Origin of the sequence: Moraxella bovis, from assembly GCF_002014975.1 — a bacterium.
Classification (GTDB): Bacteria; Pseudomonadota; Gammaproteobacteria; order Pseudomonadales; family Moraxellaceae; genus Moraxella; species Moraxella bovis.
Genome location: NZ_MUXV01000031.1, coordinates 1 through 54649, shown reverse-complemented (window position 1 = coordinate 54649; position 54649 = coordinate 1). Strand labels below are relative to the sequence as shown.

Sequence of the window (54649 nt, the reverse complement as noted above, 5' to 3'; positions counted from 1 at the left end):
TTGACATTGACAAGGGTTATTACCCCCTAGCTGAGATGGCTGAGCTGGGCAAGGCAGGACTGTTCGCCCCACACCTAAACGCCCACGGCAACCGCTTTGATTTGGCAATCCTTGCCAATGCCAACGTGGGGCGAGTGTGTGGCACGACCGCTTTTTTGACGTGGTGTCATCAAGTGATGGGGCTGTATATTGACCAATCGGACAACAGCCTGTTAAAGGGCGAATTTTTGGACAACCACGCCCTTGCCCACACCTTTGGCGGTACCGCTCTGTCCAACCCAATGAAGGCATGGGCAAACATCGAGAGCATGAAATTTGTCGCCAAAAAGGACGGCAGCGGCTACAAAGTTGGCGGTATCCTGCCGTGGATTAGCCACATCAAAGACGGTCAATACTGCGGTGCCGTGGCACAGATAGATGGCACGGACGATGAAGTGTTTTTCCTTTTGCAGTTTGATAAAGCACGCCAAAGTTCGTGGCAACTGCACCCTTGCCCTGCATTTAGTGGCATGGAAGGGTCTAGCACGCTACGTATTGAGCTGACCGACTATCCCATCAGTACCGACGACATCATCGCCCTACCCTGCAAAGCATTCATCGCCCGTATTCGCTCGGCATTTGTGCTCATGCAACTTGGTATCGGAGCAGGGATTATCATGGGAGCCATTGACGACATCAAAGAAGGCACGGCAGTCTCCAACGCCTTTTTAGAAGACCAAGCAGGCAGTCTAACCTTGGAGCTTGACAATCTGGTCGCCAAAACCCTAAGCCTTGGCAAAGACCCCTTTAACAGCGACAAAGAGTTTTTCTTAGACGTGCTAAACGTGCGTGAACAAGGGGCAATGCTGACCCTAAAAGCCACCCAATCTGCCATGCTTCACCAAGGAGCAAAAGGCTATCTGATGACTGCCCACCCCCAACGTCGTCTGCGTGAAGCTCAGTTTGTGGCGATTGTCACGCCTGCCATCAAGCATTTGCGTCATCTATCTCATCAGCTGATGGATGAACCCAAAGTTAAACCGATTGAGTATTTCATTTAAATTTATAAAAAGGTAATCATGACAACTTCCCCCACCGATGGTCGTGGTGCATGGCGTAAATTTATCTGCCTTGCCTGTGGCTATATCTACGATGAAGAACTGGGCGACCCCGAAGACGGCTTGCCTGCTGGCACTCGTTTTGAAAACATTCCCGATGACTGGCAATGTCCGCTGTGTGGTGTACGCAAAAGCGACTTTGAGCCTTATGAAGAGACAAGCCACATCGCCCCTGCCGTCGTCTTTGACCGCACCGAGCGTGGCGTGGTCATCGTTGGGGCGGGTCTTGCAGGTTGGGCGATGGTAGACGCTTTGCGTGCTTTGGACAAGGACTTGCTCATCACACTCATCAGTGCCGATGATGCTGACCGTTATCACAAGCCCATGCTGTCGGTCGCCCCATCCCAAAACAAAGGACGAGCCGAACTGGTGCGTGCCACGGGCAGTCAGTCTGCCCTTGATAACAACGTACGTCTGCTTGCCAACACCTACGTCACCAACATTGACACTCACACCCAGAGCCTGCACACCACCCGTGGCACGGTATATTATGATAAACTCATTCTGGCCATCGGTGCTAGCCCTGCCTATCCGCCCACCATCGCCAAAGAGATGGCATGGCACGTCAATCATTTGGAACGGTTTGACGAACTCAAATCCCGCCTAACTACTCCCAAGCACGTCGCCATCATCGGGGCAGGCATGATTGGCACCGAGCTTAGCGAAGACTTGATAAAGGCAGGTCATAAGGTCAGTCTCATTGACGTACACCCCCGACCCTTATCCGCCCTACTGCCTGCCATGGCAGGTGAGCGGATTTTAAACGCCATTGTAGCCCTTGGGGTAAATTGGCTCGGTCATAGCATGGTCAAAGGTGTAAATGCCACCGCACACGGCTATGAGATTGACTTATTTGACTGCGACAGCGAGACGGTCAGCCCCTTACTGGTCGATGAAATCATCGTCGCCACAGGGCTTCACGTTCACGAACGCCTGCCCTTGCGTGCCAATCTGACCTTTAACAAACACACAGGCATCGCCGTCAATCCCCAAACCCTACAAACGAGCGTGCCTGACATCTACGCCCTAGGCGACTGTATCAGCATTGATGGCGTGCCTTGTCGATATGTCGCCCCCCACCGCTCACAGGCGAGCGTCATTGCAGGGCAAATCACCCAACAAGACGGACAGGGCACCATCTACAAACACACCCCACCGATGATTCGCCTAAAAAATAAATGCATCAGCGTCACCGCCAACGGTCTGCCCAAAGGCGTGGGCAACTGGCATGTGCTTAGCGATGATGAAAACGGGCTTGTGCTTGAGATGAGAGAACATGGTAATGTCGTGGCAACAGCAACGATAAAATCGCCCTAACAAGTAAAAATACAAAGATAAAAAATATTCGGGGCGATGATTTGCCCTGTTTTTTATGAACGACGAGATTTTATAATCGGTTCATCTCAAATAAACCATCAAAGGGCATGGAAAGCACGCCCCCACAAAGACATTTTTCATATTTGCATTGGTGCAAATTGGGGTTAATTTGCCATAATTGAGCTTACAATACTTTGAACGACAAAAAAACAACCGTAAATCGCTCTACGGTTGTTCATGTCATGGAGTGCCAAAATTAGAATGCTAGGTGAGCACCTACGCCCCACATGTTGGCATCAGAGTTTAGGTAGTTATAACCTGCTTCGATACCGAAGTTAGCGGTTGGTTGGAAACCCAGACCCACGCCACCAGCGATTGACGTTTTGTCTGTTTCGCTAAAATATAGGTTGCTGTTGGTTGTTTTGTTTTCAACTTCTGTTTTAGACAGACCCAATTTACCTTTGGCATAGACTGGTGAGTTGTTGAAGTGGTAACGATAAGTACCATACGCACCATAAGTCTTCGCTTTTAGTTCGTACTCATTGCCATTATGGTTATATTTTTCGCTGTCAGCACCTTGGTATTCTAGCTCAACACCGACGTTTTGGTCGAAGTTATAACCACCATATACGCCATAAGCAGTCAAGTCACCTTTATGACCACGAGCGTTATCAACGTCAAATTGACCTACTTTTACGCCCACATAAGGCTGACCCACGCTATTTGCACCGTAGCTTACGGCAGCACTGGCACTCATTGCCAATAGTGATGACGCACCAAGAGCTAATAGGGTTTTGTTTAGTGTTTTCATGGTTTCTCTCCAATTGTGGTGCAAGCACCGAGTTTGTTTATTATCTCGTCATCTGATGGTTCGTCATCAGTGCCGATGTGTGTATAGTAACAAAATATTTCTTAAAAACTGTGCGTGTTTGTGGTGTTAAATGTAAAGTTTTGCAAAATTTCGCCCTACCCCCTTTTACATCTGCCCAATTTTGCAATATTTTGTTACTTTTATCACAATCTACGCCCAAATATTACGTTATTTTGCCAAAAAAACATTCTTATTTATCATCAAAAACACCCAAAATCAGTTCAATCTTTTTAAAATTTTTGAAAATTTCAGCAAATTTTCCCCAAAAATTTTTAAAATCATCAAAAATTCTGGGCGATTTTTGGTAAAAATGGGTAAGTTTTACATAAATTGTTACAATTTACGCCAAGTTTTCATGATTTTTTGGTCAATGTTACAAACTTTTTGATAAAATCTAAGTTAAATCTTTTGGTAAATTTTAAAAAATAGGCAAATTTATGACAAAATCACTCATCATTTTTGATTTGGATGGCACACTCATTGACAGCGTGCCTGATTTGGCGGATGGCGTGGACAAAATGCTTGCTCATTTTGACAAATCCCCTGCTGGCACGGATAACGTACGGACGTGGGTGGGTAATGGCTCGGTAAAACTCGTGGAGCGGGCATTAGTGTGGGCGGAGCTATCACTTGACAATCTGCACCACGCCCATAAGATATTTTTAAAAGAATACGCCACTTGTCAAGGCAAAACGGTGGAGTACAATGGGGTAACGGACGGATTAAACCGCCTTATAACACAAGGATTTACACTGGCTCTTTGTACCAATAAGCCTGCCCAATTTTTGCCCGAAATTTTAAATAACATGGGCTGGACGGACAAATTCGCCTGTGTCATTGGGGGCGACAGTTTGCCTACTAACAAGCCAGACCCCGCCCCACTTTTGCATATCTGCACCACGCTTGGCATGGATAAATCGCAAGCGGTCATGGTGGGCGACTCCAAAAATGACATCTTAGCAGGACAAAACGCAGGGATAACCACGCTTGCCCTAACCTATGGCTATAACTATGGCGAGCCGATTGCCGACAGTCGCCCTGATGGAGTGTTTGATGAGTTTGGCGATTTGGTTACATCTCTTTTATAACTCACAAAAACACACCCCAAAGACCTTGCTTGAGACCTTGCTTGGGGTGTGTGCTGTGGTTTATTGACCGAACATTTGGACGTTTAGCCTTCCAACACAGGGATTTTACCGATTTTGGCTTGCCAGATTTTTGGGGCGGTGGCGTGTACCGATACGCCATTGCTATCTACCGCCACCGTTACAGGCATGTCCTTGACTTCAAATTCATAAATCGCTTCCATACCAAGCTCAGGAAAGGCGACCACTTTGGCATTTTTAATGGCTTTTGACACCAAATATGCCGAACCGCCCACCGCCATGAGATAGACTGCTTTGTTATCAGCAATGGCTTCACAGGCGATTTTACCACGCTCGGATTTACCAATCATACCCAAAAGACCTGTTTGTTCTAGCATTTGACGGGTAAATTTATCCATACGAGTGGCGGTTGTCGGTCCTGCTGGCCCCACCACTTCATCACGCACAGGGTCAACAGGCCCAACGTAGTAGATGAGCTTGTTGGTAAAATCTACTGGCAAGGTTTCGCCATTATTTAGCATGTCAGTCATGCGTTTGTGAGCGGCATCTCGCCCTGTGTAGATTTTGCCGTTTAATAGTAGCACATCGCCTGTTTGCCATGTCGCCACTTCTTCTTTGGTTAGGGTATCCACATTGACACGCTTGCCACTGTCAGGACTATAAGTAATGTCAGGATACACGTCCATGCTTGGCGGTTCTAGGTTTACCGCCCCTGTGCCGTCAAGCTCAAATTCCACGTGGCGAGTGGCGGCACAGTTGGGAATCATCGCCACAGGCTTACTGGCTGCGTGCGTTGGATAGTCTAGGATTTTGACATCAAGCACGGTGGTCAATCCGCCCAAGCCCTGTGCCCCAATGCCAAGTGCGTTTACCTTTTTAAAGAGTTCAAGGCGTAGACTCTCTGTGGTAGAAAGCTCTGCTCCGCTTTCAGCTTTGGCTTTTAGCTCATGAATATCAATATGGCTCATAAGACTTTCTTTGGCAAGTAGCGTGGCTTTTTCGGGCGTGCCACCGATACCAATACCCAAAATACCCGGGGGACACCACCCTGCACCCATTTCAGGAACGCTCTTTAACACCCAATCCACGATACTGTCAGACGGGTTTAGCATGGCAAGTTTGGATTTGTTCTCACTACCGCCCCCTTTGGCGGCACAGGTAACTTCTACCTTGTCGCCTGCCACGATTTCCATGTGAATGACGGCAGGGGTATTGTCTTTGGTGTTGGTACGTTTGCCTGCAGGGTCGGCAAGTACAGACGCACGCAGGGTGTTATCAGGGTGATTGTAGGCACGGCGAACGCCTTCGTTGACCATGTCCGCCACGCTCATGTCACTGTCCCACGTTACATTCATGCCAACTTTTAAAAATACAGTCGCAATCCCTGTATCTTGGCAAATCGGACGTTTGCCCTCGGCACACATACGGCTGTTTACCAAAATTTGAGTCATGGCATCTTTGGCGGCAGGGTTTTCTTCACGCTCTAAGGCTTCGGTCAGGGCTTCGATATAATCGGTGGGGTGATAGTAGCTGATGTACTGAAATGCGTCTGCGATGGAGGCGATAAAGTCGTCTTTTTTGATGACAGTCATGTGAATTCCTTGTGATTGGCTCGCTAAAAAGCTGGCTGTTTTTATGGTCAAACAAATTTACAATAAGACAAACGAAGTTGTACAAATAGTACTATGAGTGGGTGTGACGCAAGTATTATTGCAAAGTTGGCAGACCATTTACTAAAAGCGGTATTATTGTAGCACAGATTATTACTGCTTTAAAATGCTTTTCCTAATTACCGCACAGGGTAATTGTACCACATCCCACAAAACAACAAGTGTTTAAAATAAGACCCATTTTACAAAGTTCTCACTCTACTATGTTTAATAGAAAGTTTGACATAACCACTTACTCAAACTAAATTTAATACAGTACAAATTAACAAGGCGTACTCATCATTGATGGCATCTTTACAGATATGATAAAAATTTGATGATTTAATCAATTTTTGCATGGGAAATAACAAAAACAGACTCACCCTAATTTTAAAGTTTTTAGCTATAATTTAACACCAATCGTATTTTTATTTGCCAGAAGCACCAACAAACCAAAATTTATGCAACAAAAAAACCAAACCTTAAAAAAGATTTGGTTTTTGTAGAAGTATTGACTATTATGGACGGTCAACCAATTCTACATAAGCCATTGGTGCATTATCACCATCACGATAACCGCATTTGATGATACGCAAATAACCACCTGGACGAGTCTTGTAACGTGGTCCTAGCTCATTGAAAAGCTTACCAACGGTTGCCTTGTTACGAGTACGATTAAAAGCAAGACGACGGTTTGCAACGCTGTCTTCTTTTGCCAGAGTGATGAGTGGCTCTGCTACACGACGTAGCTCTTTTGCTTTTACCAACGTAGTTTTAATTAGCTCATGTTCAATCAATGAATTGGTCATGTTTTGGAACATAGCCTTACGATGGCTGCTGGTGCGACCCAGCTTGACTCCGCTATTACGATGTCGCATGGTCAGTATCCTTTAAAATTAACGGCTACGGTAAGAAAAACGGTCATCAACTCGCAAATCGCTTGGTGGCCAGGTCTCTAAACGCATGCCCAACTCCAAACCTTTTGACGCAAGTACGTCTTTGATTTCAGTCAATGATTTCTTACCTAAATTTGGTGTTTTTAGAAGTTCAGTTTCGGAACGTTGCACCAAATCACCGATGTAGTAAATGTTTTCAGCTTTCAAGCAGTTTGCTGAACGAACCGTTAGTTCAAGGTCGTCCACTGGGCGTAATAGCACAGGGTCAATCTCTTCTTTTTCTTTAACTGGTTCAGGGGCTTCTTCGGCTTCTAAATCAACGAAGATTGCAATTTGTTGTTGCAAAATCGTAGCCGCCTTACGAATCGCCTCTTCAGGGTCAATCGTGCCATTAGTTTCAAGCTCAATGATGAGCTTATCAAGGTCGGTACGTTGCTCAACACGAGCATTTTCAACGTCATAAGCCACACGCAAAATAGGGCTAAAACTTGCATCAAGTTTCAAACGCCCAATCGCTTTAGAATTGGCATCTTCACGACGCTGATTAGCAGGCTCATAGCCACGACCCGTTACCACACGCAAACGCATTTTTAAATGCCCACGTTCACTTAATGTACCAAGTACCAATTCAGGGTTGGCAATCTCAACATTATGTGGCAACTCAAGGTCAGCAGCAGTTACAACACCTGCACCCTTTTTATCCAATGTTAAATAAGCTTCGTTTTGGTCATGTAAAATGATTGCCAAACCTTTTAGGTTCAAAAGCAAATCTAGCACATCCTCTTGTAAACCCTCTAGTGTTGAATACTCATGATCAACGCCTTCAATTTCAGCTTCAATCACGGCAGCACCAGACAACGAAGATAAAAGAATGCGACGAAGAGCATTACCTAATGTATGCCCAAAGCCACGTTCTAACGGCTCGAGCGTGACCTTAGCAGTCGTTTCATTAACCGTATCTACATTAATTGCAGACGGTGTTAGAAACTCAGTTACATTTGTCATAAGTCACCTCGATTAGTTCGGATTATTTAGAATATAGTTCTACAATCAAGCTTTCGTTAATTTCAGCAGGTAGGTCACTGCGATCTGGTGCAGTTTTGAACGTACCTTGTAGTTTGCTGTGATCAACTTCTAGCCATTCTGGAATGCCACGTTGAGTCGCAAGCTCTACTGCGTTTTTAATACGAAGTTGTTCTTTTGACTTCTCATGCACAGCAATCACATCACCGTCTTGAACTTGGATTGAAGGAATGTTCACACGAACAAACTCATCACGACCTGCTTTTTTTAGCAGGATTGCACGGTGGCTTACCAACTGACGTGCTTCTGCACGAGTAGCACCAAAGCCCATACGATAAACAACGTTATCCAAACGGCGTTCTAGCATACCAAGTAGGTTTTCACCAGTAGCGCCACGCATACGAGCAGCTTCTTTATAGTAGTTTGAGAATTGACGCTCAAGCACACCATACATACGTTTTACTTTTTGCTTCTCGCGAAGTTGTAGGGCGTATTCAGAAGCCTTATTTTGGCTATTGCCATGCTGACCAGGTACGCGACCTGATTTTTTTGTCTTAACGTCGTAAGCTTTTACACCTGATTTGAGTTGCAAGTCAGTACCTTCACGGCGAGACAATTTTAGTTTTGGACCAATATAACGGGCCATGAGTATCTCCTTAAACGCGGCGTTTCTTAGGCGGGCGGCAGCCGTTGTGTGGAATTGGGGTTACATCGCTGATGCTGTTAATTTTATAACCCAATGCACCTAATGCACGAACCGCAGACTCACGACCTGGTCCTGGACCTTTAACCAAGACATCAACGTTTTTAACACCATAGGTTTCTTGTGCTGTTTTACCAGCAACTTCAGCAGCAACCTGTGCAGCAAAAGGCGTTGATTTACGTGAACCACGGAAGCCTTGTCCACCTGAGGTGGCCCAAGCCAATGCATTACCCTGACGATCGGTAATGGTTACAATGGTGTTATTAAAAGACGCATGAATATGGGCGATACCTTCAGATACCGAACGACGTGCCACTTTTTTGCGGCTACGAGTGTCTTTTGCCATCTTTTAGCTTCCTAAATTAGTTACTTTTTAATTGCTTTGCGAGGACCTTTACGGGTACGCGCGTTGGTTTTAGTGCGTTGACCACGAACTGGAAGACCACGGCGGTGACGAAGACCACGGTAGCAACCCAAATCGACCAAACGCTTGATGTTCATTGAAATTTCGCGACGAAGGTCACCTTCGGTAGCGTAATTTGCAACTTCTGCACGAACAGCATCCAGTTGTGAATCATCTAACTGACCAATTTTGGTGGTCTCGCTGATACCTACGGTTGCCAAGATTTTCTTAGCAGTAGTGCGACCAATACCAAAAATGTAAGTTAGCGAAATCACAGCGTGTTTGTTGTCCGGAATGTTTACACCGGCAATACGAGCCATTGATTTCTCTCCGTTAGCACAAATGCTAGGCATTTGCTGTTTTACTCTACTGATATCCTAGATAACAGCATGGCAAGTAGCGGATAATACAATATCCGCTACAAAATTGCAAGTATTAATTTGTAAAATTAACCTTGACGTTGCTTATGACGTGGCTCTGAACTGCAAATAACGAGTACTTTACCTTTACGGCGTACGATTTTGCAACTGCCACAGATTTTTTTTACAGACGCTTGAACTTTCATGTCTACTCCTAATGTCATTTAGACTGGATTAAAGTTTGATCATGGTATTGATGGGTCATCAGATGTGCTTGCACCTGTGCGATGAAGTCCATAAGTACAACCACCATAATCAATAAAGATGCACCACCTAACTGAAAAGGCACGCCAAATGACGTTTGAATTACCATTGGCATTAGGCAAATGATCGCCATATACATCGCACCAATAAACGTTAGGCGATTTAGGACAAAATCCAAATATCGTTTCGTTTGCTGTCCTGGACGTATACCAGGAATATAAGCACCACTACGCTTTAAATTCTCTGCCACCTCACCTGGGTTAAACATCAATGCTGTATAAAAATAACAGAAAAAGATGATTAGCACGCCAAACAGTAATAAGTACAAAGGACTGCCTGGCTGTAAGATGAGTGAAATGTTCTGTATGATATTTTGCAGTGTGGTTGGATTCGCCGAAGAACCTGCCCATTGCCCCAAACTTGCAGGCAACATCAGCAATGAGCTAGCAAAAATTGCTGGAATCACCCCTGCCATATTGAGCTTTAATGGCAAATGTGATTGTTGCTGAGCATAAACTTTACGCCCTTCTTGCTGTTTTTGAGCATAATTAACAGGCACACGACGTTGGGCACGTTCAATATAAACAATGCCAGCCGTCACTGCCAAGCCCAACAACGCAAAGATAAGGACAACCATTAAGTTCATGTCTTGACTAAATGCACCTGCAATCATGCCAGGGGCACTTGATACGATGCTGGCAAAAATAAGCATGGATATGCCGTTGCCAATGCCACGCTCAGTAATCTGCTCACCAAGCCACATCAAGAACATCGCTCCTGCGACCAATGAAGTCACCGCAGGAATCATGAAAGTCAAACCAGAGCTTAATGTCAAACCACCAGCAACAAGACCTGCTGACATACCAACCGCTTGCACAAATGCTAAAGCCAGTGTACCTTGCCTCGTGTATTTATTTAAAATACGCCGACCAGATTCACCTTCTTTTTTTAGGGCATCAAGCGAAGGTATCACCGCTGACATCATCTGTACCACAATGGATGCTGAGATATAAGGCATGATACCCAGTGCCATGATGGACATACGCTCCAAAGCACCGCCTGAGAACATGTTAAACATGCCCAAAAAGGTGTTTTGACTGCCATCAAAAAATTGAGCAAGACGGATAGGATTCATACCTGGTACAGGAATGTGCGAACCTAAACGATAGACAATCAACGCCCCAAGCAAAAATAACATGCGATGCCATAGCTCATCATACTTACGAATAAAAGCCAATGGATTTAATGGAATGCCTGATTTAGACGTTGATTTAGACATGGATTACTCCTCGACGCTACCGCCAGCGGCAACGATGGCCTCTTTTGCACCTTTAGTAACTTTTACGCCTTTAAAGGTTAAAGCACGGCTAATTTCGCCTGATAGGATAATACGAGCACGCTTCATGTCACCACGGATGATGTTGGCAGCTTTTAGCGTTTCAAGTGTTACCTGATTGCCTTCAATTTTGTTAAGCTCTGATAAACGCACTTCGGCTGTTGTCAAGGCCAGTTGGCTGGTAAAACCAAATTTTGGCAAACGGCGATAGATAGGCATTTGACCGCCTTCAAAGCCTGCTGGAATGCTTGAGCCTGAACGTGAAGTTTGACCCTTGATACCACGACCACCAGTCTTACCTAGACCTGAACCGATACCACGACCACGACGTTGGGCAGTCTTTTTTGCACCCACTGCTGGGGCAAGTTCATTTAAACGAAGACCCATTACGCTTCCTCCACTTTAACCATGTAATATACACGATTTACCATACCACGAGTAGATGGTGTATCTTCTACTTCTACGGTATGACCAATGCGACGTAGTCCCAAACCTTTTAGGCAGGCTTTGTGGCTTGCCAAACGGTGTGAGCTAGACTTAGTTTGAGTAATTTTCATTATTTTCATAACACCCACCTACTCTTAGCCCAAAATTTCTTCAACGGATTTGCCACGTTTAGCAGCAACTTGCTCTGGTGAAACCATGTCACGCAGACCTTTAAAGGTTGCATAGACCACATTGGCAGCATTAGTAGAGCCGTAGCATTTCGCCAATACGTCTTGAACGCCAGCAACTTCTAGCACAGCACGCATTGCACCACCAGCAATAACGCCAGTACCTTCTGATGCAGGTTGCATGTATACTTTTGAGGCACCGTGACGAGCATTAATAGGGTGTTGTAGTGTTGTGCCAGCAAGCTCAACAGTAATCATATTACGCTTAGCAGCTTCTAGTGCTTTTTGGATGGCAGCAGGCACTTCACGAGCCTTGCCACGACCAAAACCAACACGACCATTACCATCACCAACTACTGTCAGTGCAGTGAAGGAGAATATACGACCACCTTTTACAACTTTTGCCACACGGTCAACGGCAACCAATTTTTCTACCAAACCGTCAGTTTGTTCAACTTTTGCCATGATTAGAACTCCAATCCGTTTTCACGAGCAGCGTCAGCTAATGCTTTAACACGGCCATGATATTTAAAACCACTACGGTCAAATGCAACCTTAGTGATGCCCGCAGCTTTTGCACGCTCTGCAATCAGTGCACCCACAGCTTTTGCCGCCTCAACATTACCAGTCGCACCTGAGCGAAGGGTTGAATCAAGAGTTGATGCTTGAGCCAAAACCACACCGCCTGTTGGGGCGATGATTTGGGCATAGATGTGACGTGGCGTGCGAGTAACGGTCAAACGGTTAGCACCTAATTGACGGATATGGGCACGGGTTTTTTTTGCTCGGCGAAGACGAGCTGATTTTTTATCCAACATGTTTGCTCACCTTACTTATTTTTTCTTAGCTTCTTTACGAAGAACCACTTCATCGCTATAACGAACACCTTTACCTTTATAAGGCTCTGGTGGGCGGAAGCTACGAATCTTAGCTGCTGCTTGACCCAATTTTTGCTTGTCGTTTGATTTTAGAACGATTTCAGTTTGACTTGGGCTTTCAGCAGTCACACCTTCAGGAAGATTATAAGCAATCGGGTGAGAGAAACCTAAGTTAAGGTTTACCACATTGCCAGCAACTTGGGCACGGTAACCAACACCGATAAGTTGCAAACGACGTTCAAAACCCTCACTCACACCCTGAACCATGTTGTTCAACAATGCACGCACAGTACCTGTGTGCATCCACGCTTCTTTGGTGTCTTTGACAGGAGCAAGAGTAACCACGTTATCTTCTTGCTTTAGCTCGACCAAATCATGCAGGCGTAAAGACAAAGAACCGTTTTTGCCCTTAACTTCAACCTGCTGACCGTTCAAAGTAACGCTGGTACCCGCAGGTAGCGTTACTGGGGCTTTAGCCACACGAGACATAGGAATTTCCTTTAATGATAAAAACAACCATCAATAACTGATGGCAACGAATAGCAACCAACTCTCACTATCCAAGATAATTTAAATTGGTTAAAAAGCAGGGTATTATAACACAAAAAATCCTTAGAGTAAACTAAGGATTTTTATTTTTATCACTTTAAATAAAAATAACAAATAAAGTGATTAGGCAACCAAAGCGATAACTTCACCGCCGATGCCAGCTGCACGTGCTGCACGGTCGCTCATGATGCCTTTGCTGGTAGAGATGATGGCAACGCCCAAGCCTTTTTGAACGCTTGGTAGCTCATCTTTCCCACGATATTGGCGTAGACCAGGACGGCTATAACGCTTGAGTTCAGAGATAACGCCTTTGCCTTGGTAGTACTTTAGTTCAATGTTTAGAACTTTTTTGTTGTTTTCGCCGTCAATAACTTCAGCAGAAGTTAGATAGCCTTCAGCAACCAATAAATCAGCAATTGATTTACGTAGCTTAGAAGCAGGCATTTCTACACTGGGTTTATTTCTTGATTGTGCGTTGCGAATGCGGGTTAGCATATCAGCAACTGGATCTTGCATACTCATTGCGATACTCCTTACCAGCTAGCTTTACGAACGCCAGGTACATCACCTTGCATTACACGCTCACGCAGTTTGTTGCGTGATAGACCAAATTTACGGAAATAGCCGTGTGGACGACCAGTCAAGCCACAGCGATTACGCAAACGAACTGGTGATGAGTTACGTGGCAATGCTTGTAGAGCAAGCATTGCGTCTAAACGCTCTTCATCACTGGCATTTACATCACTGATGACTGCTTTTAGCTGTGCACGCTTCTCGGCGTACTTAGCAACTGTTTTTTCGCGTTTTAATTCGCGATTAATCATGCTTTTCTTAGCCATAACGTTTACCTTATCTAAATGGGAAACCGAATGCTTTTAGCAATGCACGACCTTGGTCGTCATTAGCAGCAGTCGTTGTGATGGTGATGTCAAGACCACGAATACGGTCAATTTTATCAAAATCAACTTCAGGGAAAACGATTTGTTCTTTGATACCTAGCGAGTAGTTACCACGACCATCGAATGCTTTTGCAGAAAAACCACGGAAGTCACGAATACGAGGAATCGCAATGGCAATTAAGCGGTCTAAGAATTCGTACATTTGGTCGCCACGAAGGGTAACTTTACAGCCAATCGGCCACTCTTCACGAATTTTAAAGCCTGCCACTGATTTGCGTGCTTTGGTAACAACTGGCTTTTGACCAGCGATGACAGTCATGTCTGCCAAGGCACCTTCAAGTAGTTTTTTATCTTGTGCTGCACCACCAACACCCATGTTCAGAGTGATTTTGGTGATTTTTGGCACTTGCATGACATTTTCTAAGCCAAGCTCATCTTTGATTTGTTGCTTTAGCTTATCATTGTATAAAGATTTTAATCTTGCCATTACTATATACCCTTAGTATCTTATGCAGTCGCCACTACTTCACCAGTAGAACGATAGATACGGACTTTTTTGCCCTCTTCGTTTACTTGGTAAGCAACACGATCTGCTTTTTGGGTTGCTGCGTTATAAATCGCAACGTTTGAAATGTGTAGAAATGCTTCTTGCTTAACAATACCACCTTCTTTACCTAGCATTTGGTTAGGTTTTTGGTGTTTGGTTACAATGTTAATGCCTTCAACTTTTACACGGTCTGCTTTAACCGCCAAAATTGTGCCTTGCTTGCCTTTATCTTTGCCAGCAATCACAACCACGGTATCGCCTTTGCGTAACTTTGCCATAGGATAGCCTCTAAAAGTTTACAGTACTTCTGGTGCTAGTGAAACAATTTTCATGAATTGCTCACCACGTAGTTCACGGGTAACAGGTCCAAAAATACGAGTTGCGATAGGGGCTTTGTTATTGTTTAGAATAACTGCCGCATTATCATCAAAACGTAGTACAGAACCGTCTGGACGACGTACGCCTTTTTTGGTACGTACAACAACCGCATTCATCACGTCGCCTTTTTTAACACGACCGCGAGGAATGGCTTCTTTTACTGTTACCTTAATAATATCGCCAACTGATGCATAACGACGATGCGAGCCACCCAGTACTTTAATGCACTGTACACGTCTTGCACCACTGTTATCTGCAACTTCCAGCATTGTTTCAGTCTGAATCATCGCATTACTCCATAAATAATAATACAATAAAAGCCATTCGCTCCAATTTATGCTATTTTGCACAAATTTGGTAGATGAACGCCAATAAAGACATTCATTATACTAGCAAATGACTTTTAATGCAAATAACTTTAAATTTTTACCGCAGTTTCAACCACGTCTACCAAAGTCCAAGTTTTAGTCTTTGAGATAGGACGTGTTTCTTTGATACGAACGATATCACCTTCTTGACAAACGTTGTTCTCATCGTGAGCTTTAAGCTTAGTAGAACGACGAACTTGCTTGCCATACATTGGGTGACGAATTTGGCGTTCAACAAGGACAGTGATAGACTTGTCCATTTTGTTGCTGATAACTTTACCAGTCACAACACCGACTTCTTGAGTTTGGTTATTCTCGCTCATGCGTCGCCTCTTTGTTTTTCGTTAAGCAAAGTCAAGATTTTTGCAATCGTGCGACGATTTGCTTTAACTTCGTGAGTGTTACCTAGCTGACCTGTTGCTTTTGCCATGCGTAGGCGAAATGCGTCAAGCTGCTTTTCGTCAAGCAATGTAGCCAGCTCTTCTACTGATTTTTCACGTAATTCGCTTGTTTTCATTACATTACCGTCCGTTTAACAATGGTGGTTTTGAAAGGCAGCTTAGCAGAAGCCAATGTCAAGGCTTCACGCGCAAGCTCTTCGCTCACACCTTGGATTTCGTATAACATTTTGCCTGGCTTGATTTCGGCTACCCAGTACTCAACTGGACCTTTACCTTTACCCATACGAACTTCCAATGGCTTTTCGGTAATTGGCTTGTCTGGGAATACACGAATCCAAATTTTACCGCCACGCTTGATGCGACGAGTAATGGTACGACGAGCTGCTTCAATTTGACGAGCAGTCATGCGACCACGACCGATAGATTTTAGACCAATCTCACCAAATGCAACGGTGTTACCACGTTGGGCAAGGCCTGTGTTACGACCTTTGTGCATTTTGCGGAATTTGGTACGTTTTGGTTGTAACATGGCTTACCCCTTGTCTGAATTACGACGGTTGCTGGTACGACCACGGCGTTTTGGTGCACGAGTCTTCTCTTCTGCAACTGGATTGTAAACGCTGTTCATGCCGTCTAGAATTTCACCACGGAAAATCCAAACTTTCACACCGATAGTACCGTAAGTGGTCTCTGCACGAACTTCTGCATAATCAATGTCAGCACGCAATGTGTGTAGTGGCACACGACCTTCACGATACCACTCAGTACGAGCAATCTCAGCACCGCCTAGACGACCTGACAGCTCAACTTTGATACCACCAGCACCAGCACGCATGCTGTTTTGCACAGCACGTTTCATTGCACGACGGAACATCACACGACCTTCAAGCTGTCTGGCAATACCAACAGCAACCAAACGTGCGTCTAGATCAGGTTGAGTAATCTCTTGGATATTTACCTGAGCAGGAACGCCCATAAGCTTGGTTAGGTCTTTTTGAAGTGCTTCAATGTCAGCACCTTGTTTACCAATAATCACACCAGGACGTGCTGAGTGAATGGTAATCTTAGCGGCACCCGTAGGACGCTCGATGCTGATGTTGCTTACCATGGCTTCTTTTAGCTTATTGCGTAGAAAATCACGCACTTTGAAGTCATTTAGCAAGTATTCAGAGTATTGCTTTGGATTTGCGTACCAGTTAGCGTTGTGCTTTTTGATAACGCCCAAACGAATACCAATTGGATGTACTTTTTGACCCATGATTATGCTCCTACTTTAACAGTGATGTGGCAAGTGCGTTTGCTGATACGGTCAGCACGACCCTTGGCACGGGGCATAATACGCTTCAAAGTAATACCTTCATCCACATAAATGGTAGAAACACGCAGTGTGTCAATATCTAGACCATTGTTGTGTTCAGCGTTTGCAATTGCTGATTGTAGGCATTTTTTAACAAGTTTAGCACCTTTTTTGTTGCTAAATGTCAAAATGTCTAAAGCACGCTCGATTGATTTACCACGAACTTCGTCCGCAACCAATCTTACTTTTTGTGCCGAAATGGCGGCACCACGTAATTTTGCAGTTACTTCCATGGTAGCACCTTATCTCTTAGATTTCTTGTCAACGCCATGACCACGATATGAACGGGTTGGGGCGAATTCACCAAGTTTGTGACCAACCATTTGCTCACTCACGATAACAGGTACATGGGTACGACCGTTGTGAACAGAAATGGTCAAACCGACCATTTGTGGTAGAATCATGGAACGACGAGACCAAGTTTTGATTGGCTTACGGCTGTTTGTTTCTAGGGCATTTTCTACCTTAGCAAACAGATGTGCGTCAATAAACGGGCCTTTTTTTAACGAACGAGGCATAAAACTCTTCCTTTATTTCTTGGCACGACGGCGACGGATAATCATACTGTCAGTACGCTTATTAGAACGAGTCTTAAGACCCTTAGCTTTCTGACCCCAAGGACTGGTTGGGTGTTTACCAAAGTTACGTCCTTCACCACCACCGTGTGGGTGATCAATCGGGTTCATTGCCGTACCACGAACGGTAGGACGAACGCCACGCCAGCGTGCCGCACCTGCTTTACCAAGTGATTTTAGGTTATTTTCAGTGTTAGACACTTCACCAATAACCGCACGGCAATTTGCGTGAATACGACGGGTCTCACCCGAACGTAAACGAACAATCACATAAGCACCGTCACGACCAAGCAGTTGAACCGCTGCACCAGCAGAACGTGCAAGTTGTGCACCTTTGCCAATTTTTAGTTCGATGTTGTGAATAACGGTACCCACTGGGATATTTTTAAGTGGCAAGCAGTTACCTGGACGGATAGGAGAACCCTCACCAGATTGAACCTGATCGCCTACTGCCAATTTTTTAGGTGCGATGATATAACGACGCTCACCGTCTGCATATTTTAGTAGAGCAATGTGTGCAGTACGGTTAGGGTCATATTCAATACGCTCAACAGTTGCAATGATGCCGTCTTTGTTGCGTTTGAAGTCAATTAGACGATAATGTTGCTTGTGACCACCACCGATATGACGGGTAGTGATACGACCGTTGTTATTACGACCACCAGTTTTTGCTTTTGATTCAACAAGCGGTGCATAAGGACGACCTTTATAAAGGTGTGGATGCACAACTTTTTCAACAAAGCGGCGACCTGGTGAGGTTGGTTTTGCTTTTACGATAGGCATGGTTATGATCCTTATTCGTTAGTCGCTGTTTCGCCAGTGGCTTCTTCACCAGCACCGATTTGTACGTCTGAACCTGCTTTTAGTGTTACATACGCTTTTTTAACGTCAGAACGCTTGCCAACAACACGACCAAAACGCTTGGTTTTACCTTTGGTATTTAGCGTGTTTACTTTGACAACTTCAACGCCTTCAAACATCAGCTCAACGGCTTGTTTAATTTCACGCTTAGTTGCACTGCTGTCCACTTTGAAAACTTGAACACCTAGGCTATCACCCAAACGTTGAGATTTCTCAGAAAAAACAGGGGCTTTTAGTACTTGATATAGTCTTGCGTTACTCATGCTAGTGTCTCCTCAAATTGCTTGGCGGCTTCAACCGTCATGATAACTTTGTCGAAAGAAACCAAGCTAACTGGGTCAACTTCACGAGTACCTAGCACATTCACGTGTGGAATGTTGCGAGCTGCCAAGTATAGGTTCTCATCAACTTCGTGAGTAACAATCAATGCACGTGGGGCATTTAGCTCGGCAAGTTTAGTAACCAAACCTTTGGTTTTTGGGCTATCAACACTGATAGAGTCCACCAAAACCAAACGCTCTTGGCGTACAAGCTCTGCTAGGATGCACTGCATGGCACCACGATACATTTTGCGGTTTACTTTTTGAGACCAGTCTTGTGGTTTGGCGGCAAATGCACGACCACCACCTACCCAAATTGGTCCACGGATAGAACCCGCACGGGCACGACCAGTACCTTTTTGACGCCATGGTTTTTTACCGCCACCAGATACTTCGCCACGAGTTTTTTGTGCACGAGTACCTTGACGAGCACCAGCTAGGTAAGCAGTTACGACTTGGTGTACTAGGGCTTCATTGAACTCACGACCAAATGTCGTCTCTGATAGTTCAACCGCCGCACCTGTAACAGTTTTTAAATTCACGTTAATCCCCTCAACTAGGCTTTGACTGACGGACGTACGATAACATCGCCACCATTAGCACCAGGCAAGGCGCCTTTGATGACCAGTACACCTTTTTCGGTATCAATAGACACAATTTCAAGGCCTTGAACAGTAACACGTTTGTTACCCATTTGACCTGGCATTTTTTTGCCTTTGAATACTTTACCTGGTGTTTGGTTCTGACCAGTAGAACCAAGTACACGATGCGACACAGAGTTACCGTGTGTGGCGTCCTGAGTGCGGAAATTATGACGTTTTACGCCACCTTGGAAGCCTTTACCCTTAGACTGACCAGTGACATCAACCAACTGACCAACTTCAAATAAATCCACCAAAATATCGCCACCAACTTCACGACCTTCAAGTTCGCTTGCGTCAGCTCTAAATTCCCAAACACCACGACCAGCGGCAACGCCAGCTTTTGCGAAGTGTCCTTTTTGTGCAGCAGTTACACGGCTTTCACGACGCTCACCTGTGGTGACTTGAATTGCGTCATAACCGTCAGTGTCTACTGTCTTGATTTGTGAGATACGGTTTGCGTTAACCTCAACCACTGTTACAGGAATAGATGCACCTGCCTCAGTGAAGATTCGGGTCATACCACGCTTAATACCGACTAAACCAATCGCCATTTTAGACCTCTTACTTATAATCGTTTATATTAAACCAGTTGTTCTTAGCCTAGGGCGATTTGAACATCAACACCGGCCGCCAAATCTAACTTCATCAATGCATCTACTGTTTTGTCAGTAGGTTGAACGATGTCAATCATGCGTTTGTGGGTGCGAATTTCATACTGGTCACGAGCGTCTTTGTTGACGTGTGGTGATGTCAATACGTTGAACCGCTCAATACGAGTCGGCAAGGGAACAGGACCACAAACTTGTGCACCTGTACGCTTTGCGGTATCGACAATCTCTTGTGCCGACTGGTCAATCAGACTATGGTCGAAAGATTTTAGTCGGATACGGATTCTCTGGTTAGCCATGCCAACAAGCTCCTAAATTAAGTGCTTTATAAAACTTCTATCGCTTGGATTTCAGTCATGTTATTTTGATTAAATTTTGTCCTAGAACCGCTTTGGACAAAATAATACAATCCCTGTCCGCCAGACATGAATGTTGGCAACAGAGCTGTTGTTTATAGTGCCAAAATCGATGCTTCGGCTGTGGCGTTGATTCGCTTTGGGGCAAGCCTTACTCACTACTTGTAATGTATCCGAAGATAATTACTCATCTAAGCCAAATGTAGTCAAAAACAGACTTTTGCTTAAATGCAACGCTAAACAAGAAAAGTGTGCGTATTATACACGAAAAATCAGATAAAACAAGAGCCATGCTTTATTTTTGGATAAAAAAGTGGCTAAATTTACCTGTCTTTGCCTTAAAATTCATCAAATTTACAAAATGTTACAATTTTAATAAATTGATTGATTTTAAGGCAGATTTATTGGTAAAAAACCATTTCTACTCCACCAAAATCACATATTGTTCTTGATGATAAGATGTATTTATGGATAGATAAATGGATGTATTTGTTAATTTTTGTAAATTTGACAAATCCTGATGTGATGACAAATAGTCCGCCACCAACTGACTGACCTTTATCGTCACATTAGGTTTTTTAAAAGAAGTGCTGTTTGCCAGCTGACCCATGAGTGACCTTAGAATCTCAAATGCCACTGTCTGCACGCTTTTGATTTTGCCCGTGCCATGACAGACAGGGCAAGGCTCACGCAGCTCATCGGACAGACTGGGACGGGTGCGTTTACGAGTCATCTCAACCAAGCCCAATTCGCTGATTTGGGTGATGTTGGTCGTGGCAGGGTCGGCTTTAAATGCATGGGCGAGCATGTCTAGCACTGTTTGCCGATAGGCAGATTTGTCCATGTCAATAAAATCTAGGATAATAATACCGCCAATGTTACGCACTTTTAACTCACGAGCGATGGCAGTTACTGCTTCTTTGTTGGTCTCATACACCACGTCCACGCTTGCCCTGCCCTGCCCCACATACGAGCCTGTATTGACATCGATGGTCGTCATCGCTTCGGTATGCTCAATGATGAGATAACCGCCCGACGGCAACGGGCAATGCCGCAACAAGGCGTGTGCCAGCTGAGTCTCAATGTCAGGCGTAGACGAGCGACGCTCATCAGGCACAGACTGGGCAAACAGTGGTGTCGGCTTATCATGATGATAAATGGCAGATGTGATGGACGGCATGAGTGTGCAACTGGCATGCCGTACTCGCTCATAAGTCGCCCTATCGTCAATCCACACGCTTTGGATATCGTCAGTGATAATGTCACGCAAGGCACGCTCAGCCAAAGGTAGCTCTTGGTAGAGCAAGGCGTGCTTGGCTTTGTGCAGGCTTGCCTGTGTGCGTACTTGGCTGATGTCCGCCCACAACGCACCTAGATGGTCAAGCTCTGCCTGCATACGCTCGCCCATGTCTGCCCATGTCTCATCATCACCAAATGCCTGCTCGCACGCACTACGAGCGATGAGCCCACCTGCATGCGATGATTGGCTAAGTAGGGTCGTCAAATGAGCTTTTAGCTTGGTGCGATAAGCCTTTATGCCGATGCGAGTGGACACACCGACCGACTGTGGCGATGTGGGCAGATAGACCAAATACCGCCCTGCCAATGCGATGTGCATGGTCACACGCACCCCTTTGGTGCCAAACTCATCTTTGGTGACTTGGACGACAACTCGTTCGCCAACTTTGGGTAGGAGCTTGGGCAGAAGTTTGGGGTCAAGTTTGGGCTTGGCAGGCTTAGGCTTAGGTCTAGACTGTGACTGCGTGGGGCTTTTATCTTTTGCCTGATGAGCCATGGGCAATGTCGTGATGAGTGTGGGCGTGGCAACATCATCTTGGGATGATAGGCGAGTCGGTAGCATGATGTCGCTTTGGTGCAAAAATGCCGAACGCTCACGCCCGATGTTAATAAACACTGACCCCATGGCAGGCAGTACCCGCACCACCGTCCCCAAATAGACATCCCCCACCAAACTGCGTGTCTGTACCCGCTCAATAAACACCTCATCAAGCCTACCGTCATCAACGATAACAAGGCGAGTCTCAAAGGGCGTGGCGTTGATTAGGGCGTGTTTTGACATAAAGATGGTGTGCAGACTAGATGAATTAAGTTAGGGTAAGTTGGTTGAAGATAAGTTGGCTTGGTAGACTGATTGAACGCTGATTGGGCAAGTTAGAAGGAAGTCACTTGGCTATGCTAGTGGGCTGATTTTATCGTCATTTAATACGCCATCACTCTGCCAATATTTGCAGACAGTCATCAATCAGCTCTGCCGTCTCGGCAAGGGGCAAGCCCACCACGTTGGTATAACTACCATTGATGGCTCGTACCCACGCCATTGCTCCGCCTTGAATGGCGTACGCCCCTGCTTTGTCGGCAGGCTCGCCCGTTGCCCAGTATCGCTCTTTTTGGTGGTCGGTGAGTTTGATAAATACCACATCGGTGGCGACTTTGATGATTTTTTGAAAAATGATTTGCCCATCTTTGACGATGCTGGCACACACCGCCGTCCAAATCTCGTGCGTACCACCTGATAATTTATCCCACATGGCAAAAGCATGAGCCTTATCGGCAGGTTTGGTTAAAATCTCATCCTCTGCCACGCCAATGGTATCTGCCGTGATAACGATAGCCGATGACACGTCCGCACACGCCTTTTCCGCCTTGGTCTTAACCATACGCATGATGTAGTTGTGGGGGCTTTCGTGGGGATAAAAACGCTCGTCAATCTCCACCGATTTGACCGTAAAGGGAATCTGCAACTGCGTCAATAACTCATGTCGTCTGGGCGATGTGGACGCCAGGATAAAGGGTATCATCAGTACGCTCGCTCTTTTAGTTGGCGGTTTATCCAGTACAGCGGATACCACATCACAGGAAACAGCACAATGCTGCTCATGAGCGACCCCATGCCTGTCCACACAAACTGAGCATGAGAAAATGCCTGCAATATCCACAGCGACACCTGATAGACGCTCAGAGCAATCGCTTCCAATACCCACGCCTGCGACAGGGCAAGCTCTTTGGCATACAGCAGTAGTACCCGTATGACAAACGCCATAAGCACTGCACTAAATGCCTGATGCCCCAAATGCGTACCCAAGAGCAAATCCGAGACCAGTCCCACCAAAAATACCACCCACACCCCCATCATGGGCGAGCGATACATCACCCAAAAGGCAAGCACCATCGCTAAAAACATGGGGCGAACGCTTGCCATGTCATGCCCCAAAGGGTAGACACTCAGCATGGATGCCACCACGAAGCTGATGATGATACCGATGATTAAAAAGGGTTTTGAGTTCATAAGTGGGTTTTATGAGTCCTATATGGCGTGATTATCTGTTCTTTTTTGGAACAGGGTTGTCTTTGGGCTGTAAAATCAGCACATAACTGCTGTTTAGAAAATCAGCGGCGGGATTGACACGAATGTCGGCAAAATTATCGGTGCGAGTGGTGTCAATGTCCGAGACTTCCCCCACTTTATAGCCTGCAGGGAAACGCTCACCAAGCCCTGACGAGATAAGCTCATCGCCCACTTTAACATCGGCAGTCTTAAAGATATAATCTAGGCTTAGACTATCAGGCTTACCCCCACCCGAGACCATCGCACGCTGTCCTGTGCGTGCCACCAAGACCGCCACCGACTGCTGTTCATCGGTGATGAGTAGTAGGCGAGATGTATTTGGGTAGGCGTTTAGCACCTGTCCGATGATGCCATGCTCATCGATGACCGTCTGCCCGATTTGCACGCCATCATTGGTGCCTTTGTTAAGCACCACCACTTGTTTTAGGGGATTGGAATCCGTGCCGATAATGCGTGCTAGCAGTAGATGATGCTCGCTGGACTGCGTGGTGCTGAGTACGCCTTTTAGACGGGCGTTTTGGGCGAGTAGATAATCTTGGGTTTGGAGCTTGGCACGGGCTTGGAGTAGCTCGGTTTGCAAACGGATATTCTCACGACGCAAGGCTTCTTTAGTGTGGACGGCATGGCTGGCATATTCCATGGCATAAGACGGCCCTAGGGACGCCTGATAAATGGGTTGCATGGATGCATGACTTAGGCGACGAATACCATCAAACCATTGGGGGTTTTTGCTGTCAAGCAACATAAAAATCAAGGCAAGCACCAAAAACGCAACCGTCATGCGTGCAAATACAGGTTTTTGTGAAAATATACTTGGGAGCATTGCCAGACCTTTTTTATGTACTTATGAACAAATAATTTCACAAGCCCAAAACACAAAAAGCAGTGCGTGAACACCGCTCATGATTTCGTGGATTTAGACAAAAATCATCGATAGCGACTTATCATGGATAAAGTCAAGTGCCTTACCACCGCCACGAGACACGCAGGTCAATGGGTCTTCGGCGACAAACACAGGCAGTCCTGTCTCTTTGGAGATGAGCTTATCTAGGTTGCGCAGTAACGCCCCACCCCCTGTCAGTACCACGCCATGCTCGGCGATGTCCGATGATAGCTCTGGCGGGGTCTGCTCCAAGGCAAGTTTGACTGCATCAACAATGCCTGATACAGGCTCGGCAAGTGCTTCTTGGATTTCTTTGGAATTGACAGTAAAAGTCTTTGGCACGCCTTCTGCCATCGAGCGTCCACGCACTTCAACTTCTAGATTTTCTTTTTCATCAAAGACAGCCGTACCCACTTCTTTTTTGATACGCTCAGCGGTCGTCTCACCGATAAAACAGCCATGGGTCTTTTTGACGTGATTGATGATGGCTTCATCAAATTTATCACCGCCGATGGTAATAGAATCTGCATACACACACCCCGACAAGGCAATCACCGCAATCTCGGTCGTACCACCGCCGATGTCCACCACCATCGAACCACTGGCTTCATGTACAGGCAGACCTGCTCCAATCGCTGCCGCCATCGGCTCTTCTAAGATATGCACGCTGTTCGCACCTGCCGAACGCACCGCTTCTTCAATCGCACGTCGCTCTACCAGCGTGGATTTGCATGGCACACACACAACCACATTCGGGTCAGCCAAGAATTTTTTGACTTTTACTTTTTTGATGAAATGCTTTAACATCTGCTGGGTAACTTCAAAGTCAGCAATCACACCATCTTTTAAGGGGCGAATGGCAGTAATGTTATCAGGGGTACGCCCAAGCATCTGCTTGGCATCGATACCTACCGCCGCTACCGTTGGGTTTTGGGTGCGGTTAGAACGCAGTGCCACCACCGTTGGCTCATCAAGCACAATGCCCTTACCAGGGGCATAAATCAAGGTGTTAGCAGTACCTAGGTCAATGGCAATGTTGGTCGATAAAAATCCCAGCAGGTTCATAACGCATGATTCCAAAAAATAAGAGTGGCAAGGCATCACTCATCTTAATCCATGAGTGAAAATATGATTAAAAATTAGCCAAATGCCAAATGGTTAAAAAATTGTGGTAAATTATACCGATTTATGGCAAAAAAATCATGATGATTTATGAAAAATTTTGCCTAATTTGCAAGAAATTTTTACAAAATCGGTTAAATTTGCCGATTTTTAACCAAAGTTACTAAATTTTACCAAAAATTAAGATAAACGTAAGAGTATAATTGAGTAAATTTTAATTTTTTGAAATCATTAACTTTATGGTAAAATTAGCCAGTCTACTCGCTTTTATCAAACATTAACATTTTAACTGTTATTTTAGGAAAATTTATGACAATCACCGCCCAAGATGTGCAAAATTGTGCCAACCTATCTCGTCTTGCCATTGACGACACCACCGCCCAAAGCTACGCAGGCAGCCTTGACAAAATCCTTCTCATGATGAATGTCTTGTCCGATGTCAATACCAATGACATCAAGCCCCTTGCCAACGTTCATGAAGCCTGCACCGAGTTGCGTGCCGATGTCGCCAATGTGAGCATTAACCGAGACGGCTTTCAGACGGTTGCCCCTGCGGTACAAGACGGTTTATACCTTGTGCCACAGGTGATTGAATAATATCAAAATTTGGCATTGTTAAATTAAGATACATTTTAAACAATGCCCAAAAAAAACCGATAGGGCGAATGTGATTCACCCCTACAATACCCAATATTAAAATCTTGAAAATGACACACAAAAAAGGCATTTTATGACAGACCTACACCACCTATCCGTCCATGAATTAGCAGACGGCTTAAAAAACAAACAATTTAGCAGTCAAGAGCTGGTCAAACATTTTGCCAGTCGCATTGATAGCCTAGACGAGCAAATCAACAGCTTTATCACCAAAGATTTTGACAACGCCCTAAAACACGCCGAACTTGCCGACAAATTGCGTGCCGAAGGCGACACTCGCCCCCTGCTTGGCGTGCCAATGGCTCACAAAGACAACCTATGCACCAAAGGCGTGCTGACATCGGCAGGCTCAAAAATCCTATCCAATTTCGTCTCGCCTTATGACGCAACTGTAGTGGAAAACATCGCCAACGCTGGATTTATCAGCCTAGGCAAGCTCAACATGGACGAATTTGCCATGGGTTCGGACAACGAAAGCTCATACTTTGGGGCGGTACACAACCCTTGGGATACCGCTCGTGTGCCAGGGGGGTCGTCTGGTGGGTCAGCGGCGGCGGTGGCAAGCGGTTTTGTGCCTGTGGCGACAGGCTCAGATACGGGCGGTTCTATTCGCCAACCTGCCAGCTTTTGTGGCATCACGGGCATTAAGCCTACCTATGGGCGTGTGTCTCGCTATGGCATGATTGCTTATGCGTCAAGCCTTGACCAAGCAGGTACTTTTGGCAAATCCGCCCTAGACTGTGCCTACCTGCTTTCCCCGATGACAGGACACGACCCCAAAGACGCAACATCTATCAACCGCTCCACCGAAGATTATGTGGCGGACATTTTGGTGACAAAAACAGACGGCAAACCCCTAGCAGGCAAAAAAATCGGCGTGGCAAAGGCGTATTTTGGGGCAGGTCTTGATAGTGAAGTAGAAAAATCCATTCGCACCGCCCTAGCCAAATATGAAGAGCTGGGGGCCCAAATCGTGGAAGTGGACATCACCAACCCTGCCGTAACGCTTGCCACTTATTATCTGCTCGCCCCTGCCGAAGCCAGCTCAAACCTGTCTCGCTATGACGGTGTGCGCTTTGGTTATCGCTGCGAAGATCCAAAAGATCTGATCGATCTATATACGCGCAGCCGCTCTGAAGGCTTTGGTACTGAAGTTCAGCGCCGTATCATCATGGGAACGTATGCCCTATCGGCAGGGTATTTTGACGCTTATTATACCAAAGCCCAAAAGGTTCGCCGTCTTATCGTGGACGACTTTAAAAAGGCGTTTGAAAAATGCGACATCATCGCAAGCCCTACTGCGCCGACCACCGCCTATAAGTTGGGTGAGAACTTAGACCCTGCCAGCATCTATCTTGGTGACGTATATACCATCGGCGTGAACTTGGCAGGTCTGCCCGCCCTATCGCACCCCGTAGGACAAGCGAACGGCCTACCTGTCGGCTTACAGCTGATCGGCAAGCATTGGGCAGAAAGTGAGCTACTACAGACAGCGCACGCCTATCAGTCGCATACTGATTTTCACACAGAATTATCTGGCATCGCAAAGCAAGGATAATCCATGATCCAAGTAACCATCCGAGCGACAGAAAATTACGACTTTCAAGGCTTATACGATCTATACCGCCAAGAACAAGTCGCCTGCCAAATGCTGAATCTGCCCAATCAGCCCCTACACACTTGGGAGAAACGATTGGCGAACATTCCTAGCAATGTGCATTCTTTTGTGGCTCTTATGGATACCGATGACGATTATCAAATTATCGGCAATGCCGCCCTGACTGTCGCCAGTAGCCCACGCAGACAACATACAGGCGAGCTTATCATCGCAGTTAAAGAAGAATTCTGGCGCATGGGCGTCGGCAATCAACTCATGCAGCAGATGATTGATCTTGCTGATAATTGGCTCAATCTTCAGCGCATAGAATTAACTGTCTATACCGATAACGAGCACGCCATGGCACTTTATCGCAAATTTGGCTTTAATATCGAAGGTGAAGCCAAGAAATTTGCGTTTAGAAATGGCGAATTTGTTGATGCTTATTACATGGCAAGAGTTAAGGGATGACAGTAATGGGATGCTGAGCAACCTTGAGCATCTGATGACTTACCCGAATTGATTGGTGCAAGGCATGCACCCTATATTAAAAGAGAACACATTATGACCCAACAAGCCCCCCTAATTGACGGCTATGAAGTCGTGATTGGTATTGAAATCCATTGCCAATTAAACACCGACAGCAAAATCTTTTCAAACGCCCCCACCGCCTTTGGGCAAGAGCCAAACACCCAAGCCACCATTGTGGATTTGGGCTTTCCAGGGGCGTTGCCTGTGCTAAATGAAGGCGTGATTGAGCGTGCCTTAAAATTTGGCATGGGTGTCAATGCCGAGCTTGGCACATACAACACCTTTGACCGCAAAAACTACTTCTACCCCGACCTACCCAAAGGCTATCAAATCACGCAAATGGCAAACCCCATTGTCGGACGTGGCTACATTGACATCCTTGTAAACGCAGGGCAAAAAGACGAATACACCAAACGTATCGGTATCACACGAGCCCACCTAGAAGAAGACGCTGGCAAATCGGTGCATGATGCTGTACCGCAGATGACGGGCGTGGATTTGAACCGTGCTGGTACGCCACTCATCGAAATCGTCTCTGAGCCTGATATGCGTTCGGTGGGCGAAGCGGTTGCTTACGTCAAGACCATTCATGAGCTGGTTACTTGGCTTGGTATCTCGGACGCGATTATGGCAGAAGGCTCTTTTCGTGCGGACATCAACGTGTCTGTACACAAGCCAAACACGCCTTTTGGCACTCGCTGTGAGCTCAAAAACCTAAACTCGTTCCGCTTTATTGAGCGAGCCATTAAATCCGAAATTGAACGGCAAATTGACGTCATCGAAGACGGCGGAAAAGTCGTGCAAGCCACACGCCTATACGACCCCGAAAAAGACGAAACCCGTGCCATGCGCACCAAAGAAGAAGCCAACGATTACCGCTACTTCCCAGACCCCGACCTGTTGCCTGTCGTTATCTCTGATGAGACGCTTGCCAAAGTGCGTGCCGACATGCCAGAGCTACCGAGCGTGCGTAAAGAGCGATTTGTCAATGAATTTGGCTTGACCGCTTATGATGCTAACGTGCTAAATGGTAGCCGTGAGCTGTCGGATTATTTTTTGCAAGTGGTTGAAATCATTGGCAAAAATAACGCCAAAATCGGGGCAAACTGGGTCATGGGCGAGCTGTCAGGTTCACTCAATAAAAACGAGCTGACCATTGATAAATCACCAATCTCTGCCGAACGCCTGGCGGGGCTGATTGCTCGCATATTGGATAATACCATTAGCGGTAAAATCGCCAAAGAAGTGTTTGGCTATCTGTGGGAGTCCGACAAATCTGCCGATGAGATTATCGCCGAGAAAGGCTTAAAACAAGAAACCAACACAGGGGCGATTGAAGCCATTATTAAAGAAGTGCTTACTAATAATCAAGCAATGGTTGATGAATATAAAGGCGGAAAAGAAAAAGCCTTTAATGGACTGGTCGGACAAGTAATGAAAGCCAGCAAGGGCAAAGCCAATCCTGCACAGGTGAATGAATTATTGAAGAAGTTGATTGGGTAGGATAATAAGCCCCAAATATCGGTTGGTGTTTGGGGTTTTATTTATAGAAATAACGATGATTGATATTGCAAAAGTTACTCAGAATTTTAAGAAACCAGAACTCCATCTTTCAGAAAGTTTTTTAAAAATATATTGCTCCAATGAGATAACAAATTATAACGATAGTGGCTACATTGTCTATTGCCAAATGAATTGCTATCGTTTTGATTTAGAAACCAACATTTATCTTATTCTTAAATCTTGTGAAAACTTTTTACAATCATCACCCACTTGGTTTGATTATTATAGATTTAAGGAAGGTTATCCATTAAAATTAAGCAATTATATCAATGAAGCCATTCAAGAAATTCAAAATTCAGAAAATCAAACCAATAACCATCATTTATTACAACAAATTTTAAACGGGAAACTAGAAAAACTAAATGAAGTTGATAAAATTTACACCTTTGAATTAAACCAAGAAAAATTTAGAAGTGCTATTTTAGACCAAATACAAGACCCGATTGACAAATTATCCAAATTGATATTTTGGATAGATAAAGACGAAAATATTCGTTTTTTATGGGTGCGAGAAAGTAGGTAGTAAAACTGGTGCGCAATACACACCTTACCACCAAAAATATAAGGACAAAAAAATGAGTTATGGTGCTTTCGTACATTGTCGCTGTTTTCAAGACGATAAAATTCCAAAACCCTATTTTGCCGATTTTATAAAATATGATGAATGTGGTTTATATATTTATTTACCAAAAGAATTAGAAAACAACCAAGAAAAATCGCAAGACATTTTTATTGATTTCTATGATTGGGTAGAAATAGCGTGTACTCATAGAAATATGCACTTATTCAATCAAGATGTAGCCAATATTCCTACAATGAATAAATTTAAAAACTTTATTAAAACTTATAAAGATGATTATCCAATATTATATCAATATTTACTAACAGTAAATGAAGGCATTATACCGCCAAAATTAGCAGAACCACTATTAAAAAATTATGCAAATTAGAGAATATTCCAGAAAGACAGGGGGATTTTAATTGTATCTTACAGTCATTAACCCAAGTCGCCAAAGCGTCCATTGAAACAGGAAATTCTATTCATTGGTGTTAATAAATGCAATCAAACCACACCCAATTATTAACCCTTACCAATAACCGTTTAACCCATTTATTTAAACAAAATGGTAATGATAAACGGTTTATGGCGGAATTTCCTTATAAACTTGACCAAGTAGAAAAACATTGGCAAATTGATGAATATCATATTAATCCCACCTTAAATTCAGCACCAATGATTTTAACAACTTGTCAAATCACTTACCAAAATTTAGCGGTGGCGGATTGTCGCTTGTATTTTGATAAAAACGAGCGGTTGATTGATGAATTTTTTACCATAAAAGAGAATGAAAAATACCCACCATCAAAACCCTACTCCGCTCCGCTGATAGCCTACTAATTAGTGCAGGGGCAGGCATGGACGTGGATTCTGGCTTACCTGATTTTCGGGGCAATACTGGCATGTGGCAAGCCTATCCCGAGCTTGGCAGACAGCAGATGGACTTTACCACCATCGCCAACCCTGAGGCCTTCGCCCAAAATCCACGCCCCTTGCTTGGGGATTTTATGGACACCGTTTGGCACTGTACAAAGCCACCACGCCCCACGCAGGCTTTGGTGAGTTATTGGCACTTGCTGACCGCCTTGATTTGCCTTATTTTGTCTTTACCAGCAATGTGGATGGGCAATTTATCAAGGCAGGGTTTGACGCTGACAAGGTTTATGAATGTCACGGCTCTATTCATCATCTGCAATGTGTCATACCCTGCTCTGATAAAATTTGGACGGCGGACGACTTAACGCCTGTGATTGACAATGACAAATGCGAGTGGCTTGGGGCGTTGCCGACTTGCCCTGACTGTGGCGGGTTGGCTCGTCCTAATATTTTGATGTTTGGCGATTTTGCTTGGCAATCTCATCGCACGGACAAGCAAGAGACCCGCCTGCACGAGTTTTTGACGACCCACCAAAATCCTGTTGTCATTGAGATTGGAGCAGGAACAGCAATCCCGACGGTTAGACGCTTTGGCGATGGCTTTTCCCCACGCCTGATTCGCATTAACCTGCGAGAACCTGCCACGCCCCAAGGCGGTATTGGGCTTGGTATGGCGGGCATACATGGGATAGATGAGATTTGGCGGGCGTTGTGTGAGTGATTGCTTGGCAATATACCTTAAAACAACAAATTTCAATCACGAGCGAATCTCTCCATGTCCAAACACCACCCATTTTTGGGAAGTCAGCCCATGTAGTCCCACAGGCCCCCGAGCGTGGATTTTGTCTGTTGAGATACCAATCTCCGCCCCCAGTCCATACTCAAAGCCGTCTGCAAAACGGCTAGACGCATTGACCATGACCGAGCTTGAATCCACTTCACGGATAAATCGCCCACTGTTCTCATAGCTGTTTGTGATGATCACGTCCGTATGGTGCGAGCCGTAGTGGTTAATGTGGGCAATGGCATGGTCTAGGTCGTCCACGACTTTTACCGCCAGCATGGGGGCAAGGTATTCGGTGTACCAATCGTCATCGGTGGCAGGCTCTATGTTTACGCCAGTATTTGCCAAAATCTCTTTAGATTTGTCGCACACCCTAAATATCATGGCATCATCCACGCCATGCATGGCTTGGGTAATCTGTGGCAAGGCGGTATTAGCAATGTCCGCATGAACGAGCAAAGTCTCCATGACATTACACGGCGAGTAGCGAGACGTTTTGGCATTGACGCACACCTTGACCACCATGTCCATGTCCGCCAGACTGTCCACATAAGTGTGGCAGTTGCCGTCTAGGTGCTTGATGACTGGCACACGGGCGTTATTGGCGATACGCTCTATCAGTCCCCGCCCGCCCCGTGGGATAATCACGTCCACCACGCCCACCATAGCGATGAGCTTATCCACCGCATTACGGTCGGTCGTGGTTAGCACTTGCACCGAGTCGGTCGGTAGCCCTGCCTGCTCCAAACCTATATGCACCGCATGGGCTAGGGCTTGGTTGGAGTGAAAGGCTTCTGAACCGCCACGCAGGATAATGGCGTTGCCTGATTTGATGGCAAGACTCCCTGCTTCTATGGTAACGTTGGGACGACTTTCATAAATCATACCAATCACGCCAAGCGGTACTCGCATTTTGCCAAGCTGTATGCCACTGGGACGGTAGGTCATCTCGCTCATCTCGCCAATAGGGTCGGCAAGAGCCATCACGTCATCAAGCGAGCTTAATATACCATTAAACACTTTATCACTGATAATAAGGCGGTCAAGTAAGGCACTATCTAGCCCTTTATCCTTGCCGTTTTGTACGTCTATCTCATTGGCGGATAAAATCTCATCTTTTTGGGCGATGAGAGCCGATTTGATACAGGCTAGGGCGTGGTTTTTAGTCTTGGTGTCGGCTCGGGCAAGCGTAGCAGAAGCGGTTTTGGCACGCACGCCCACGTCATTCATGTAGGTGCTAAGGTCGGTCATGATAATCCTTAATGTGAGTGATGGGCTTATATTAAAGGCATTTTTTATAAAAAGCAACTTTTATCAAAACAGCAGTAAAAACAGCTTTGTCTCGCTGATACGCCATGACTTTTAAAAATGGTCTTGTAAAAACCATCTTTTTAAAACCATTTTTTAACATCACACTTTTTAAGCCATGATTTTTAAAAACAAACACACACAAAAATGACAACCCAAAGCCGTCATTTTAAGGTTTTAGAAATGTATTTGTTTGTGGTTTATTTTACCTTAGCACGGTATTTAACGACGCTCGTACCACCAAGACCGATATCTTCTAGCGTCCATCTTAGGGCTTTATAATCCGACAGAGGCAACTCTTGGACTTGTCCGCCGACATTGGCACGGATGGGCGAGCGGACAAAGCGACTGCCATCAATGGTCGCATGGGGGAATCTGGGGTGGATACCGCCAACCAACGCCAAACCATCGGCAATGCTTAGGGTAACGTCCATCGAACGCACTCGCTCCGAGCTGTTGTTGGTGAATAGACCTTGATATTCTAAGATGTCGCCTGATTTAACGGGCGTACCGGCATTAATGGGGGTTAGTGTTTCTTGACCGTTGATGTTTTGCACAATGAACGCATTCACCACGCTTTGAATCCCTGCTGATGAGCCTTGGCGTTGGGGAGCTTGGGTTTGAGCAGGGGCTTGCAAGGGGCTAACCGCCATCGGAATCACGGCAGGGGCAGGGTTTTGACCCAATGGGTTATAAATGGGGGTACTTTGCGGGGCGACCGTGACCACCCTGCCTGCCGTTGGGGTGTTTAGCGTTGGGGCATTCCGATTGGCTTGGGGGTTGGCGGTATAGCTAATCTCGCCTGCACTGGCTTGGTTTGGGACTGACTCTGTGGTCTCGGTCGGGGTGGGTAGCATGGCATGGGCTGACACGGCAACCGACAAGGCGGTCAGGGACAACACGGCAACACCGCCACGCAACATTTGGATAGGCATAATCATTCCTTCATTAACTCTATGGTAAAAATAAATGTTACCCATGATAGCATGAAAAGCTGTTGCGTGCGTTAAGCGTGCGTTTATTTATGGTAACTTTCTGCCAAATTTTGGCTAAATGGCAAGACATAACAAAAGACGGCACGATAAAAAAGGCACAAAAGACAAGTCATGAGACAATAATTTGATGAGTTTTGCTGATTTTATGATAAAATTCATCAAAAACACCATCATAGCACGCCATGACCCACCCAAACCCCATCCACTGGTTTCGCCACTCCTTGCCCTACATCAATACCCACAGGGGCAAGACCTTTGTCGTCATGATGACTGGTGAATCACTCGCCCATGACAGCTTTGCCACGCTGGTGCAGGATTTGGCACTACTGCACAGTTTGGGTATTCGCTTGGTGCTGGTGCATGGGGCAAGGGTGCAGATAAATGATGCCCTAGCACAGGCGAGACTGTCCGATGACACACCCTTTTGCCATGGCGTGCGTGTTACCCCCACATCTGCCATGCCGACCATTTTGGCGGTGGTCGGACAGCTTACCCTAAAAATCCAAGGCGAGTTTTCCAAAGGGCTTGCCAACACTCCCTTATTTGGGGCAAAAATCAGTACAGTAACAGGCAACTTTGTCAATGCCAAGCCCTTTGGCGTACGTCACGGCGTGGACTTTATGCAGACGGGCGAAGTCCGCCGTATCGACACCAAAGCCATCAAACACAGCCTTGACAATCATCACATCGTCATCGCCAACTCCATCGGCTTTTCAGCAACGGGTGATTTGTTTAATCTTGATGCCTTAGATGTCGCCACGCACATCGCCACATCACTGGTGGCGGACAAACTCATCATCTTAGACAAAAGTCTGACCGACTCGCACGGCTCGCTCATCAAAGAACTCACCGCCACAGAAGCTCACGAGCATATCGAAACATCCACGCTCGCCCCCATACTCACGCACGCCATTCACGCCTGCCAGCATGGTGTGGGGCGTGTTCAGCTTATCGACTTTGACAAAGATGATGCCTTACTGGGCGAGCTGTTCACCACAGACGGGCGTGGCACGATGATAAGCCAAAGCAACTATGACCACATCAGGCAAGCCACCGCCCTTGACATCATCGGTATCATGGCAATCATTCGCCCCCTAGAAGAGCAGGGCATTTTGGTTGCTCGCAGTCGTGAACGCCTAGAAGAGATGATAAATGAGTTTAGTGTCATGGAGCGAGACGGCAAAATCATCGGCTGTATCGCCATGCATGAGTTAGACGATGAGAGCGTGGAGATTGCCAGCGTTGCCATGCATGGTGACTATCGTAGTGGCGAGCGTGGGGCGAACCTTTTAAAATTTGCCGAACAAAGTGCCAAACGCAGGGGCAAATCCCGTCTGTTTGCCCTGACCACACGCACCTTGCATTGGTTTATTGAACATGGATTTGGCGAAACCACCCCAAACGAGCTACCTTGTGAGCGGTTTAAACAATGGCAAAACGGGCGAAATTCCAAGGTACTGATTAAACACATTTAGCCTGATGTTACCGCACCCACCGCTTCGCCACACCCTGTATTAACAAACAAATAATCCCCACCCAAATCAGCCCAAAACTTGTCAGCATCTGCCATTCAAACACCCCGCCCAGCACCGTAATGGCAAGGATAAACAATAACGCAGGTTCAAGATAACCAAGCAATCCGAACAAGGACGTGGGCAATAAGCGGTTGGCTTCTAGGTTCGCCTGTTGTGATAACACGCTGATGAGCCCCAAACCGATAACCTTTAATATCATCACAGGCGAGCCGATGACCGCCGACATCGCAGACGCATGAAAGCACAATGCCACAAGGCAAATGGGGGCGATGATACTCAAATCCACAAACAGCCCTGTCAAGGCAGGGATATTTTGTCGCCGTCTCATCACATAAAAAATCGGATAAGTCAAACACACCCAAAACGTCGCCCAGCTGACCTGCCCTGTCCGCATAATCTCCATGCCCACGCCCACGCCTGCACATGCCACCGCCAGCCGCTGCAAACGAGTCAGTCTCTCACCCATGACAAAGCCGACCAGCACCATCACCAGCGGAAACAAGAAATAGCCCATAGACACCGCCACGCCATGACCGTTTAGGGGTGCATAGACAAACAGCCACAATTGACTGGCGAAAATCGGCGTGGGGGCGAGTAACCACACCCAGCCCCGAACCCCTCTGACCCGAGATAATCCGCCCAGTACAGCGTCCCATTTGCCAAGCACGCTGATGAGTACCACCAAACACCCCCACATCATGACCATTCGCCACAAAAACACCGCTGTCCCTGTCAAAGGCGGTAGCCACTTGCTATAAGCATAGACCATGGCAAACATGACATTGGACAAAATGGCAAGAATTACGCCTAAGGCAAGGGTGTTTTTGGGTGGGGCAAATTGGCGTGGTAGGGCAAGGTTCATGACTTGGTTGGTGTGCTGGTAAAAGATGATGTATTATAAAAGGTTTTTTGATAAAATTTTTAAACTTTATCATCATGACGAATTTTTGCAAATATTGACTGGTTTTGATAAAATTTACCAAAAATTTTGCTTGCCAATCATGACTCAAAACACAGATGACGCCGACAAAACCCTGCTAAACCTACTCCAAAACGACTGCACCCTACCGCTTAAAACCCTTGCCGAGCATACAGGCACAACACCTGCCACTGTACAAGGGCGTATCGGTCAGCTCTGTCAAGACAAAATCATCACCAAACAAGTCGTCATCATCGACCCTGTTAAAGTCGGTCAAACCCTAAGCGTCATCGTACTGGTAAAAATGGCACAGTCTAGCGTGTCCATGCAACAGCGTTTTGAGCGCATCAGTCAGCACCACAGCGAGATTGTGGCGTGCTATGAGATTTCGGGCGATTATGATTTTGCTCTCATGGTACATAGCCCGTCCATGCAAGCCTACCACGCCTTTACCCGAGCGGTGCCAACTGCCGAGAATAATGTCGCCCATTTTAACAGCCAATTTATCATGAATTTTGTCAAATCAAGCACCAAAATCACGCTTTAACTGCTAGGGCGTGTTGAATATTGGTATTTGCAATGAAAAATGAGAAAAATCGCCCGTTTTTCAAGGAAAAAATGAAGTTTGATAGTCGTTCTATCAAACGAGCTTTTGACGATGAAAAACAAGATTTAGCCATTTTTCATGCAAAAATTGATTGATATTGTCAAATTTTCATCTTATTTTATAAAAATGTTATCAATGTTCAACATGCCCTAAGGATTATCATGAAATACACCCCCTTTTTAGTCGCCATGCTTGCCCTGTGTGCCTGCGATAAATCCGCCACCGAGCATAACTTTGCCCCTGCCACAAGTCAGTCGCCTGCCGAGCAACCGAGCAAGCCGTCCACCCCCGAGAATCCTCACGACTTACAAACCCTTGCCAGTGAGCTTAGCACATCCGACCCATCTGTCCTGCCTGATGTACAGCCACTAACCACCACTGATGGCAAAATCGCCCTTGACAAGACCCACATTCTCACCGACACGCCTAAGGCAGACACAGCAACGTATGACTACCCCATCGCCCTTGACAGCATGGCGGTAAAAAACTACGCCAAAGCCTATAACATCACGGACAAACAAGCCCAACACAGCATGGTCATCGCCATGGCAAGCCCCGAAGTGCTAAGCAAAATCCTAGACCAATTAAGAGACGGCAAATACATCGCCCATCAGCTCACCGATGGGGCAGACATGACGCTCGTCATCACGACCACCCCTGATGTCGTGGCGGATAAGTTTGATTATGTCTTTGCCGATGAGTTCGGGCGTGGTTTGGTGTTGCCAGTGATAATACAGCCCAAGGAATGATGTTAAAAGAAATGATGTTAAAGATGTTATTTTCAAGGCATGGTTAGGACGGATAATAGCCCGCCCTGCCTATGTATTGTATTTAAATGAGTGCTTGTGTCAATTTATCATCACACATTATGCAGTCCAAACTGCGATTTGACTTCATGTTTAAAGCGTTTGACCACTGCCAACGCATCTTTTAACAAATCACGCTCCAAGGTAGAAAGCAGTTCGGTATCCACCTGATTGGGGCTAATCGGCTCGCCATTTCGCACATAAAACAGCCCTGCTTTTAGGCGTAAATTCATCAAATACGCCAACGCATCTGCTGTGTCTTTGGCAAGTTGTTCGCTGATAATCCCTTGATTTTTAAGGGTAATTAGGCGGTCAAAGGTGGAAGTTTCATCAAGGCAGGCTTTTAGTGCCAACGCACGCACGCCATGCACCACAGGGAATAACCCCATTTTTTTGATGTCCATTTTGTGTGTTTCGCCCTTACCCAAAATCTTGGCAAAAAAGCCCCGATTGTGTTCGTCAAACTGCATAATCGCACGGGCAAAATTCATCTGCATGCCCACATCTTTATCCAAATGGGCATTCAGATGGCGTTTGACTTCATCAAACAAATCCGCCTTGCCTGCCACCGTCCGTGCGTCCAGAAATATCGCCATATCCATAAGACTTGTACCATCAGCACTTTTGCACCAATGGGCGACCGTGCGTTTGAAATCGCTCACCGTCTGGCACCATTTGGGATTGGATGCCATAATTCCACCCATACATGGCGGATAGCCAAATTTGGCAAGCGTGTCCGAAAACTCTACCGCATAGCCGTGCAGTGCTTCCATATCCACATCGTCATCGGCGATTAGGGCGTTGTCTTGGTCGGTTTTTAATACCTGCTCGCCCCGTCCTTCTGAACCCATCACAATCAGGCAAGTTTTGGCAACCATCTCAGGCGGTGCAATCAGCCCCCACGCCTTTTCAAAGAGTTGCCCGTTTAAGACTTGCATGAGTTTGGCAAGCTGAACGGCACTCATACCGCCTGCTTGCAAGGACGATACCGAATCGGTCATTTGCTGGGCGATTTGAGCAAGCTCGGACAAAGTATCGGCGCGGTGTAGGCGTTCGGCAACCAAATGGCTGTGGCTGGACAAATACGCCAAAATGTCCATCTGCTCCAAAAGCCCAATAATGCGTCCATTGTCCTTGACAGCAAGGCGTTGAATGCGGTGGCTCATCATCGTGAGTAAGGCATTGAACAAAAAATCCTCGCCATCAATGCCAATGATATTAAAATTGGCATAGGTGTGAATCGGGTCGTCCGTCCTTGCCCCACCCGCGATGACATCACGAAATATCGATTCGGTAATCAGTCCGATTTTTTTGCCATCATTGACCAGCACCGATTTGCTTTTGTTATCCTTCATCAGGCGGGCAAGCTCGGCAAGGGTCAGTTTTCCATCAACGCTTAGGGTGCTGTGGTGGTAAGCGTCAGCGACTTTGGCGTGAAATAGCCCAGAGATGTCCTGCCCTATATCGTGGGGGGTAAGGCTGTTAAAGCGTTCGACAATGCCCGTATAAAAGTATGCCCCAAAGCGGACATTTGAGCCAATCAGATTTAAAATCAAAGACTTAGGAATGGCATACACCAAAGACTGCTCGGCAGAAATAAAGCTGTGGGCGGAAGTTGCTTCAAACAGAGCACGAGCCTCAAAGCTGTCATTGGTGCGGTACAACGCCACCACGTCGCCATCATCGCCAAGCTCTTTGACCACGCCTTTGATGACGACATACAGAGCGTCCATCGGCTCGCCTGCGGTGATAATCGGGGCGTTGTCGTCAAAAAAGACGATTTGCACTTGTTTTTGCAAAAGTTTTTGTTCGGCAGGGTTTAGGGTGTTGTAGGGGGTAAAATTGAAATTAAATCTGTCCATGATGGCTTATCCATGCTTTTTGGTTGGTAAACATTATAGCATAAAATAACCACAGGACAAGGCATCAGGCATACTAAGCGTCAGGCAGGCGATACATCCAAATGGCAGTCACCAAACAAAGTATGCTTGTCAGCACCGCCACCCACAGCTTATCGGCAGGCAGTCGCCAAAACAAAAACGCACTGGATGCCGTCATCATGCCCCACGCCAAATATTTGGCAAAGCGTGGCATGGCACGTCGCTCTTCCCAATCGATGAGCATTTTACCAAAAATCTTGTGCCTAATGAGCCTGTCATGAAACTGCCGTGAGCTTTTCGCCCAGCAGTAACCTGCCAGCAGGATAAACACCGTGGTCGGCATACCGGGCAGTATCGCCCCCAAAATCCCAAGCCCCACAAAAATAAACCCCATGATAAAAAACGCCCAACGCAGTAAGACATTCTGATGTAGGCCGTGTTTGGGCAGTTGTGATGATGAGGTATGGTCGGGGTCGGTATAATCAGGGTCAGTGTGGTCGGACATGGCAATACAACAATCAAGGCAGGCTTGTACCTGCTATCGACAAGACGGTAGGCAGGCTCATCTTGCCATAAAAGCCCTATTATAGCACTTTGGCGGTCAGGGCGAGATTTAAAATATTGAAAATAAAAATCACCCACCTTTATAGAGCGATACAGCATAGCATAAATAAGGCATGTTTGTAAACATAAATGATTATTATTTTTTGTTTACAAATTGATAAAAATAGGTTATCTTATATCGGTTTTTAATATGTGTTTCACACAGGTGATTTATGAGCGAACTTACCCTAACCGAAGCCCTAAAAGAGCATTCACGCACTACCCACGATGCCGTGGACAACCTTGTCATGAGTATGGAGCCCTTTGCCAGTCATGACAACTACCGCAAATTTTTGCAAGCCCAGTATGAGTTTCACAGCACCGTAAACCCCATTTATCATAATGAAAAGCTAGCCAGTCAAATTGACGGCTTGGCACAGCTTGCCCGTCTTGACCGTGTCAAATCCGACATGAAAGACCTAGAAGCCACCCCTTTTGGCAGGGACGTAGAAACCCCCACCTTTACCGATAGTGAAGCCATTGGCTGGCTATACTGCCTAGAAGGCTCAAACGTGGGGGCGGCGATTTTATACAAAGAAGCAGGCAAAATTGACCTGTCCGATGAATTCGGTGCATCTCATCTGGCAGCTCATGCAAACGGACGTATGCCTCATTGGCGTGCCACCAAAGCCAAAATTGACGCCCTACCCCTGAGCGATGAGCAAAAACAAAGCGCTATGAAAGGGGCGGACGATGCCTTTGCGTATTTTAAACGAGTGATTCGTAAAGTGTACGGTACTCAAGCGTAATTATGCTATACTAAGTCGTTTGCTTCATCAAACGGCTTAGTTTTTGGTATATGATATGATAAATTATCTAAATTCTCATTGGCAGTTTATATTTTATCACGGTCATCAAACCCTTTTTGATAATCTCATCACCCACTACCAACAGCCCCACCGTCATTATCATAATCTCACCCATTTATCTGAATGTTTTATGTGGTTTGATGAAATAAAGGATAATTTATATCGTCCCGATTTGGTTGCCATTGCCCTTTTTTATCATGACGTAATTTATAATCCCAAAAGCCCCACCAATGAATACGACAGTTCGGTCATGATGAAGGATGAATTACAAGGCATGTTGTCCGATACAGATATTGGTATTACTGAGCGTTATATTCTTGCCACCAAAGACCATATCAATCCTTTAACGGGCGACGATAAAGCAGATTTAGATTATTTATTGGATATTGATTTGGCGATATTGGGAAGTGATTTTGATAGATTTGATGAATATAATCATCAAATCAGGCAAGAATATGCGTGGGTGAATGGACTGATTTACCATGTTAAAAGAAAATCGGTGTTAAAAGGATTTTATAACAAGGAGCGAATTTATTTAACCAATTATTTTTATCAAGCGTTAGAAAATAAGGCAAGGGATAATTTAAAAAGGTGTTTATAACACATCATTTTAAGCTTACCGCCTTGTCGAATCATTTTTTAGCAATTCTATAATTTGCTTTAAAGCTTCAATCTCCATGTCTTTTTGTTTCATCATCTCCTGCTGATGAGTGATAATAAGCGATAGCTTTTCCAAATCTTTATCGACCCCACTGCCTTGATAGTAACTAGAAAGAATGGTGCTAGAATTATCAGCCTTATTATCATTTGCCATAATTACAAGACCTTTATCGCTTAGATTGATTAGTTCAATCACATCAATATTTAACACTTGGGCGATTTTTTGTAATCTATCAAACTGCAATTTGGTCACCCCACGCTCAATCTTCGCATAACCACTACATGACATATTAAGCTCACTTGCCATAACTTCTTGGGAAATCCCTTTTGACTCTCTGGCAAGACGAATGCTTTGATGGATAGACATAAGAAAACCTACTTTGGGTTGGTGCTAGGTAAAAACTGGACAAAATACGCCCAATTTGGCAATCGTGTAGTTTTTAATTTTAGTATAATCTATCACAAAATACAAGTATTGTAATTTTATTTTATATTTTGGAGGCAGTTGTGAGTGGCAATAATAAACCAAATAGTAATTTCTTAGACCATATTATCATAGAAAAAGGGGAGTTTATTCTTTTCACCTTACCCGCCATTCTTTCCATTATGCTCATTTCTTTTGACCCCAACATCGGGTTGATTGGCGGTTTATTTTTCATGTTCTTTATTTATGCCGTGATATGTATTATTGATTCTGAATATTTAAAATATTTAGGATATCAAGATGGAAGTATTTCGTCATGGCAAAGATTTGTACCACCATTACATTTGAAAAACAGATCACAATTACTTGGAAATAAAGAAACATCCGCACTACAAAATACATGGGGGTTTGTGGCAGGTATTTTTGTATTTTTACTTGTAGGTGGCTTTATTTCCAAGTAATCTTGAAGGGCGTACGTGTGATACTGTTACAGAAATCATTCAAGACAATTGGGGCTATATGTCCGAGTGTGAATCTGTGGATTTAGAAGAGATTTCCAAGAATAGATATGCAGGCACCGCTTATTTGGATGATGGCGATACCGTGAGTGTTGTTGTTCATAAAAAGAAAAATGGCGGTGCAGAAGTTGTGGTCACACCATTTTAATAGTGCTTTTATAAAAATCAGGAATTGACAATGAAAAAATTTAAGCTTTTATCTATTACTTTATTAGGATTGCTTTTATTAGCTTGTGATAAGCCCGAACCGTCTAGCAATAAACAAGGTCTGGGAAGCCGATATGAAGAAATAAAAGATTTAAGTAACCTGCCACCCATTGAAACTGGCAATGCGACAGCGATTGAAAAATACACTGCCGAAATTGACAATTCTTGCAACTCTAATATCATGTGTAATATAGAAAATGCTTATGCACATTATGACGCCATGAATAAAGACTTACAGCATAACCGTCATTATCAACCTGTTTATAATAAAAACGTTAATGGTTATTTTGCCCTTCAATGTGGCTCAGATTCCATTCAAAACATTGCTCGTTATCGCATTAGCAATGATTTTCGCATTGATGTGATAACAAGAGATGGTCATCATTTTTGGTGTAAAGGTGAATATAATCTCATCAGTTTTCTTCGTGGAAGACGGGTTGAATACATGAAGTTCAACAATACCAAAAGTGACACTCCCACCAAGTCCCGTCCAATCACAGGCATTCCTAGTAACAATCTTGATAATTCTGCGACTTTTAATTCAGATTCTTATCATGGGGATGATTTGGGCAATGTAGATTTTGACAGCCCTGAATTTGATGATGAGTTTGGCGATGAATTTGAAACCGATTGCGGGCAAATTGATTGTGAGCTTATGGACATTAACGGTTATGATGATGGCTTATAAAGAAGCTGCTGATTTAGCGTAATTTAATCTGCCCCATACACTAAAATATCCACATTATTAATCCAAAAAAAAGAATTAACCCAACAAAAACCGCCCCATTTGGAGCGGTTTTACACCAGTCAAGCAATTACTGCTCAATGCCCTTCATCGTCAATTTAATGCGTCCACGATTGTCAATGTCTTGGACTTGAACCTTGACAGTTTGACCCTCGGCTAGGTAGTCGGTTACATTCTCAACACGCTCATCAGAGATTTGGCTGATATGCACCAAGCCGTCCGTACCTGGTAAAATGGTAACAAATGCCCCAAACTCCACAATGCGAGCCACCGTCCCTGTATAGATTGCACCCACTTCCACTTCGGCGGTGATGGCTTCAATCTTGGCGATGGCGGCACGGGTAGACGCCTTTGACTCGCCAAAGATACGGATTGTACCGTTGTCGTCAATGTCCACAGTCGCCCCTGTCTCTTCGGTCAAGGCACGAATGGTTGCCCCACCCTTACCAATCACATCACGGATTTTTTCAGGGTTAATCTCAATGGTGGCATAGTTTGGAGCATGAGCATTAATCTCGGTGCGAGATGTGGCAATGACTTTATTCATGGCATTTAGGATATGAATACGCCCTGCGTGAGCTTGTTTTAGGGCTTGCTCCATGATGTCGGCGGTAATGCCTTCAATCTTGATGTCCATTTGTAGGGCGGTGATACCATTGACCGAACCTGCCACTTTAAAGTCCATATCGCCCAAATGGTCTTCATCACCCAAAATGTCCGATAGCACCGCAAAACGCTCGCCCTCTTTTACCAATCCCATAGCAATACCTGCCACAGGGGCTTTTAGTGGCACGCCTGCATCCATAAGCGACAACGACGCACCGCACACGCTCGCCATAGAGCTTGAACCATTAGACTCAGTAATGTCCGACACCACACGAATGGTATAAGGGAAACGCTCCGCCTTAGGCAATACCGCTTGCACGCCACGGCGAGCCAGACGACCATGCCCGATTTCACGGCGTTTTGGGCCACCTTCACGACCTGTCTCGCCCACCGAATAATGTGGGAAATTATAATGTAGCATAAAGTGGTCTTGCTTGGTGCCTGACAGCGTATCCACCAAGTTCACATCACGGCTAGTGCCTAGCGTTGTGGTTACAAGGGCTTGGGTCTCGCCACGGGTAAACAGGGCAGAACCATGCGTATAAGGCAACACGCCCACTTGGATGTCGAGTGCTCGCACGGTCTCCAAATCGCGTCCATCAATACGGGGCTTGCCTGATAGGATATTATCACGCACGGTGCGGTATTTTAGGGTTTCAAACAGCTCTTTGATTTGAGCGACTTTGTCAGCATAGTCTTCTGCCGTCTCATCGCCCGCCAGTGCCAAGGCTTCTGTGGCAAGCTCATCTAAGCGAGCATAGCGGTCTTGCTTGACGGTAATGGTGTAGGCTTCGCTCACTTTGGCGGTGAATTGCTCTTTTAGTTGGGCGTTTAGCTCTTCGTTAATCGTAGGGGCGACAAATTCGGCTTTGGTATTGCCTACCGCTGCCGCAAAGGCATTGATGTTATCAATGACAATCTGCTGTTGTGCGTGTCCGTACAGCACCGCTCCAAGCATTTGGTCTTCTGATAGCTCGTCCGCTTCGGATTCCACCATCAGCACGGCAGATTTGGTACCTGCCACCACTAGGTCAAGCGAGCTGTCTTTCATCTGGGCAAGGCTTGGGTTTAGAATGTATTCATTGCCAATAAAGCCCACACGAGCTGCTCCGATAGGGCCGCTAAATGGAGCAGGAGAGATTGCCAATGCCGCAGACGCACCAATCATCGCTGCAATGTCGGCATCTTGGGTTTTGCCCGATGAGATAACCGTTGCCGTTACTTGGATTTCGTTAAAATACCCTTCTGGGAATAGCGGACGGATTGGACGGTCAATCAGACGAGAAGTCAAAGTTTCAAATTCTGACGCACGACCTTCACGCTTGCCATAGCCCCCTGGGATTTTACCCGAAGCGTACATTTTTTCTTGGTAGTTTACGGTGAGTGGGAAAAAGTTTTGCCCTGCCACAGCTTCGGGACGCACCACAACCGCCACCAGTACCGACACATCGCCCATATGCACAAGCACGCTGTTGGCTTGGCGAGCGACACGCCCTGTTTCTAGGACAACTTGCTGATTGCCATATTGAAATTCTTGACGAATGATATTAAACATAGGTTTTCCTTAAATGATTGGGTTTGTCATTGATAAGATGATTTAAAGCCCTAAGAGATGTTTTTTTTGGATATTTAAAAATTGTATGGGAAAATTGATTTAACTTTAACCAAAATCAATACTTTATCACAGAGCAAGTTGCAATTTACCCCTACAAATCCACCCAAAAAATCATCAGTTTATAACGTTAAAAAAACATCTCTTAGAGTTCTAAATCTCACCCTTATCAATAATTTATAAACTTAAAACAACAAAAACGGCACGCAAACGCACACCGTTTTTGACAAAATTAGACAGCCTAATTTGAAATTAACGGCGTAGTCCAAGCTCAGCGATAAGGGCAGAGTAACGCTCGGTGTCTTTACCTTTTAGGTAGTCTAGTAGCTTACGGCGTTGGTTTACCATGCGGATAAGACCACGGCGACTGTGGTGGTCGGCTTTGTGGGCTTTGAAGTGGTCTTGTAGGTCGTTGATACGAGCGGTCAATAAAGCCACTTGCACTTCTGGGCTACCAGTGTCGTTTTCGCCACGTTTGAATTTGGCGATAATATCGAAACGTTGTTGGTTGGTTAGCATAACTAATCCTTAAAATACGCAATGCGGATACATTTGGGTAAGCTGTGCATTGCCAAAGCCTACCTAAGCCTAATGGCGTAAAATTTTTATTATAACACAAAAATTTTAAAAAGTCATTTAAAATTACAAATCAAAACCCCCTGCGTGGAGAGACAGAGGGTTTTGAAGGGGTAGATTAGAAGTTATAACGAACGCCGATTTTGCCACCGTATTCTTTAACTTTAAAGTTATCCACCTTGCCTAAGTGGTTGTATTCTACGCCACCGTCAATGGTCCATTGTGGGTTGATGGCGTATGATACACCCGCCACCGCACCTAAGCCCACTTGTGTTTTTTTGGCAGTCGTTGATGAAAAGAAAGACTCTGCACCAACAGAGGCCTTATTGCTGATGTCTAGGTTGAGTTTGTTGACGCCCACCCTTGCACCCACATAGGGCGTAAATCCTGACACAGAAGTGAAGTCATAAAATGCAGACACGCCCACAGATTGTGCTTTAACATTTGTTTTGCGGTAGTCGCCTGCCACATCAAAGCCTGTTTCTTTGTGTTCTAGCTCGCCAAAATGAGTGTAATCTAGGGCGTAACGAGTAGCACCATAATCGCTACCTACCGCCACAGAAAATGCGGTGTCGCTGTCTTTTACTTTCTTTTGGCTTCGGTCATCTTTGACATCAAGTTTAGATGTGCCTACCAAACCTTGTACATAAGGACTGCCAACATTGGCGGTTGCGGTGATGGACACGCTGGCGATGATCAGTGCTGGGAGTAATTTTTTCATGGGTTGTACCTCAAATCTTACAAAAAGTTAGGTGTTTAATGTTATTTATAAAAACTTATTATCAGTAAATCATTATTTATGATAAAAAGCAGGTGTATATTATGCCTAAATCGAATAAATTTCAAGTAAAATTATGTTAAGATGAAAATTAATGCAAAAATATTCTCTGATTTTAAGAGGCTCACGCCACCAGTCTTATCGGTTGCAGTCGCCCAATCATCGCCACTTGCCCAAGCCCGACAAACTCATCATCATGATATAGCCGAATTTGTACAGTCTCATCAGTAAAGCTCGCATCATCAAGGCGGTCTTTGATGTTTAGCCGTTGCCCCATTTTAATGCGTGCCGTTTCGTCTGTGGTGAGTTTGATAATAGGTAAATGATTAAGCAGAACATCAACGGGTAATAGCTTGCCAAATCGCTCATCAAATGACAAATTCGCCAAATCATCAAGGCTTATCGCCCCTGCCACGTCAAATCCGCCCGTACTGGTGCGGTGCAAAGCGGTCAAATGCCCCACCGTGCCAAGACGCTCGGCTACCGTCTCGCCCAGCACTCGCACATAAGTACCTTTGGAGCAGATGACATCAAGGGCGATTTCGTTATCGCTTAATTTATTTAAAGCCAAATGATGAATGACAATGGGGCGTGGAGCTCGCTCTATCTCAATGCCGTCTCGGGCGTATTCGTAGAGTTTTTTGCCGTCTTTTTTTAGGGCGGAGTACATGGGCGGGGTTTGTTGTTGTTCGCCCAATAAATCGCAAGCCAATTCATCAAGCCCCTGCTCGTCAAAGGTTGGCACATTTTTTTGGGCGATGATTTGCCCTTCTTTGTCGCCTGTGTCGGTCTGCTCGCCAAGTTTGATAATGGCGGTGTAGCCCTTATCGGCGTCTAGACCAAAGGAGCTAAATTTGGTCGCATCCCCTAAACAAATCGGCAAAAGCCCTGTCGCCATGGGGTCAAGCGTGCCTGTATGACCTGCTTTTTTGCTGTCAGAATCTGATGACATAAACAGGCGTTTGGCTTGGGCAAGAGCCGAATGCGAACTGATACCGCTTGGCTTATCTAAGAGTAGCACCCCAGAAACGATTTGTTTTGCCATTAGCTGTTATCCACGTCATTGGCACTGCTCTCGCCCGTCTTTTTCATGGCTTCATTCACCAGATTCATCATGTGGTTGCCGTGAGCGGTAACTTCATCATAATGAAAACGTAGGCGTGGCGTGGTGCGGGTTTTCATGGTGGCGGACAGCTCGGTACGCAAAAAGCCCGAGGCGTTTTTTAATACTTGCAGGCTCTCACGGTGAGCATCAATGTTCATGCCACCGTCCGTATCGCCGTTTTTGGACGGCTCCAAAATGGTGACATAAACATCGGCATAACCCAAATCAGGGCTAACTTTAACACTAGAAATGGTAACAAATCCCGTCAGGCGTGGGTCGTTAATCTCATCACGGATAAGCACCGACAAGGTACGCTGAATCTGGTCGGCTAGGCGTTGTAAGCGTTGGCTCATGGTTTTCTCTCTTGTTGTTTGGTTTTTGGTGGTTATTGATGGGGTTAGTATAGCCGATTTTTGGGAATTTGGCGATTTTTAATGTCAATGCACTCATCATCGGTGTTTTTATTGATATGATTAGGGCGTGCCTGCCATTGATAACATTTTTACAAAGTAAGATGAAAATTTAACACTTTAATCTATTTTTACATGAAAAATGGCTAATTTTCTCACTTTTCATTGCAAACACCAAAGGCAGGCACGCCCTAATTATTTTATTTTTATAAAAATCAATAATTTATGTTAGTTTTCATCTATATTAAGATAATTTAATGTAAATATAAAGATAATTTAAAAAAATAATCTACCATTTTTTATGAAAATTGAATGACCATTTGATGAAAAATTACCCAGCCATAACACAAGACAACACAATTTTTCACAGTTTACATGAAGTTACCAAGTCTTACATTTGGCGAACCAAACACACGTGAAAAAGCCCTATTTTTTACCAACTTATCCTATTTTTCATGTCAAAACATCTCTACAATACACTCATCAAGTCAAGCACATGAAGCACTTGTAAGTTGCCATAAGGCATTTATTAATATCACTTAGGAGAAACATATGAGCCGTTTAGTTCGTTTACAAGACATTGAAGCCACCGAGCGTGAAGTATTGGGTGCAGACTACTACAACCCAGCAGGCAAAACCGCTTATGGCCTTGGCGAAGAGAAAATCGGTAAAATAGAAGATGCCCTTGTAGAAGTAGAAACAGGACGTGTGCGTTATCTTATCGTTGATGTAGGCGGTTGGTTCAGCTCAAAAGAAGTGCTTATCCCAGCGGGTCTATCTCGCATTGTTGGCGATGATGTGTACTTTGATAGCCTAACCAAAGACCAAGCAGAAGTTATGGAAGCCTACGACCGTGATTATGTCTATAACTACCAAGAACAATATGCCAAAGACCGTGAGTTTTTCGCTGCCGAGACACTGCCTGCCGAGAGCCGTGTTGAGCTGACCGAAAACCACTACACCGCACCCAACACTCTAGAGTTGCTCGAAGAGCGTCTATCTGTGAATAAAGACCGTATCGTCTCTGGCGTGGCAAGTATTGGTAAACGTGTGGTAAGCGAAGAGCAACGTGTTGAAGTTGAGCTACAAGAAGAGCACGCCCATATCGAGCGTACTGCCGTAAACCGCCCAACTGACCGTCGTATCGGTGATGATGCTGGGGTTGCCACCGTAAGCGTTGAGCTAGAAGCAGAGCGTGCTAATGTGAGCAAAGACACCTTTGTTACCGAAGAAGTAACGCTGGGCAAGACCACTGGCACTCGCACCGAGACCATTTTGGAAACCATTCAGCGTGAAGAGCTAAACGTGGACGACCTAGGTAACATAGTTGATCGTGAAGGCAACGTGGTTAACTATGAAGGTATTACCGCCGATGAAGTTCGCCGTGCTCGTGGTCTGTAATCCGACCACGGCCAAAAAGTCAGGGCAATGCTCTGGCTTTTTTGGGTTTTGGCGTTATTGACTGGTGTTTTGATGGTTAGATTCATGTTTATTCAATGAATTTTTTAAATTTATCTTTGCTAAATTGACATGTATTAGAATAACCACCATGCCCAATTTTCAACTTTTAAACCAAAACTTAAAAATCTACAAATTTGTTAAAATTAAGGACAATGTATGTCAAACCCTAAAGATAAGCGTGATGACGTCACCACTGATAATCCACAAACCCTAGAGTTACTCGCTGAGCGGTTGGTTGTTGATACCCAAAAAATGCAAGTAGGCAAAGTTATCCTTGAAAAAGTTGTCCGCACCAAGACGGTCAATGTCCCTGTGGAGCTGACCGAAGAGTATCTTAGCATTCGGATTGTCAATAATAATTTAATGGCACTGCCAGATACAGTCATGGCAGATGATGACACGCCTGCCACTGTACTCATGAATGGCACGCCCATGAGCGAGCCTATGGAGATTTTAATCAGCAAAGAAGTAGCAAAGCTAAGCAAAGAGACTCATGTCGCCGAAGAGATCAACCTACACAAATACAGCCAAAATATCAGCAAAACGATCAGCGGCACTGTGCAACATGAAGAGCTTGTGGTAACAGGCGATGAGTTTTTGGACAAGTCATCTTAAGGGATGTCACCCATTGATGATTAATTTTTAAGGCTTGCCTACCTTTGGTATATGTAATGAAAATCACAAAATGGCGATATTTTTCAACATGAAAATAAACCACAAAGAGTAAGTAATCCCAGTTACCAAAAAGCACTTTTTTATCATGACAAAATCGATTATGATAGGCTAATGTCGTATTATATTTGTTTTTAATTAGTTTTTTTAAAATATATTTCTTTTCAAACCCCAATTTTTGCGGATTTTTTAAAATTTCAACCCCAGTATTTATAAGTACAAGGGTTTATTTTTAGTTTATCTCATAAAGATGTCTGGGACGTGTTGAACTTCGGTACTTACAATGAAAAATGAAAAAATCGCCCATTTTTCAAGGAAAAGTCCGCAGTTGATATTGAAATATCAACAAGGATTTTGACGATGAAAAATAATTCAACCACTTAATTTAAAGAAATTAAGGTAAAATCTTGAAAATTTACACGATTAAGTGGTCGGATAGCCGTTTTTCATGCAAAAATTGGTTGAAATTGTCAAATTTTCATCTTGATTTTAAAACAATTCTATCAATGTTCAACACGTCCTAACAACTTCCAAACCCAAAATTTATCGGATACCCCTATGACCTATTTTAAACCCCTAGCACTTAGCATTATTGCTTTGACAACCATCAGTACTACCCATGCCAACGACCTGCCCACCCTATCCCAAAGCCATTTTGACCAATGCCTAAACACCCTAAAAAACAGCAGTAACTTTCGTGGTGTCGCCAGCACCTTTGAGCAGTACCGACCGAGTAGCCCTGACCCAACGGTGATTCGCTCACTCAACTATCAGCCTGAATTCAAAAAACACGCATGGGACTATCACGCCTCACTGGTTGATAGCGAGCGTGTGGCAGATGGTCTGCGTGCCAAACACGAGATGGCGGACGTACTAAGACGCATTGAAAACCGCTACGGGGTCAAGCCCGAACATGTGCTTGGCGTGTGGGGTGTTGAGAGTAATTTTGGGCAGACCCTTGGCAAAAAGGATTTGTTTACCAGCCTTGCCACGTTGTCTTGCTTTGACCGTCGCCAATCATATTTTCGTGGCGAATATGCTAGTGCCTTACGCATCGTCCAAAATGGCGACATTCGCCCACAGGACATGACAGGCTCGTGGGCAGGAGCATTTGGTCAGACTCAGTTTATGCCTAGCACCTTTTTGGAATTGGCGGTAGATTTTGATAATGACGGACGTAAAGACCTTGTCAATTCTAAGGCAGACGCATTGGCAAGTACCGCCAACTTTCTTGCCAAAAAAGGCTATCGCACTGGCGAGCCTTGGGGTTATGAAGTCAAACTAAATGGCTATTCAGGGTCAAGTGGTCGCACCAACAAAAAATCCATCAGTCATTGGCAAAACATGGGCATCACCCTACCTGACGGTCGTCCCCTACCGAACAACATGGCATCAGCAGGACTACTGCTACCTGCTGGGCGACAAGGGCCGGCTTTCTTAGTGGGTAAAAACTTTGATATGTTCTATTCTTATAATACTTCTGAAAGCTATGCTCTTGCCATCGCTCATCTTTCTACCTTGATTGAAAATAACGACACCAATGTTAATTTTGCCACCCCTTGGCCGACCGATGACCCTGGCATCAGTCGTCGCGAAGCCAAAGAAATTCAGCAAGCACTCATTAATAACGGCTACAACATTGGCAACGTTGATGGCATTATCGGTGACAACACTCGCATTGCCATCAAGGATTATCAGCGTAAAATGGGCATGCCTGCTGACGGACGTGCAGGACAAAAGTTCTATCGTCTCATCATGGGCAATACTGGCAATGTCAGCCCAACCTATCCGCCCGTGTCCAGCCCCGCACAAAGTGTGAATTACGGCAATCAAACAGGCACAGTACAAATCCGCCAAGACAGCCTAAACCTGCCCCAAAACCCAAACTCATCATTTAGTATCTCTCGGGGGTCGGTTAGTCAAAGTTCTTATGGTAATGTTTCTCATGGCGGTGTCGTTTATCGTCGCATACAAAATTCTGATGGGACGACGAGCTTAGTGCCTATTAATAGCCATTGATATTATAGAACCAAAAAAAGGAGTGATAACATTCACTCCTTTTTATACATTCCATCAATTAACTAACACCCATAACCCATCTGATAATCCTTAAAAACAAGCCAATCATCCACATTACCCCGAATGCGTTTGCCTGTGGGCGTAGTGTGAATAATCTTTGGCGGGAGATACTCATATTTTTGACACAAAAAGTTTATCACTTCAAGACTGGTAACAGGCTTACAATCACTTACCAAATACATAGGCTTGACAGCACTCAGAGTTAATACCTGACAAATCACTTGTATCAAATCATCACGATGAATGCGATTGGTATAATGGGCGGACGGCACGCCATTGATATGGGCAGACTGAGCAAGACGGTTCATTCGCACACTCTCACTGTGGTAAATACCAGACGGTCTGACTATCGCACACCGCTCGCCAAAGGCATCCTGTAACACTTGCTCAGCCTGTAATAACACGCAGGCGGTATCCGTACTGGGGTGTGTTGGCGTGTCAACATCCACCCACTCACCCCCATTCTCGCCATATACAGATGTAGATGAGACAAATAGCACACGGTGGAGGTTTGGCAGATTCAGTCCTGCGATATGCTCACACACTGCCAAATAACTCTCACGATAGGCTTGTACTCTATCGGTCATCTCACGGTTTGGTGTGATGATAATGGCGATATGGCTAAATGGAACAAGTTCATCTTGAGTGAGCATTCTTGCGTCTTTTTGCCAAAATTGTACAGGCTCATCATAACTCTTGGCAGTGCGTGCTAACCCCGCCACATCATATCCTGCGCGGGATAACATTTCGGCAACTTCCTTACCGATGTCGCCCTGTCCGACAATCAGATATTTATTTTTTCGTTCATCAATCATCTTCCATCCCCCGCAAAACCCGCATCACACTAGGATAAGCAATCATACCAATCATACCAATCACAACCACTACCACCATCAACTCAATCAACGTAAACGCCTTTTGCCCACCCATTAATATCACCCTACGCACAAGCAAGTTACTCACATAAATAATTATAAGTAAAGTTAGGTCAGCTATTATACACAAATTCAAGGATT

Annotated in this window: 70 protein-coding genes and 1 pseudogene (1 of these 71 cut by a window edge); 23 read left to right on the top strand and 48 right to left on the bottom strand. The window is 45.2% G+C overall.

The features are described 5' to 3' along the window. A protein-coding gene (locus tag B0182_RS07960; RefSeq protein WP_078274418.1) for an acyl-CoA dehydrogenase family protein crosses the window boundary here: on the top strand, positions 1-1040 show its 3' portion. The gene continues 79 nt to the left of window position 1, outside the view; 1040 of the gene's 1119 nt are visible here — the last part of the coding sequence; its start codon lies off the left edge, out of view; the stop codon is at positions 1038-1040. Positions 1041-1058: 18 nt separating this feature from the next. Continuing rightward, a complete protein-coding gene (locus tag B0182_RS07955; RefSeq protein ID WP_078274417.1) occupies positions 1059-2414 on the top strand; it encodes an FAD-dependent oxidoreductase in 1356 nt (451 codons plus the stop codon). Positions 2415-2670: 256 nt separating this feature from the next. Here B0182_RS07955 and B0182_RS07950 read toward each other — a convergent pair whose 3' ends face one another. Further along, positions 2671-3225, bottom strand: a complete 555-nt coding sequence (locus tag B0182_RS07950) for a porin family protein (protein WP_078274416.1) — start codon at positions 3223-3225, stop codon at positions 2671-2673. Between the two features lie 497 nt (positions 3226-3722). On the opposite strand from B0182_RS07950, the gene B0182_RS07940 reads away from it, so the two are divergent. Next, a complete protein-coding gene (locus tag B0182_RS07940; protein WP_078274414.1) occupies positions 3723-4373 on the top strand; it encodes a phosphoglycolate phosphatase in 651 nt (216 codons plus the stop codon). Positions 4374-4456: 83 nt separating this feature from the next. Here the strand turns inward: B0182_RS07940 and B0182_RS07935 are convergent, their stop codons facing one another. The 34 genes from B0182_RS07935 to B0182_RS07765 form a co-directional block, all read right to left on the bottom strand. After that, a complete protein-coding gene (locus B0182_RS07935) occupies positions 4457-5983 on the bottom strand; it encodes a fumarate hydratase (protein WP_078274413.1) in 1527 nt (508 codons plus the stop codon). A 575-nt stretch (positions 5984-6558) separates the two neighbouring features. Next, positions 6559-6918, bottom strand: a complete 360-nt coding sequence (rplQ, locus tag B0182_RS07930; protein ID WP_029102652.1) for a 50S ribosomal protein L17 — start codon at positions 6916-6918, stop codon at positions 6559-6561. An 18-nt stretch (positions 6919-6936) separates the two neighbouring features. After that, positions 6937-7941, bottom strand: a complete 1005-nt coding sequence (locus B0182_RS07925) for a DNA-directed RNA polymerase subunit alpha (protein ID WP_078274412.1) — start codon at positions 7939-7941, stop codon at positions 6937-6939. A gap of 22 nt (positions 7942-7963) precedes the next feature. Then, positions 7964-8605 (bottom strand): 30S ribosomal protein S4, encoded by a 642-nt coding sequence (gene rpsD / locus B0182_RS07920; protein WP_029102650.1) that lies wholly within the window; start codon positions 8603-8605, stop codon positions 7964-7966. A gap of 10 nt (positions 8606-8615) precedes the next feature. Beyond that, a complete protein-coding gene (rpsK, locus tag B0182_RS07915) occupies positions 8616-9008 on the bottom strand; it encodes a 30S ribosomal protein S11 (protein WP_003656963.1) in 393 nt (130 codons plus the stop codon). A 20-nt stretch (positions 9009-9028) separates the two neighbouring features. Continuing rightward, positions 9029-9385 (bottom strand): 30S ribosomal protein S13, encoded by a 357-nt coding sequence (rpsM, locus tag B0182_RS07910; RefSeq protein WP_029102649.1) that lies wholly within the window; start codon positions 9383-9385, stop codon positions 9029-9031. Between the two features lie 128 nt (positions 9386-9513). Beyond that, complete coding sequence (gene rpmJ / locus B0182_RS07905) at positions 9514-9630, bottom strand: 50S ribosomal protein L36 (protein ID WP_036364264.1); 117 nt, start codon at positions 9628-9630, stop codon at positions 9514-9516. 14 nt (positions 9631-9644) lie between these two features. Then, positions 9645-10967, bottom strand: a complete 1323-nt coding sequence (secY, locus tag B0182_RS07900) for a preprotein translocase subunit SecY (protein ID WP_078274411.1) — start codon at positions 10965-10967, stop codon at positions 9645-9647. Between the two features lie 3 nt (positions 10968-10970). Then, positions 10971-11411 (bottom strand): 50S ribosomal protein L15, encoded by a 441-nt coding sequence (gene rplO, locus B0182_RS07895; RefSeq protein ID WP_078274410.1) that lies wholly within the window; start codon positions 11409-11411, stop codon positions 10971-10973. Further along, complete coding sequence (rpmD, locus tag B0182_RS07890; protein ID WP_078274409.1) at positions 11411-11590, bottom strand: 50S ribosomal protein L30; 180 nt, start codon at positions 11588-11590, stop codon at positions 11411-11413. The genes rplO and rpmD overlap by 1 nt, the downstream gene beginning before the upstream one ends. Before the next feature lie 15 nt (positions 11591-11605). Then, positions 11606-12103, bottom strand: coding sequence for a 30S ribosomal protein S5 (gene rpsE / locus B0182_RS07885; protein ID WP_029102645.1), 498 nt, complete (start codon positions 12101-12103; stop codon positions 11606-11608). A gap of 2 nt (positions 12104-12105) precedes the next feature. After that, the gene (rplR, locus tag B0182_RS07880; RefSeq protein ID WP_036387459.1) at positions 12106-12456 is read right to left on the bottom strand and encodes a 50S ribosomal protein L18; all 351 of its coding nucleotides are present in this window, start codon (positions 12454-12456) and stop codon (positions 12106-12108) included. A gap of 15 nt (positions 12457-12471) precedes the next feature. After that, on the bottom strand, positions 12472-13005 hold the full coding sequence (gene rplF / locus B0182_RS07875; protein WP_065255090.1) for a 50S ribosomal protein L6: 534 nt from the start codon (positions 13003-13005) through the stop codon (positions 12472-12474). A gap of 183 nt (positions 13006-13188) precedes the next feature. Beyond that, positions 13189-13587, bottom strand: a complete 399-nt coding sequence (gene rpsH / locus B0182_RS07870) for a 30S ribosomal protein S8 (RefSeq protein WP_078274408.1) — start codon at positions 13585-13587, stop codon at positions 13189-13191. Positions 13588-13598: 11 nt separating this feature from the next. Further along, positions 13599-13904, bottom strand: a complete 306-nt coding sequence (rpsN, locus tag B0182_RS07865) for a 30S ribosomal protein S14 (protein ID WP_029102641.1) — start codon at positions 13902-13904, stop codon at positions 13599-13601. Between the two features lie 10 nt (positions 13905-13914). Continuing rightward, positions 13915-14451 (bottom strand): 50S ribosomal protein L5, encoded by a 537-nt coding sequence (rplE, locus tag B0182_RS07860; protein ID WP_029102640.1) that lies wholly within the window; start codon positions 14449-14451, stop codon positions 13915-13917. Positions 14452-14471: 20 nt separating this feature from the next. Further along, positions 14472-14789, bottom strand: coding sequence for a 50S ribosomal protein L24 (gene rplX / locus B0182_RS07855; RefSeq protein WP_029102639.1), 318 nt, complete (start codon positions 14787-14789; stop codon positions 14472-14474). A gap of 18 nt (positions 14790-14807) precedes the next feature. Beyond that, positions 14808-15176: a 50S ribosomal protein L14 gene (rplN, locus tag B0182_RS07850; protein ID WP_029102638.1), complete on the bottom strand. Its 369-nt coding sequence runs from the start codon at positions 15174-15176 to the stop codon at positions 14808-14810. Between the two features lie 131 nt (positions 15177-15307). Beyond that, positions 15308-15580, bottom strand: a complete 273-nt coding sequence (rpsQ, locus tag B0182_RS07845) for a 30S ribosomal protein S17 (RefSeq protein ID WP_029102637.1) — start codon at positions 15578-15580, stop codon at positions 15308-15310. After that, entirely contained in the window at positions 15577-15774 is a 198-nt protein-coding gene (gene rpmC, locus B0182_RS07840; RefSeq protein ID WP_029102636.1) for a 50S ribosomal protein L29, read from the bottom strand. The genes rpsQ and rpmC overlap by 4 nt, the downstream gene beginning before the upstream one ends. After that, positions 15774-16187, bottom strand: coding sequence for a 50S ribosomal protein L16 (gene rplP / locus B0182_RS07835; RefSeq protein ID WP_029102635.1), 414 nt, complete (start codon positions 16185-16187; stop codon positions 15774-15776). The genes rpmC and rplP overlap by 1 nt, the downstream gene beginning before the upstream one ends. A 3-nt stretch (positions 16188-16190) precedes the next feature. After that, positions 16191-16916 (bottom strand): 30S ribosomal protein S3, encoded by a 726-nt coding sequence (rpsC, locus tag B0182_RS07830; protein ID WP_029102634.1) that lies wholly within the window; start codon positions 16914-16916, stop codon positions 16191-16193. Positions 16917-16918: 2 nt separating this feature from the next. Beyond that, positions 16919-17248, bottom strand: a complete 330-nt coding sequence (gene rplV / locus B0182_RS07825) for a 50S ribosomal protein L22 (RefSeq protein WP_029102633.1) — start codon at positions 17246-17248, stop codon at positions 16919-16921. 9 nt (positions 17249-17257) lie between these two features. Beyond that, positions 17258-17533 carry a 30S ribosomal protein S19 gene (rpsS, locus tag B0182_RS07820; RefSeq protein WP_062498708.1) on the bottom strand — a complete coding sequence of 92 codons (276 nt, stop codon included), beginning with the start codon at positions 17531-17533 and terminating at the stop codon, positions 17258-17260. Positions 17534-17545: 12 nt separating this feature from the next. Next, positions 17546-18373, bottom strand: coding sequence for a 50S ribosomal protein L2 (gene rplB / locus B0182_RS07815; RefSeq protein WP_029102631.1), 828 nt, complete (start codon positions 18371-18373; stop codon positions 17546-17548). An 11-nt stretch (positions 18374-18384) separates the two neighbouring features. Continuing rightward, positions 18385-18714: a 50S ribosomal protein L23 gene (gene rplW, locus B0182_RS07810; RefSeq protein ID WP_029102630.1), complete on the bottom strand. Its 330-nt coding sequence runs from the start codon at positions 18712-18714 to the stop codon at positions 18385-18387. Next, the gene (gene rplD / locus B0182_RS07805; protein ID WP_078274407.1) at positions 18711-19313 is read right to left on the bottom strand and encodes a 50S ribosomal protein L4; all 603 of its coding nucleotides are present in this window, start codon (positions 19311-19313) and stop codon (positions 18711-18713) included. The genes rplW and rplD overlap by 4 nt, the downstream gene beginning before the upstream one ends. A gap of 14 nt (positions 19314-19327) precedes the next feature. After that, complete coding sequence (gene rplC, locus B0182_RS07800) at positions 19328-19966, bottom strand: 50S ribosomal protein L3 (RefSeq protein WP_029102628.1); 639 nt, start codon at positions 19964-19966, stop codon at positions 19328-19330. A gap of 44 nt (positions 19967-20010) precedes the next feature. Then, positions 20011-20322 (bottom strand): 30S ribosomal protein S10, encoded by a 312-nt coding sequence (gene rpsJ, locus B0182_RS07795; RefSeq protein ID WP_078274406.1) that lies wholly within the window; start codon positions 20320-20322, stop codon positions 20011-20013. Between the two features lie 478 nt (positions 20323-20800). Then, entirely contained in the window at positions 20801-22459 is a 1659-nt protein-coding gene (locus B0182_RS07785; protein ID WP_078274404.1) for an Rne/Rng family ribonuclease, read from the bottom strand. 151 nt (positions 22460-22610) lie between these two features. Further along, the gene (locus tag B0182_RS07780) at positions 22611-23198 is read right to left on the bottom strand and encodes a Maf family protein (protein ID WP_078274402.1); all 588 of its coding nucleotides are present in this window, start codon (positions 23196-23198) and stop codon (positions 22611-22613) included. Then, complete coding sequence (gene mreD / locus B0182_RS07775) at positions 23198-23686, bottom strand: rod shape-determining protein MreD (protein WP_078274400.1); 489 nt, start codon at positions 23684-23686, stop codon at positions 23198-23200. The genes B0182_RS07780 and mreD overlap by 1 nt, the downstream gene beginning before the upstream one ends. A 31-nt stretch (positions 23687-23717) precedes the next feature. Beyond that, on the bottom strand, positions 23718-24569 hold the full coding sequence (mreC, locus tag B0182_RS07770; protein WP_078274398.1) for a rod shape-determining protein MreC: 852 nt from the start codon (positions 24567-24569) through the stop codon (positions 23718-23720). 93 nt (positions 24570-24662) lie between these two features. After that, positions 24663-25694 (bottom strand): rod shape-determining protein, encoded by a 1032-nt coding sequence (locus tag B0182_RS07765; RefSeq protein WP_078274397.1) that lies wholly within the window; start codon positions 25692-25694, stop codon positions 24663-24665. A gap of 366 nt (positions 25695-26060) precedes the next feature. Between B0182_RS07765 and gatC the strand changes: the two genes are divergently transcribed. The 8 genes and pseudogenes from gatC (at position 26061) to B0182_RS07725 (ending at position 32255) form a co-directional block, all read left to right on the top strand. Beyond that, positions 26061-26348, top strand: a complete 288-nt coding sequence (gene gatC, locus B0182_RS07760; RefSeq protein ID WP_078274396.1) for an Asp-tRNA(Asn)/Glu-tRNA(Gln) amidotransferase subunit GatC — start codon at positions 26061-26063, stop codon at positions 26346-26348. A 133-nt stretch (positions 26349-26481) separates the two neighbouring features. After that, complete coding sequence (gene gatA / locus B0182_RS07755) at positions 26482-27966, top strand: Asp-tRNA(Asn)/Glu-tRNA(Gln) amidotransferase subunit GatA (RefSeq protein WP_078274394.1); 1485 nt, start codon at positions 26482-26484, stop codon at positions 27964-27966. A 3-nt stretch (positions 27967-27969) separates the two neighbouring features. Beyond that, positions 27970-28476 (top strand): GNAT family N-acetyltransferase, encoded by a 507-nt coding sequence (locus tag B0182_RS07750; RefSeq protein ID WP_112742710.1) that lies wholly within the window; start codon positions 27970-27972, stop codon positions 28474-28476. A 93-nt stretch (positions 28477-28569) separates the two neighbouring features. Beyond that, positions 28570-30039, top strand: coding sequence for an Asp-tRNA(Asn)/Glu-tRNA(Gln) amidotransferase subunit GatB (gene gatB, locus B0182_RS07745; protein WP_078274392.1), 1470 nt, complete (start codon positions 28570-28572; stop codon positions 30037-30039). Positions 30040-30094: 55 nt separating this feature from the next. Beyond that, a complete protein-coding gene (locus tag B0182_RS07740; RefSeq protein ID WP_078274390.1) occupies positions 30095-30622 on the top strand; it encodes a hypothetical protein in 528 nt (175 codons plus the stop codon). Positions 30623-30674: 52 nt separating this feature from the next. Continuing rightward, positions 30675-31049, top strand: a complete 375-nt coding sequence (locus tag B0182_RS07735) for a hypothetical protein (protein ID WP_078274388.1) — start codon at positions 30675-30677, stop codon at positions 31047-31049. 107 nt (positions 31050-31156) lie between these two features. Beyond that, complete coding sequence (locus B0182_RS07730) at positions 31157-31498, top strand: hypothetical protein (protein ID WP_078274387.1); 342 nt, start codon at positions 31157-31159, stop codon at positions 31496-31498. Beyond that, positions 31453-32255: pseudogene (locus B0182_RS07725) on the top strand (SIR2 family NAD-dependent protein deacylase). The gene B0182_RS07730 and the pseudogene B0182_RS07725 overlap by 46 nt, the downstream one beginning before the upstream one ends. 36 nt (positions 32256-32291) lie before the next feature. Here B0182_RS07725 and B0182_RS07720 read toward each other — a convergent pair. Continuing rightward, entirely contained in the window at positions 32292-33569 is a 1278-nt protein-coding gene (locus B0182_RS07720) for a glutamate-5-semialdehyde dehydrogenase (protein ID WP_078274385.1), read from the bottom strand. Between the two features lie 257 nt (positions 33570-33826). Next, positions 33827-34561, bottom strand: coding sequence for a hypothetical protein (locus B0182_RS14890; protein ID WP_228157722.1), 735 nt, complete (start codon positions 34559-34561; stop codon positions 33827-33829). A gap of 242 nt (positions 34562-34803) precedes the next feature. Here B0182_RS14890 and argA point away from each other — a divergent pair, with 242 nt between their 5' ends. Next, positions 34804-36096: an amino-acid N-acetyltransferase gene (gene argA / locus B0182_RS07705; protein ID WP_078274382.1), complete on the top strand. Its 1293-nt coding sequence runs from the start codon at positions 34804-34806 to the stop codon at positions 36094-36096. A 7-nt stretch (positions 36097-36103) separates the two neighbouring features. Here argA and rarD read toward each other — a convergent pair whose 3' ends face one another. Next, a complete protein-coding gene (gene rarD, locus B0182_RS07700; RefSeq protein WP_078274380.1) occupies positions 36104-37018 on the bottom strand; it encodes an EamA family transporter RarD in 915 nt (304 codons plus the stop codon). A 139-nt stretch (positions 37019-37157) separates the two neighbouring features. Here rarD and B0182_RS07695 point away from each other — a divergent pair, with 139 nt between their 5' ends. From B0182_RS07695 to B0182_RS07690, 3 genes are all read left to right on the top strand, one after another. Then, positions 37158-37622 (top strand): Lrp/AsnC family transcriptional regulator, encoded by a 465-nt coding sequence (locus B0182_RS07695; protein WP_078274433.1) that lies wholly within the window; start codon positions 37158-37160, stop codon positions 37620-37622. A 32-nt stretch (positions 37623-37654) separates the two neighbouring features. Continuing rightward, the gene (locus tag B0182_RS15185; protein ID WP_264676064.1) at positions 37655-37777 is read left to right on the top strand and encodes a hypothetical protein; all 123 of its coding nucleotides are present in this window, start codon (positions 37655-37657) and stop codon (positions 37775-37777) included. A gap of 66 nt (positions 37778-37843) precedes the next feature. Beyond that, positions 37844-38431: a hypothetical protein gene (locus B0182_RS07690; RefSeq protein WP_078274378.1), complete on the top strand. Its 588-nt coding sequence runs from the start codon at positions 37844-37846 to the stop codon at positions 38429-38431. A gap of 110 nt (positions 38432-38541) precedes the next feature. Here B0182_RS07690 and B0182_RS07685 read toward each other — a convergent pair whose 3' ends face one another. Next, positions 38542-40350 carry a DUF294 nucleotidyltransferase-like domain-containing protein gene (locus tag B0182_RS07685; RefSeq protein WP_078274376.1) on the bottom strand — a complete coding sequence of 603 codons (1809 nt, stop codon included), beginning with the start codon at positions 40348-40350 and terminating at the stop codon, positions 38542-38544. Between the two features lie 73 nt (positions 40351-40423). Beyond that, positions 40424-40873, bottom strand: a complete 450-nt coding sequence (locus tag B0182_RS07680; protein ID WP_078274375.1) for a YbaN family protein — start codon at positions 40871-40873, stop codon at positions 40424-40426. A gap of 271 nt (positions 40874-41144) precedes the next feature. Between B0182_RS07680 and B0182_RS07675 the strand changes: the two genes are divergently transcribed. Beyond that, complete coding sequence (locus B0182_RS07675) at positions 41145-41720, top strand: biliverdin-producing heme oxygenase (protein WP_078274373.1); 576 nt, start codon at positions 41145-41147, stop codon at positions 41718-41720. 55 nt (positions 41721-41775) lie between these two features. Next, the gene (locus B0182_RS07670; protein WP_078274371.1) at positions 41776-42381 is read left to right on the top strand and encodes an HD domain-containing protein; all 606 of its coding nucleotides are present in this window, start codon (positions 41776-41778) and stop codon (positions 42379-42381) included. 15 nt (positions 42382-42396) lie between these two features. Here the strand turns inward: B0182_RS07670 and B0182_RS07665 are convergent, their stop codons facing one another. Further along, positions 42397-42807, bottom strand: a complete 411-nt coding sequence (locus B0182_RS07665) for a helix-turn-helix domain-containing protein (protein ID WP_078274369.1) — start codon at positions 42805-42807, stop codon at positions 42397-42399. 140 nt (positions 42808-42947) lie between these two features. Here B0182_RS07665 and B0182_RS07660 point away from each other — a divergent pair, with 140 nt between their 5' ends. Genes B0182_RS07660 through B0182_RS07650 form a run of 3 tightly spaced genes read left to right on the top strand, consistent with a single transcriptional unit; the run spans position 42948 to position 44277 of the window. After that, entirely contained in the window at positions 42948-43325 is a 378-nt protein-coding gene (locus B0182_RS07660) for a hypothetical protein (protein WP_078274367.1), read from the top strand. A 58-nt stretch (positions 43326-43383) separates the two neighbouring features. Further along, on the top strand, positions 43384-43530 hold the full coding sequence (locus B0182_RS14315; RefSeq protein WP_158079660.1) for a hypothetical protein: 147 nt from the start codon (positions 43384-43386) through the stop codon (positions 43528-43530). Between the two features lie 30 nt (positions 43531-43560). Further along, positions 43561-44277: a hypothetical protein gene (locus tag B0182_RS07650; RefSeq protein ID WP_078274363.1), complete on the top strand. Its 717-nt coding sequence runs from the start codon at positions 43561-43563 to the stop codon at positions 44275-44277. A gap of 127 nt (positions 44278-44404) precedes the next feature. Here B0182_RS07650 and pnp read toward each other — a convergent pair whose 3' ends face one another. From pnp to B0182_RS07625, 5 genes are all read right to left on the bottom strand, one after another. Continuing rightward, positions 44405-46495, bottom strand: a complete 2091-nt coding sequence (gene pnp / locus B0182_RS07645) for a polyribonucleotide nucleotidyltransferase (protein WP_078274361.1) — start codon at positions 46493-46495, stop codon at positions 44405-44407. Positions 46496-46804: 309 nt separating this feature from the next. Continuing rightward, the gene (rpsO, locus tag B0182_RS07640; RefSeq protein WP_078274359.1) at positions 46805-47071 is read right to left on the bottom strand and encodes a 30S ribosomal protein S15; all 267 of its coding nucleotides are present in this window, start codon (positions 47069-47071) and stop codon (positions 46805-46807) included. A 175-nt stretch (positions 47072-47246) separates the two neighbouring features. Then, entirely contained in the window at positions 47247-47849 is a 603-nt protein-coding gene (locus tag B0182_RS07635) for an opacity family porin (RefSeq protein WP_078274357.1), read from the bottom strand. Positions 47850-48030: 181 nt separating this feature from the next. Then, positions 48031-48951 (bottom strand): tRNA pseudouridine(55) synthase TruB, encoded by a 921-nt coding sequence (gene truB / locus B0182_RS07630; protein ID WP_078274355.1) that lies wholly within the window; start codon positions 48949-48951, stop codon positions 48031-48033. Further along, entirely contained in the window at positions 48951-49364 is a 414-nt protein-coding gene (locus B0182_RS07625; RefSeq protein ID WP_078274353.1) for a ribosome-binding factor A, read from the bottom strand. Before B0182_RS07625 ends, truB begins: the two co-directional genes overlap by 1 nt. Before the next feature lie 609 nt (positions 49365-49973). On the opposite strand from B0182_RS07625, the gene B0182_RS07620 reads away from it, so the two are divergent. The 3 genes from B0182_RS07620 to B0182_RS07610 all read left to right on the top strand — a co-directional run bounded on the left by B0182_RS07620 (position 49974) and on the right by B0182_RS07610 (position 53573). Then, positions 49974-50822: a DUF2382 domain-containing protein gene (locus tag B0182_RS07620; RefSeq protein WP_078274351.1), complete on the top strand. Its 849-nt coding sequence runs from the start codon at positions 49974-49976 to the stop codon at positions 50820-50822. 216 nt (positions 50823-51038) lie between these two features. Continuing rightward, positions 51039-51497, top strand: coding sequence for a YsnF/AvaK domain-containing protein (locus B0182_RS07615; RefSeq protein ID WP_078274350.1), 459 nt, complete (start codon positions 51039-51041; stop codon positions 51495-51497). 615 nt (positions 51498-52112) lie between these two features. Then, the gene (locus B0182_RS07610) at positions 52113-53573 is read left to right on the top strand and encodes a lytic murein transglycosylase (RefSeq protein ID WP_078274348.1); all 1461 of its coding nucleotides are present in this window, start codon (positions 52113-52115) and stop codon (positions 53571-53573) included. Positions 53574-53635: 62 nt separating this feature from the next. On the opposite strand, the gene B0182_RS07605 is transcribed toward B0182_RS07610, so the two are convergent. Together B0182_RS07605 and B0182_RS14885 are read right to left on the bottom strand one after the other, a co-directional pair. Beyond that, the gene (locus B0182_RS07605; RefSeq protein ID WP_078274347.1) at positions 53636-54448 is read right to left on the bottom strand and encodes an NAD(P)-dependent oxidoreductase; all 813 of its coding nucleotides are present in this window, start codon (positions 54446-54448) and stop codon (positions 53636-53638) included. Further along, positions 54441-54649 (bottom strand): prepilin-type N-terminal cleavage/methylation domain-containing protein (locus B0182_RS14885; protein WP_244893666.1); only part of this gene is annotated, 209 nt, incomplete at its 5' end. The genes B0182_RS07605 and B0182_RS14885, both read right to left, overlap by 8 nt.

What these genes read in the sequence shown, in the direction of transcription:
- rplQ (WP_029102652.1), bottom strand. Translation starts at nt 6,918, where the DNA reads ATGCGACATCGTAATAGCGGAGTCAAGCTGGGTCGCACCAGCAGCCAT.
- rpsN (WP_029102641.1), bottom strand. Translation starts at nt 13,904, where the DNA reads ATGGCTAAGAAAAGCATGATTAATCGCGAATTAAAACGCGAAAAAACA.
- rplN (WP_029102638.1), bottom strand. Translation starts at nt 15,176, where the DNA reads ATGATTCAGACTGAAACAATGCTGGAAGTTGCAGATAACAGTGGTGCA.
- B0182_RS07610 (WP_078274348.1), top strand. Translation starts at nt 52,113, where the DNA reads ATGACCTATTTTAAACCCCTAGCACTTAGCATTATTGCTTTGACAACC.
- rpsS (WP_062498708.1), bottom strand. Translation starts at nt 17,533, where the DNA reads ATGCCTCGTTCGTTAAAAAAAGGCCCGTTTATTGACGCACATCTGTTT.
- rpmJ (WP_036364264.1), bottom strand. Translation starts at nt 9,630, where the DNA reads ATGAAAGTTCAAGCGTCTGTAAAAAAAATCTGTGGCAGTTGCAAAATC.
- rpsK (WP_003656963.1), bottom strand. Translation starts at nt 9,008, where the DNA reads ATGGCAAAAGACACTCGTAGCCGCAAAAAAGTGGCACGTCGTTCGGTA.
- rplR (WP_036387459.1), bottom strand. Translation starts at nt 12,456, where the DNA reads ATGTTGGATAAAAAATCAGCTCGTCTTCGCCGAGCAAAAAAAACCCGT.
- rpsD (WP_029102650.1), bottom strand. Translation starts at nt 8,605, where the DNA reads ATGGCCCGTTATATTGGTCCAAAACTAAAATTGTCTCGCCGTGAAGGT.
- rpsC (WP_029102634.1), bottom strand. Translation starts at nt 16,916, where the DNA reads ATGGGTCAAAAAGTACATCCAATTGGTATTCGTTTGGGCGTTATCAAA.
- argA (WP_078274382.1), top strand. Translation starts at nt 34,804, where the DNA reads ATGACCCACCCAAACCCCATCCACTGGTTTCGCCACTCCTTGCCCTAC.
- B0182_RS15185 (WP_264676064.1), top strand. Translation starts at nt 37,655, where the DNA reads ATGAAAAATGAGAAAAATCGCCCGTTTTTCAAGGAAAAAATGAAGTTT.
- B0182_RS07720 (WP_078274385.1), bottom strand. Translation starts at nt 33,569, where the DNA reads ATGACCGACCTTAGCACCTACATGAATGACGTGGGCGTGCGTGCCAAA.
- rplF (WP_065255090.1), bottom strand. Translation starts at nt 13,005, where the DNA reads ATGTCTCGTGTGGCTAAAGCCCCAGTAACGCTACCTGCGGGTACCAGC.
- B0182_RS07750 (WP_112742710.1), top strand. Translation starts at nt 27,970, where the DNA reads ATGATCCAAGTAACCATCCGAGCGACAGAAAATTACGACTTTCAAGGC.
- rpsQ (WP_029102637.1), bottom strand. Translation starts at nt 15,580, where the DNA reads ATGAGCGAGAATAACCAAACTCAAGAAGTCGGTGTTGTGACTGGTAAA.
- B0182_RS07740 (WP_078274390.1), top strand. Translation starts at nt 30,095, where the DNA reads ATGATTGATATTGCAAAAGTTACTCAGAATTTTAAGAAACCAGAACTC.
- B0182_RS07680 (WP_078274375.1), bottom strand. Translation starts at nt 40,873, where the DNA reads ATGTCCGACCACACTGACCCTGATTATACCGACCCCGACCATACCTCA.
- B0182_RS07625 (WP_078274353.1), bottom strand. Translation starts at nt 49,364, where the DNA reads ATGAGCCAACGCTTACAACGCCTAGCCGACCAGATTCAGCGTACCTTG.
- B0182_RS07615 (WP_078274350.1), top strand. Translation starts at nt 51,039, where the DNA reads ATGTCAAACCCTAAAGATAAGCGTGATGACGTCACCACTGATAATCCA.
- B0182_RS07685 (WP_078274376.1), bottom strand. Translation starts at nt 40,350, where the DNA reads ATGGACAGATTTAATTTCAATTTTACCCCCTACAACACCCTAAACCCT.
- rplC (WP_029102628.1), bottom strand. Translation starts at nt 19,966, where the DNA reads ATGGCGATTGGTTTAGTCGGTATTAAGCGTGGTATGACCCGAATCTTC.
- B0182_RS07955 (WP_078274417.1), top strand. Translation starts at nt 1,059, where the DNA reads ATGACAACTTCCCCCACCGATGGTCGTGGTGCATGGCGTAAATTTATC.
- rpmD (WP_078274409.1), bottom strand. Translation starts at nt 11,590, where the DNA reads ATGAAAATAATGAAAATTACTCAAACTAAGTCTAGCTCACACCGTTTG.
- B0182_RS14890 (WP_228157722.1), bottom strand. Translation starts at nt 34,561, where the DNA reads ATGCCTATCCAAATGTTGCGTGGCGGTGTTGCCGTGTTGTCCCTGACC.
- B0182_RS07950 (WP_078274416.1), bottom strand. Translation starts at nt 3,225, where the DNA reads ATGAAAACACTAAACAAAACCCTATTAGCTCTTGGTGCGTCATCACTA.
- B0182_RS07665 (WP_078274369.1), bottom strand. Translation starts at nt 42,807, where the DNA reads ATGTCTATCCATCAAAGCATTCGTCTTGCCAGAGAGTCAAAAGGGATT.
- B0182_RS07650 (WP_078274363.1), top strand. Translation starts at nt 43,561, where the DNA reads ATGAAAAAATTTAAGCTTTTATCTATTACTTTATTAGGATTGCTTTTA.
- B0182_RS07935 (WP_078274413.1), bottom strand. Translation starts at nt 5,983, where the DNA reads ATGACTGTCATCAAAAAAGACGACTTTATCGCCTCCATCGCAGACGCA.
- rpmC (WP_029102636.1), bottom strand. Translation starts at nt 15,774, where the DNA reads ATGAAAACAAGCGAATTACGTGAAAAATCAGTAGAAGAGCTGGCTACA.
- rplW (WP_029102630.1), bottom strand. Translation starts at nt 18,714, where the DNA reads ATGAGTAACGCAAGACTATATCAAGTACTAAAAGCCCCTGTTTTTTCT.
- gatC (WP_078274396.1), top strand. Translation starts at nt 26,061, where the DNA reads ATGACAATCACCGCCCAAGATGTGCAAAATTGTGCCAACCTATCTCGT.
- gatB (WP_078274392.1), top strand. Translation starts at nt 28,570, where the DNA reads ATGACCCAACAAGCCCCCCTAATTGACGGCTATGAAGTCGTGATTGGT.
- mreC (WP_078274398.1), bottom strand. Translation starts at nt 24,569, where the DNA reads ATGCTCCCAAGTATATTTTCACAAAAACCTGTATTTGCACGCATGACG.
- rplB (WP_029102631.1), bottom strand. Translation starts at nt 18,373, where the DNA reads ATGCCTATCGTAAAAGCAAAACCAACCTCACCAGGTCGCCGCTTTGTT.
- B0182_RS07765 (WP_078274397.1), bottom strand. Translation starts at nt 25,694, where the DNA reads ATGAACCTGCTGGGATTTTTATCGACCAACATTGCCATTGACCTAGGT.
- B0182_RS07635 (WP_078274357.1), bottom strand. Translation starts at nt 47,849, where the DNA reads ATGAAAAAATTACTCCCAGCACTGATCATCGCCAGCGTGTCCATCACC.
- B0182_RS07735 (WP_078274388.1), top strand. Translation starts at nt 30,675, where the DNA reads ATGAGTTATGGTGCTTTCGTACATTGTCGCTGTTTTCAAGACGATAAA.
- gatA (WP_078274394.1), top strand. Translation starts at nt 26,482, where the DNA reads ATGACAGACCTACACCACCTATCCGTCCATGAATTAGCAGACGGCTTA.
- B0182_RS07670 (WP_078274371.1), top strand. Translation starts at nt 41,776, where the DNA reads ATGATAAATTATCTAAATTCTCATTGGCAGTTTATATTTTATCACGGT.
- rplO (WP_078274410.1), bottom strand. Translation starts at nt 11,411, where the DNA reads ATGGGTCTTCGTTTAAATGAACTTGCCCCAGCAGTGGGTGCAAAAAAG.
- B0182_RS07785 (WP_078274404.1), bottom strand. Translation starts at nt 22,459, where the DNA reads ATGTCAAAACACGCCCTAATCAACGCCACGCCCTTTGAGACTCGCCTT.
- B0182_RS07940 (WP_078274414.1), top strand. Translation starts at nt 3,723, where the DNA reads ATGACAAAATCACTCATCATTTTTGATTTGGATGGCACACTCATTGAC.
- B0182_RS07925 (WP_078274412.1), bottom strand. Translation starts at nt 7,941, where the DNA reads ATGACAAATGTAACTGAGTTTCTAACACCGTCTGCAATTAATGTAGAT.
- B0182_RS07730 (WP_078274387.1), top strand. Translation starts at nt 31,157, where the DNA reads ATGCAATCAAACCACACCCAATTATTAACCCTTACCAATAACCGTTTA.
- rpsH (WP_078274408.1), bottom strand. Translation starts at nt 13,587, where the DNA reads ATGAGTATGCAAGATCCAGTTGCTGATATGCTAACCCGCATTCGCAAC.
- rpsM (WP_029102649.1), bottom strand. Translation starts at nt 9,385, where the DNA reads ATGGCTCGTATTGCCGGTGTAAACATTCCGGACAACAAACACGCTGTG.
- rpsJ (WP_078274406.1), bottom strand. Translation starts at nt 20,322, where the DNA reads ATGGCTAACCAGAGAATCCGTATCCGACTAAAATCTTTCGACCATAGT.
- rplX (WP_029102639.1), bottom strand. Translation starts at nt 14,789, where the DNA reads ATGGCAAAGTTACGCAAAGGCGATACCGTGGTTGTGATTGCTGGCAAA.
- rarD (WP_078274380.1), bottom strand. Translation starts at nt 37,018, where the DNA reads ATGAACCTTGCCCTACCACGCCAATTTGCCCCACCCAAAAACACCCTT.
- B0182_RS07605 (WP_078274347.1), bottom strand. Translation starts at nt 54,448, where the DNA reads ATGATTGATGAACGAAAAAATAAATATCTGATTGTCGGACAGGGCGAC.
- B0182_RS07620 (WP_078274351.1), top strand. Translation starts at nt 49,974, where the DNA reads ATGAGCCGTTTAGTTCGTTTACAAGACATTGAAGCCACCGAGCGTGAA.
- mreD (WP_078274400.1), bottom strand. Translation starts at nt 23,686, where the DNA reads ATGAACTCAAAACCCTTTTTAATCATCGGTATCATCATCAGCTTCGTG.
- secY (WP_078274411.1), bottom strand. Translation starts at nt 10,967, where the DNA reads ATGTCTAAATCAACGTCTAAATCAGGCATTCCATTAAATCCATTGGCT.
- B0182_RS14315 (WP_158079660.1), top strand. Translation starts at nt 43,384, where the DNA reads ATGTCCGAGTGTGAATCTGTGGATTTAGAAGAGATTTCCAAGAATAGA.
- rpsO (WP_078274359.1), bottom strand. Translation starts at nt 47,071, where the DNA reads ATGCTAACCAACCAACAACGTTTCGATATTATCGCCAAATTCAAACGT.
- B0182_RS07695 (WP_078274433.1), top strand. Translation starts at nt 37,158, where the DNA reads ATGACTCAAAACACAGATGACGCCGACAAAACCCTGCTAAACCTACTC.
- pnp (WP_078274361.1), bottom strand. Translation starts at nt 46,495, where the DNA reads ATGTTTAATATCATTCGTCAAGAATTTCAATATGGCAATCAGCAAGTT.
- B0182_RS07690 (WP_078274378.1), top strand. Translation starts at nt 37,844, where the DNA reads ATGAAATACACCCCCTTTTTAGTCGCCATGCTTGCCCTGTGTGCCTGC.
- B0182_RS07675 (WP_078274373.1), top strand. Translation starts at nt 41,145, where the DNA reads ATGAGCGAACTTACCCTAACCGAAGCCCTAAAAGAGCATTCACGCACT.
- rplP (WP_029102635.1), bottom strand. Translation starts at nt 16,187, where the DNA reads ATGTTACAACCAAAACGTACCAAATTCCGCAAAATGCACAAAGGTCGT.
- rpsE (WP_029102645.1), bottom strand. Translation starts at nt 12,103, where the DNA reads ATGGCAAAAGTTGAACAAACTGACGGTTTGGTAGAAAAATTGGTTGCC.
- truB (WP_078274355.1), bottom strand. Translation starts at nt 48,951, where the DNA reads ATGGCAAAACAAATCGTTTCTGGGGTGCTACTCTTAGATAAGCCAAGC.
- rplE (WP_029102640.1), bottom strand. Translation starts at nt 14,451, where the DNA reads ATGGCAAGATTAAAATCTTTATACAATGATAAGCTAAAGCAACAAATC.
- B0182_RS07780 (WP_078274402.1), bottom strand. Translation starts at nt 23,198, where the DNA reads ATGATACCCTTTATCCTGGCGTCCACATCGCCCAGACGACATGAGTTA.
- rplV (WP_029102633.1), bottom strand. Translation starts at nt 17,248, where the DNA reads ATGGAAGTAACTGCAAAATTACGTGGTGCCGCCATTTCGGCACAAAAA.